Origin of the sequence: Rhizobium sp. BR 315, assembly GCF_050577975.1 — a bacterium.
Classification (GTDB): domain Bacteria; phylum Pseudomonadota; class Alphaproteobacteria; order Rhizobiales; family Rhizobiaceae; genus Rhizobium; species Rhizobium miluonense.
Map to the genome: position 1 here is coordinate 115,343 of NZ_JARWKZ010000009.1, position 55,184 is coordinate 170,526.

Genomic DNA, 55,184 nt, shown 5'->3' on the forward strand with positions numbered 1-55,184 from the left:
CGCCGGCGCAACTGGTGCGCGATGCGCGCGAGCATGGCGTCGAGGTTCGGCCGGTGGATATCAATCGTTCGAGTTGGGATTGCCTGCTGGAGAAGGCGCGTTTCGATCCGGGTGCGATCGAGCGGCGCCACGCGTCGATGCGCGACGATATCAAGACGCAATGTGCAGTCCGTCTCGGCTTCCGGCAGGTTAAAGGCCTGTCGGATAAGGAGATAGAACTGCTTGTCACGCGTCGTGGCGATGGCTATCGATCCGTGCGCGATCTCTGGCTGCGCTCCGGGCTTGCCAAAGCGCAGATCGAGCGTCTGGCGGATGCGGATGCGTTCGGCTCTATCGGGCTTACGCGGCGCGACGCGCTATGGGCGGTGCGGGCACTCGATGCCGGCAGCGCTGGCGAAAAACTTCCCCTCTTCGATCTCAGCGATCATACGGAGCTGCAGGTCGAACCGGCGGTTACGCTGCCTGAAATGCTGCCCGGCGAGCAGGTCATCGAGGATTATCGCTATCTGTCGCTGTCGCTGAAGGCACATCCGGTTTCCTTCCTGCGTGGCGATTTCGCCCGGCAGGGCATCGTGCAGAGCCGGGATCTGTCCAATGTCGTGAGTGGCCGGATGGTGACGATTGCCGGGCTAGTGCTGGTGCGCCAGCGGCCAGGCTCGGCCAATGGGGTGATCTTCATGACCCTGGAGGACGAGACCGGCGTCGCCAACGCGATCGTCTGGCCGAAAAAATTCGAGAAATACCGCGCCATCGTCATGGGGGCGCGATTGGTGAAAATCCGTGGCCGCCTGCAGAGCGAAAGCGGCGTCATCCATGTGGTGGCCGATCATATCGAGGACATGACGCCGGCACTCGGTATTCTCCAGCGCGAGGCAAGGCGTTTCGGTGTCAGCGACCGGGCAGATGAAGCATTACGGCCGACCATGGATCACAGGCAGAAGAAGAAACCGACCTTGCTTTTGCGTGCATCCGGTGCCGAGGCCGAGGCGGAAGGTCGCAGCAATGGCGTGGAAACGGCGAGAGTCATGCCGCGAGGCCGCAATTTTCATTAGGAATCCGTGTTTGATATCTCAGGGGCGGAAAGCCGGCTGCCCCTGGGTGGATCAAAACGAATCGTTTCTTTCTTGACAAAGGGCGTCTTCTTTAGCAGATAACAAGACAGCGGATGTCATGTTTGACGGGCTGAGCGAAGAATGCTGGTTTGCAGTTGTAATTACATCACCGACAAGGAAATCCGGGAGGTCATCACCGAACTCCTCGATCAGGACTGTTGGCAGCTCATCGTTCCGGCAAAAGTCTATCACGCCATGTCGAAGCGCGGTCGCTGCTGCGGCTGCTTCCCGAATGTGGTTGATATTATTATTCAGACAACCGAGGATTATCATGCCCGTCGCCACTCGACGGAAGCAGAAATATTTGATTTCATGTCCCGCCTGAAAAAATTCCATGAAGAAAACAGGAGAGCGGACGTTGAAAGGCGACAAAAAAGTCATCGAGCGGCTTAACGAGGCGCTGTTCCTCGAGCTTGGTGCAGTCAACCAATATTGGGTTCACTACCGGCTCCTCGAGGACTGGGGCTACACCAAGCTTGCCAAGAAGGAGCGTGCGGAATCCATCGAAGAGATGCAGCATGCAGACCGTCTGGTTGCCCGCATCATTTTCCTCGAAGGGCACCCGAACCTGCAGACGCTCGCGCCTCTGCGCATCGGCCAGAATGTCAAGGAAGTATTGGAGGCCGATCTTGCAGGCGAATATGACGCCCGCGCCGCCTACAAGAAATCACGCGATATCTGTCACGATGCCGGCGACTATGTCTCGATGAAGCTGTTCGAAGAGCTGCTGACAGACGAGGAAGGCCATATCGACTTCCTGGAAACCCAGCTTGAACTGCTCGGAAAGATCGGCGAAGCCAAATATGGCCAGCTCAATGCCGATTCTGCGGATTCCGCCGAATAGTGAATTGCCTATCCGGCCGCCCTTTCGACGGCCGGATCCTTCTCGTTCAGTCTTCAGCCTTCAGGCCTGCCAAATGCTGGAATTCGGCGACGACCTGATCATAGACCGATCGCTTGAAGGCGACGATCAGATCCGGAAGCTCAACCATCGGCTTCCATCCCCAGGCATCGAATTCCGGTTCATGACCGCCCGGCGGCGGGTTGATGGCGATTTCGCTTTCGTCGCCGTCGAAGCGGAAGGCGAACCAGCGCTGCGTCTGGCCGCGATATTTTCCTTTGAGGCCAATGCCGATCAGCTGCGGCGGCAGATCGTAGTTGATCCAGTTCCTCGCTTCCGCCAGTAGCGTCACCGTCTTCATCCCGGTTTCCTCATAGAGCTCGCGATAGGCGGCTTTCAGAGGGTCTTCGCCATCGTCTATGCCGCCTTGCGGCATCTGCCAAAGCTGCGGCGAGCCGTCATATTCGGAATTGCCGTCCGGGATACGCCGGCCGGCCCAGACCAGGCCATCCCGGTTCAGGATCATGATGCCGACACAGGGGCGATAGGGCAGGTCTTCGGCTCTTACGGGCGCTTGGGGCGTGCTCATTTGGTTCTCCAAAGAATCAGGGACGTTTCGGGTCATCGGCAAGTGCCGAGACCGCGACGATTTCGATACCGCGCATGGCAGCTTCCTCACTCCATTTGCTGATGGCGTCGACGCTCTCGTCGAAAGCGGAAGCGACGCCGACCGCAGAGCCATTACGACGGGCAATGCGTTCCAGCTCATCGAGCTTCCTCAGGATGGCGTCCTGCTGCAATTCTCCGTCAAGCTGGACGTCGGCAAAGGCGTGCGGCACTTCCAGCGTCTTAGCGAGTGTCCCCGACTTGGATTGCGCCGAAGAGCCGTCGTCGAGGAAAAGCAGGCCGCGCTTGCCGATATCGCGCAACACCGGTTCCATGGCGTTGGCGTTGGCAAGGAACCGACCGCCGAGATAGTTCATAACGCCGGTATAATTGGTGATCTTGCCCATCGCTTTGTGCAGGTTTTCGACATTCCTTGCTGATGACAGCGAGGTCAGCAGCGTGTCCGGTCCCGGATTGTTGCTGGGATAATCGAAAGGCTCGAAGGGGACCTGGATGAGGATTTCGTGGCCGCCGCGCCGCGCATCCTGCATCCAGCGCTGCAAGCTGTTGCCGCTGACGGCAAAGGCGAGCGTGATCTCTTCCGGCAGCTTCTCGATGGCGCGCTGCGTGCCCGTCTGGCTGAGACCGAGACCGCTGACGACGATGGCGACACGGATGCCGCGGGCGCCGGACCACGGCCTGGCATATTGGTCCATCGGCCGCAGGCCGCTCGGCCCGGTGATCGGCAACTTGCCGAAGGGTGAATCCTCCAGCAGGCTGTCGTTCGGCGTTGCCGCCATGCGGGGATCCTGGCCGACCTGATTGGCGTTGATCAAGACCGGGCCATTGCCATCGCGATTGTTGGGGCTGAACATGGTAACGACGGAACCGTCGTCGGTGACGACGCGGGTGGTATTGGCGCCGGACTGCGGATCCACCTGCGTCAGACCCGTATGGCCGGCCGCGGCCGGCTTGGTTTCGGATGGCGGAGCCGGATCTTCCTTCTTGGCCGTTTCGATCGGCTGGGTTTTCTTGAGATCGTCGCGCAGCAGCGCCGAATAAAGAGAAAAGCCGGCAATCGCGATCAGGCAGAGACCGCCGAGAATGCGCCCGAAGGGCGGGAGTCTCCGCTGACGGCCGGGGCCGCGATTCTGTCCCAGCGGTGCATGCAAATCCGTTCCCAAAGTCCGTATCCACCCCAAAAACGGGAATTTGTTCCGGCGCTGAGCATTCCGCTTTCCCGTTGTCACCACAATGGAAAATCGGGCTTCAGGCTCAAAGTATCAAAACATCAACGAAACAGTTTTCGAACGAAAGCACGCCCGTTCGATCGAGGCGAGCGGAACGATACGCAAGTTCCGCTCACTTCTTATGAAAGCGCCGGGTCTGTTTCCAGCCCGGCGCCATATCCTTACTTGGAGGAAACCGCCTTTTCCGGGTTAGGCGGGAAGGCCGGATCCGTCTTGTCGCCACGCAGGAGGTCGAGCGCGTAGTTGAGCTGGATATCGTCCTTCGGGTCCGGCGGCATATAGGCCGAGGAGCCGGAGCCCTTGTCGGTTTCGCTCTGGCCCTTGATATGACCCGGCAGGCTGGATTCGCCTTCGGACGTCAGCTTGCCCTTCAGATCGTCGGGGAGCGGCTGGTCGACCTTGATGTCAGGCGTGATGCCGGTGCCCTGGATCGAGCGGCCCGAGGGCGTATAGTAGAGCGCCGTCGTCAGGCGCAGCGCGCCATTGCCATCTCCCAGTGGGATGATCGTCTGGACGGAGCCCTTGCCGAAGGACTGCGTGCCGAGAACGGTGGCGCGACGCAGATCCTGCAGGGCGCCGGCGACGATTTCCGAAGCGGAAGCGGAGCCGCCGTTGGTGAGCACGATGATCGGCTTGCCATCGGTCAGATCGCCCGGAGTGGCGTTGAAGCGGCGGGTTTCGTCCGGGTTACGGCCGCGGGTCGAAACGATTTCGCCGCGCTCGAGCACGTCGTCGGCAACGTTGATCGCCTGGTCGAGCAGACCACCCGGATTGAGACGCAGGTCGAGGACATAGCCCTTCAGCTTGTCGGCCGGGATATCCTTCTTGATCTTGGCGATCGCGGCTTCGAGGTCCGGGGTCGTCTTCTCCGTGAAGGAGATGATGCGGATGTAGCCGACATTGCCGCCTTCCTCACGCGACTTGACGGCGGCAACAGCAATCACGTCACGAATGATGGTGAGCTCGATCGGCTTGTCCGCGCCCTTGCGCAGCAGCGTCAGCTTGATCGGGGTCTTGACCGGGCCGCGCATCTTTTCAACGGCGTCTTCCAGTTTCAGGCCACGGACGGACTGGCCGTCGATGGCGGTGATGTAGTCGCCAGCCAGCACGCCGGCCTTCGCGGCGGGCGTATCGTCGATCGGCGTGATGACCTTGACGAGGTCGTTGTCCATCGTAACTTCGATGCCGAGGCCGCCGAATTCACCCTTGGTCTGGGTGCGCATGTCTTCGGCATCCTTGGCATTCATATAGCTCGAATGCGGGTCCAGTGAGGACAGCATGCCGTTGATGGCAGCTTCGATCAGCTTGTCTTCCTGGGGCGGCGTCACATACTGGGCACGGACGCGCTCAAAGACGTCACCGAAAATCGACAACTCCTTGTAGGTGGAAGTTCCTGCGGCTTCCGCCGGCGCCACCGCCGAGTAGATAACGCTCATCGCGGTCGCACCCATCAATGCGCCGACGAGAACAAGAGAAGCCCTACGTATCATTGCGTGCCTTTCCAGTGTCTTTGGAGGTCCACCACGGTCGAGAATCGACCGGCTTCCCATCTTTTCGGAATTCAATGTAAAGCGTTGGCCGATCCGTTTCCAGCGCCAATGCGGTCGCGCTCGCGACTCTTTTTTGGCCCATTGTGGCCAGTGGCTCGCCGGCGAAGACGAATCTGCCGGGGCGCGTCTTGATCGCGTCCATTCCTGACAGCACCATGTGATAGCCGTCGCCCGTATCCAAGATGATCATCTGGCCGTAGCTGCGAAACGCGCCGGCATAGACGACCGTGCCGTCGGCGGGAGCTGTGACGAGCGCATCCGGGCCGGTCGCGATGGTCAATCCCATCGCGGTATGGCCGGTGCCGTCGTCGTCGCCGAACTGGCGGAGAGTATCGCCCGCCACGGGCAGCTCCAACTTTTTCTTCAGGTCAGAAAAGGCATATGCGGGCGTAATGCGGTTTTTATCGGGCACGCCGCTGTCGGCGAGGGCTTTCGCCTGCTCGCGCTGCTGATCGGTCATCTGCGCCCGGCGTGCCTCTTCCGCGCGGGCAGCGGCGGCGGCATCGCGCACCGAGCCGATCTGGCTTTCGAGAGAGGCCACGAGCCCTTCCAGGCTGGTCGCCTCGCCCGCCAGCTCTTCGGCACGCTTGCGCTCCGTCCCGAGCTGGGCGGCATTCTCCTTATTGTGCTTGTCGTTTTCGGCAATCAGCAGATCCATGCGCCGCTCCTCCTCCAGACTATTCGTCATGGTGGTGGTGAAGCTGGTTTTCTCGGCCGCTACGTCCGCATGCAGCTTGCTGAGATCCGTGAGGTCGGCGATGAGCCTGTCCGTTTCCTTGCGCATTCCGGGCACGACGGCGCCGAGAAGAATAGCGCTGCGCACCGAGCCGAGCGCATCGTCCGGTGTCACCAGCAGCGCCGGCGGCGGGTTGCGCCCCATGCGCTCCAGAGCGCCGAGAACCTCGGCCAGCAGGGCGCGGCGCTCGTGCAGGGATGCGCGGATCTTGTCTTCTTTGACCGCAAGATCCGTCAGCGTCTTCTCGCTCTGCTGGATCTCGCGGTCCAGCTCCTTGCGGCGGGCGGCGCTGTCTATCAGAGCCTGGCGCAGGCTGGCTGTGTTCTTGTCGAGCGAGGCGATACTGTCTTCCAGCTCCTTCGTCTTGTCGGACGAGAGGTTGATCGTCTTCGACAGCTGCTCCAGCTGGCTGCGCGTTTCATCGCGCTTGCGGGCAAGGTCCGCTGCCGGATCCGGCGCCTGTTGCGCCGAGGGTGCCGGTGCGGTCGCCGAGGGGCGATCGTCGGGCGCTTTTGGCACCTTGGCGTCAGCTTCCTGCGCGACGGCCACGTCCTTCAAGGAGAAAGGACCGGCCATATAAGCGCCCATGCCGAGAGATGCCGCCAAAGCTGGCAGCATGAGACGCGAAAGCATGGGCGGGGCTTTTTTCATCCAGTCGGTTCGGGCCTGGTCACTTCAGATCGCGTGAAAATAAGCTGATTTGCCGCGATCAGCTAGGAAGCATCGTCATTTTCAGGGCGGGAATCAAAACACGCCTGTGTGAGCGTTTCGTTAACGCAAAAAGACCGAAAGCCAAACTGTTTTCGAAGCCGAATAAAGCGGTCACACCCGGTGGTAGGGGTGGCCGGAAAGGATGGTAACGGCACGGTAGAGCTGCTCGGCAATGAGGATGCGCACGAGCTGGTGTGGCCAGGTCAGCTTGCCGAGGCAAACGGTCATGTCGGCCTTCTCGTAAAGGGATGGGTCGAGGCCGTCGGCACCGCCGATCGCAATCGTCAGATCGCGCTTGCCCTGATCGCGGAATGTACCGAGCATGGCGGCGAAGGCTTCGCTGTCCAGCGCCTTGCCGCGTTCGTCGAGAAGGATGAGGATGCCACCTTCCGGATGCGCCTTTTGCAGCAGGCCCGCCTCTTCGCGCTTGCGGGTCTCGCTATTGGAAGCGCGGCTTTCGGCAACCTCGGTCATGCGCGCCATTTCCAGGCCGATGGCCGGCCCGGCCTTGGCAAAACGGTCGAGATAGCGAGCCGCAAGATCCTTTTCAGGGCCGGCTTTGAGCCGTCCCACCGCAAAAAGACCTATCCGCATTCCCGCTCCCAAGCATATCCGCCGTCATGGCGGCACAAAACGAAACTCTTGCCGGAGGTTCATCTCCGGCGATGTGAAGCTGCCAACCGGGGCCGGGAAAGCGCCCTTGGAGCATTTTCGCATTCCGGACGGAAAATCGCTGCGCACTTTTCCTGGAAATGCTGTCGCTCGGCCAGAGGATGATGCCGAAAAGTGTAAGCGGTTTTCGGACTACATCATGCTCTACTTTTTCGATTCTAGAGCGGATTCAGATTTTAGGTCGAGCAGACCTAAAATCATCCGGCTCTAGTGCAGCGTGCCTTCGTCGAGATCGGGTGCTGCCCACATCTTTTCGATGTTGTAGAACTCGCGGATCTCCGGTCGGAAGACATGAATGATGATGTCGCCGGTGTCGATCAACACCCAGTCGCCACCATCCAGACCTTCGACGCGGGCATTGCCGAAGCCCTCGTCCTTAAGATCGGTCATGAGATGGTCGGCAATCGCCAAGACATGGCGGCTCGATCGACCGGAGACGACGACCATGTGGTCTCCAAGCGCAGATTTGCCAGCAATGTCGATGGTGACGATATTTTCGGCCTTGGAGTCCTCGAGGCTTACGAGGACGGCTTGCAGGGCGCGGGCAGCGGCATCGGCGCCACGTTCCGGGCTCTTCGGGATAACGACAGGCGTTCTTCCCTTGGCGTGTACTGTTGTCAGTGCTCTTCCTTCCTTGAGTAACAGAACATGCACATACGCGATCTGAGTCGATCACGCCATAAAGATAGGCATCATTGTATAAAGGTTTCAAGACGCAGACGGCCATCTTGAGGCGTTGAAGACAAGGATTTGTGTCTGAATAGGGCTCTTTTGCACCAAATATGGGTGAATATCTGCGCCGAAGGCTAAAATCAGCTTTCCTGGCTCACTCCGTCGACAAGAATGAGATTGCGGCTGAGTGCCTGATCGCGGACTTCGAGAGCGAGTGCATATTCCGGCGAACGATACCAGGCCCTCGTCCGTTCCAAGTCCGGAAATTCCACGATCACAATCGCTCGCGGCGACCAATCGCCTTCCAACTGCTCGATCGGGCCGCCGCGGACAAGATAGCGCCCGCCATATTGGGCGATGGAGGCGGCCGCGCGGGTCCGGTAAGTCTGGAAGGCTTCGGCATCCCTGACGGTGATATCGGAAATGATATAGGCCGGCATCGTGTCTCCAATCCTTTACGATCAAGGCTCGCGCGTTCCTAGCGCGGCGCGCGAAAGCGCTTTTATATTGAAGATCAAATAGGTCGGCTCTACTGCTTGTCCATTTCCCGTCGGCATGTACAGCCGCACGAAGGCCGCGTATACACTATGCAGACCAAATCGTTACAGATGCCATGACAGACGCTCCGCAGCCATCGTTAAAGCCCATCCTCCGCATCAGCTTTTCGGAGCAGGACCGGCTTGGGCGTGGCAAGATGGAGCTTCTCGAGCATATCCGGGAGACTGGCTCGATTTCGGCCGCGGGCCGCGCCATGGATATGTCCTATCGCAGGGCATGGCTGCTCGTCAGCGAATTGAACCACATGTTCCGGGAAACGGTCGTGGAATCGCAGCGTGGCGGGCAGAAGGGTGGCGGAGCGGCGTTGACTCCCTTTGGCGAGGAGCTGCTACGGCGCTTTCGCAGCATGGAAGCGACACTGCGCGCCGCCATAGCCGACGATCTGAATTGGCTTGAGGTCAATCGCAGCCCGGCCAATCCGTCCTGATCGATCTCTAGTGTTCAAGCGCCACAGTCTTGATGACTGCATGGATCGGCATGCCGGCTCGAAGCCCCAATCGCTCGGCTGAGAATTGCGTGATGCGTGCAAGCACGATGTCGCCACCGCAATCGACCGTCACCTCCGCTGTTCCATCGGCTGCCATGCCGATATCGCGCACCACGCCTTCGAGGATGTTCAACGCGCTCAGGCCCTCGGGCTTTGCTGTGGCCAGCATCACGTCGCGGGCAGAAATATGGACGCGCACTGTCTTGCCGACACCGGCTGCCTGTCCCGGCACAACGAGCTTTGCAGTCTTCAAAGCCACGACCGTCAGCCTATGCTGGCCGTCAAGCTGGTCGACCTGACCCTCCAGCAACACGCCGGCTTCGCGGCGGTCTGCCGCCAACGGGCCGGACAGCTGGCTGAAGATGTCGACGGCAGCACCGATCGTCTCGACCTTGCCGTCGCGCATGACGACGACGCGGTTGGCGAGGCGCGCCACTTCGGCGATGGAGTGGCTGACATAGATAATCGGCACCTTCGTCTCGTCGCGCAGTCGCTCGAGATAGGGAAGGATTTCCGCCTTGCGGGCTTCGTCGAGTGCGGCAAGCGGCTCATCCATCAGCAGGAGGCGTGGCGACGATAGAAGAGCGCGGCCGATTGCGACGCGCTGCTTTTCGCCGCCGGAGAGTTTTGCCGGCCGTCGGTCCAGCAGTGACGCAATGCCAAGGAGATCGACGACACCATCAAAACTTTCGCTGCGCTCGCTTCTCGGGGCGAACCAGCGGCCGTAATTGAGGTTTTGCCGCACGGAGAGGTGCGGAAACAGGCGCGCTTCCTGAAAGACGTAGCCGAAGCGGCGGCGGTGGCGGGGAATGAAAACCTGCCTCTCGGTATCGGCCAGCACCGTGTCGTCGAGGCTGACACGGCCGTGATCAGGCCGGGTGAGGCCGGCAATGATGCGGACGATCGAGGTTTTGCCGGAGCCGGAGCGGCCGAAAAGGGCCGTCACGCCGCCATCGGAGGTGAATGCGGCCTCCAGCGAAAACGCACCGAGGCGGTGGCGGATATCGACCGAGAGCGTCATTCGAAATCCACCCTCCGGCCGGCGAGATAGGCGAGGAATTCCGAAGCGAGCAGGGCCGCCATGGAAATGATGATGGCGACGATGGTCAGCCGCATGGCGCCGGCATCGCCGCCGGGAACCTGGGTGAAGGTGTAGATGGCCGAAGACAAGGTCTGGGTTTCGCCGGGAATATTGGAAACAAAGGTGATCGTCGCGCCGAATTCCCCCATCGCCTTGGCGAAGGACAGGATCATGCCGGCAATGATCCCGGGCAGGATCAGCGGCAGGGTTACGGTGACGAAGGTCCAAACGGGGCTGGCGCCGAGCGTGCCGGCGGCTTCTTCAAGCTTGCGGTCGACGGCTTCGACCGACAGGCGAATGCTTCGAACCATCAGCGGAAAGCCCATGATGCCGCAGGCAAGAGCGGCCCCCGTCCAGCGGAACGAGAAGACGAGGCCGAGATATTGCTCGAAAAGCGAGCCAATCGGCCCTTTGCGGCCGAAGAGGACGAGCAGGATGAAGCCGGTGACAACAGGCGGCAGGATCAGCGGCAGATGAATGACGCCGTTGAGGATCGATTTGCCCCAGAACCGGCCACGCGCGAGCAGATACGCAATTGCGATGCCAAAGGGCAGGCTCACCAGCATGGCGACAATGGAGACGCGCAGGCTGAGCTCTATGGCCGTCCATTCGTCGCTGCTCAAACCCAATGCGTCCAATGCCCGCCCCTTGAAACAAGTCAGGCCCGCCATGGACCGGCGAGCCTGGGTTCCTGTCTTCCCTATACCGGATGCGTTGCGATGATATTTATCGCTTCAGAACAGTGAAGCCCTCATGCTCGAAGAAGGGAGCAGCTTTAGCCGATTTCAGATAGTCGAAATAGGCTTGCACGTCCGGGTTCTTGCTGCTGCTGGTGATGGCGATCGGATAGACGATCGGCGGATGGCTGTCTGCCGGGAAGGTGCCGACGACCGTAACGCCCGGGTCGGCCGAGACGTCGGTCTGATAGACGATGCCATAGGGCGCTTCGCCGCGCGAAACCAGCGCGAGTGCGGCGCGCACGCTTTCGGCGCCGGCGACCTTCTTTTCAACGGAGGCCCAAACGCCGAGCTTTTCCAGCGCCGCCTTGCCATACTTGCCTGCCGGCACCGATTCCGGCTGGCCGATCGCCAGGCGGCCATCGCCGAGCAGGCCGGCAAGATCCACGCCTTGTTTGATCTCGACCGGCTTGGCCTTGTCTTTGGCAGTGACCAAAACGAGTTTGTTGCCGAGCAGGTTTACGCGGCTGTCGTCCTTGATCAGTTTCTTGCCGGCGGCATAGTCCATCCAGTTCGTGTCGGCGGAAATGAAGATGTCGGCGGGTGCGCCGTTTTCAAGCTGCTTGGCGAGTGGTCCGCTTGCGGCATAGGAGACGGTAACCTCCTTGCCGGTTTCCTTGGTGAAGGCGGCATCGGCATTGTCGAGTGCATTCTTCATGCTAGCAGCGGCGAAGACGACGATCTTCTCGGCGGCAAGGGCCGGTGTCGGCGTGACCGAAAGGCCGAGCCAAGCGGCAGAAAGGGCGGCGGTTGCAAGCTTGATCCATCGGCGGCGACTGGTGGCCATCTAATATCTCCCCAAAGATGTCGACATGTTTCGAGAGATATAACGATGCGCGAGGCTTGGCTAGGGATGTGTTTGTAAAAATATAGCGTGATATCGCCACCTAACCCTACGAATTTTATGGATTTTCAGTTCTACATCACATATGAGACCGTACGGCTATTGCGAAAATGCATGGCTGGATTCGCCCATGGAATTGGCGAACGCTCACGAAGTGAGAAGCTACGTTACGAACCGTGCGTTTATGGCACACTGCGCCACTTGTGCTGCTCAGACACTTGAAAATCAGAGTGCGAGATATCTACAAAGAAGCGTTTTTTGGGCAGAAGGATTTCATTGTTATGCAATTGCTGCATTGCTGCATTGCGAAATCGGCCGTTTATCAATCGGTAAAATCTGGTAAAACATAATCATCGAAACGGCGATCTCCTCCTCCCAATGCCGTTCGATATGGATCAGCAACCCTCCTCCTCCCAGTTGCTGATCAGGTTTAAAGCCCGACGCATCCTCCTCCCGCGTCGGGCTTTTATTTTTGATCTTCCCGAAAAATCAGTTGGTTATTGTGCGGCGCGCAAGGCTGTCGAGCTGAGCGCCGAGCGTGGTCCGTGGATGAAAGTCCAGGCGGGCGCACGCTTCTTCCAGAGCACGCGGGCGTCATCCTCGTCGACGCGGGCATAGTGGAAGGTCTTGGCCATCTTGGCCGAGAGGTAGGAGAGAGTCGATCCTGGCCGGTCGATAACGGCGATCGGGAAGGTGCGGGCGATTTCTTCCCATTTCTGCCAGCGATGGAATGTGTTCAGGCTATCGGCGCCCATGATCCAGATGAAGTGGACATGGCGGTTGCGTGCCTTCACATGCGCCAGCGTATTGGCCGTATAGCTCATGCCCAGCGTCTGTTCAAACGCCGTCACCTTGACGCGAGGATCGTGGAGAAGCTGTTCGCTGAGGGCGATACGTTCGGCGAGCGGCGCCAGGTGATTGTGGTTCTTCAACGGATTGCCCGGTGTCACCATCCACCAGAGCTGATCGAGCCCGAGCCTTCGAATGGCGATCTCGGCCACGAGCGCATGGCCGCGGTGCGGCGGATTGAACGAGCCGCCGAAAAGACCGACCACCATGCCGCGCTCGGCATGGGGCATGCGCAGATAGCGTTGATCGACTTCTTCTTTCAGCACGTTAGGGCCGTATCTGTCCGGTGCCGCGCACGCGATATTTGAAGGAGGTGAGCTGCTCGACGCCGACCGGCCCGCGCGCATGCATCTTGCCGGTGGCAATGCCGATTTCCGCGCCCATGCCGAATTCGCCGCCATCGGCAAATTGGGTGGAAGCATTGTGCAGCAGGATTGCCGAATCGATCTCGGTGAAGAAGCGTTCGACGACCGCGGGATCCTCGGCGATGACAGCCTCGGTATGGTTCGACGAATATTTGCCGATATGGGCAATCGCGCCGGAAATGCCATCGACCAGAGCGACCGAGATGATCGGCGCCAGATATTCCGTCGACCAATCCTCTTCCGTTGCGGCCTTTGCGCCGGGTTCGAGCTTGAGGACGTCGGCAGAGCCGCGGATTTCGCAGCCTGCCGCAGCAAGCCCTTCGAGCAGCGGCTTCAGATGGGTGGAGGCGACCTTGGAATCGACCAGCAGCGTTTCGGCCGCGCCGCAGATGCCCGTGCGGCGCATCTTGGCGTTGACGACGATGGATTTTGCCATGTCGAGATCGGCCGAGGCATCGATGTAGAGGTGGCAGAGGCCTTCAAGATGGGCAAAGACCGGTACGCGCGCCTCTGTCTGTACGCGAGCGACAAGGCTCTTGCCGCCACGCGGCACGATGACGTCGATATTGCCTTCCAGGCCGCGCAGCATGGCGCCGACGGCGGCACGGTCGCTGACCGGTACGAGCTGGATGGCATGTTCCGGTAGGCCCGCAGCCTTCAAGCCTTCGACCAGGCAATCATGGATTGCCTGCGAGGAGCGGCGGGAATCGCTGCCGCAGCGAAGGATCACGGCGTTGCCGGCCTTCAGGCACAATGCACCGGCATCGGCCGTCACGTTCGGGCGGCTTTCGAAGATGACGCCGATGACGCCGAGCGGCGTGCGAACGCGCTCGATCTTCAACCCATTCGGGCGATCCCAGGCGGCGATGACTTCGCCCACCGGATCAGCCAAGGCGGCGATGGCGCGAATGCCTTCGGCCATTTCGGCGACGCGCTTGTCGTTCAACGTCAGGCGATCGACGAAGGAGGCGAGCATATCCGTGCCTTCGACATCCTTCAGATCTTTGGCGTTCTCCGCAAGGATATGATCCTTGCGGGTTAGAATGGCGTCCGCCATGGCATTCAATGCCTTGTTCTTGCTTTTGGTTGAAGCAAAGGCCAACGGTCGCGACGCAGCCCGGGCCTTGCGGCCGATATCGTTCATCAGCGCATCGATGTCGGGGCTTTGTGCGACAGCATCAAGCATGAGCTTCATCCTTCTTCAGCTTCTCGGCCTTCGCTTTGACGGACGCGGTCATGACGAGGTCGTCGCGATGCACCATGGCGGCGCGGCCGGCATAGCCGAGGATTGCCTCGATCTCCACCGACTTGCGGCCGGTGATCTGGCGAGCCTCTTCGGCGTCGTAGCCGGCAAGGCCACGAGCGATTTCACGGCCGGATGGCCCGATGACGGCCACCGTATCGCCGCGGCCGAAATGGCCGACGACATTGCGCACGCCGGCCGGCAGCAGGCTCTTGCCGGCACCGAGAGCGGTGACGGCACCTTCGTCGACATGCAATTCGCCGGCTGGCTGCAGCTGTCCGGCAATCCAGGTCTTGCGCGCGGTGACGGGCGTCCCCGACGGCGCGAACCAGGAGGAACGGGCGCCGCTTTCGATGGCGTGCAGCGGGCGGTCGGCCTTGCCGGAGGCGATGATCATGGCGCAGCCGGCACCAGTGGCGATCTTGCCGGCATCGATCTTGGTGCGCATGCCGCCGCGCGACAGTTCGGAAGCGGCGCCGCCGGCCATGGCTTCGATCTCAGGCGTGATCTCGGCGATGCTATCCAGGAATTTCGCCTGCGGATCGAGATGCGGCGGCGCGGTATAGAGTCCGTCGATGTCTGACAGCAGCACCAGAAGGTCGGCACCGGTCATGGTGGCGACGCGGGCGGCGAGGCGATCATTGTCGCCATAGCGGATTTCGCTGGTCGCGACCGTATCGTTCTCGTTGATGATCGGCACGGCGCCGATTTTTAGAAGCTGGTTGATGGTGGCGCGCGCGTTGAGGTAACGGCGGCGCTCCTCGGTGTCGCCGAGCGTCAGCAGGATCTGGCCGGCGACGATATCGTCATGCGAGAGGCTTTCCGACCAGGCGCGGGCCAGCGAAATCTGGCCTACGGCTGCTGCCGCTTGGCTTTCCTCCAGCTTCAATGCCCCGGACGGCAGGTCGAGCACGGAGCGGCCGAGCGCGATGGCGCCCGAGGAGACGACCAGAACATCGATGCCCTTGGCCTTCAATGCCGCAATGTCGGCGCACATGCCGTCGAGCCAGGATTTCTTCAAGCCGGTCTTGCGATCGACCAGGAGAGCAGAGCCGATCTTGATGACGATGCGGCGATAGCGGTCGAGCGGCTTGCGGGCAGTCATCCCTGCTGATCCTCGTCTTCATCCTCACCGGCATCGTCGGAGAGCTGCATGTCGCGGTGCCGCACCTTGGGTGCCTTGGCCGGCTTGTCCGCCTCGCCTGAATTGGCCTCGACGATGACGTCACGCAGCGCGCGCAGCACTTCTGTCATCCCCCGCCCTGTGATGGCGGAAATTTGGAAGGGCGTTCTGCCGCAGGCGCGCGCCAGCTCGCGCGTCTTCTTCTTCAGCGTTTCCTCGTCGACCACGTCGATTTGCGATAGCGCGACGATTTCCGGTTTGTCGGGGATGTCGTTGCCGTAGGCCTCAAGCTCGTGCTTGACGGTCTTGTAGGCCTTGCCGACTTTTTCTTCCTGGGCGGAGACCAGATGCAGCAGCACACGGGTGCGCTCGACATGGCCGAGGAAGCGGTCGCCGATGCCGACGCCTTCATGCGCGCCCTCGATGAGCCCGGGAATGTCCGCCAGCACGAATTCCTGGCCGTCGATGGTGGCGACGCCGAGATTGGGATGCAGCGTTGTGAACGGATAGTTGGCGATCTTCGGCCGCGCGCGGCTGACGGCAGCAAGAAAGGTCGATTTTCCGGCATTCGGCAGGCCGACAAGGCCGGCATCGGCGATCAGCTTCAACCGCAGCCAGAGGGTCTTTTCTTCGCCGGGCAGGCCGGGATTGGCCCAGTCCGGCGCCTGGTTGACCGAGGATTTGAAATAGGCGTTGCCGAAGCCGCCATTTCCGCCTGGCGCCAGGCGAAAGCGTTGGCCTTCCTGCGTGATATCGCAGATCAGGGTTTCGCCGTCTTCCTCGAAGATCTGCGTGCCGACAGGAACCTTCAGCGTCACGTCGGCGCCCTTGGCCCCGGCGCGGTTCTTGCCCATGCCGTGCATGCCGATCGTGGCTTTGAAATGCTGCTGATATCGAAAGTCGATTAGCGTGTTGAGGCCGTTGACGGCCTCGACCCAGACATCGCCGCCGCGGCCGCCATCGCCGCCATCCGGGCCGCCGAATTCGATGAATTTCTCGCGCCGGAAGGAGACGCTACCCGCGCCGCCATCGCCTGAGCGAATATAGACTTTTGCTTCATCGAGAAATTTCATCTTACGTCCGTCACCCGGTGTCGGCGCATATCCCTTCGCATCGAATGGGAGTCGGAAAAGCCTATGCGCTCTTTATCGATTTCCGCCGCCCTTTGCGCATCCGTGGACGCGCATCGGCCGACTGTTTACCCGTCATGTCGCCTTCGATATAGGCGCTTCGGGCTTAGGTCAAAGAATATCGTGCTGTCTGCATGCCAGAACATCAAGAACAACGCGATTGATGCGGTGCTATCGCCAGCGAGACCGGCGATAGCAGGTTTCAAGGTTTCACCCCGCCTGCGAGAGCCGCAGCGCGCCCGGCCTCAACACGGTTTCGATGTGCGGAACCATGGTATTGCGAGCGAAGCTGTAGAGCTCCGAGCATCCGGTGATCTCGAAGCCGAGCTTCTGCTGCAGCTTCAATGACGCCGGATTGTCGGCGAAGGCACCGGAATGGACGGCGACATCGGGCATACGGCGGGCAAAACGCTCGAGGGCGGCCTTGACCGCCTCGGTCATGATGCCTTGCCGCCAGTAATAGCGGTTCAGCCAGTAGCCGAGATGCCAGCGGCCATGCCGGAGCTCGAGGCCGATGCAGCCCATGTGGACATCATCCCGCTCGGTGATGGCCAGTTCCCAATCGATGCCGAGGCCGGAGGTGTGCTGGACCAGCCAGTCCAGTGCATCCTGCCGGTCATAGGGCGCAGGCACCCGGGCGAGCATGCGGGTTATCGCGAAATCGGACAGCGATTCCGCGATCGCGTCGGCGTCGCTGAGCCGGTGCGGGCGCAGGGTCAGCCGTCCGGTCTGGATGACCGCCGTCGGGCCGGGCGTCAGCATCCGATCGTTGCGGCGGTTGAGGGCGAGCGCGTTCATCTCATGCCTCCCCAGCTACGCAAGGATATCCAGGTCTTGCGATCGAGCCTGTACCACTCGACCGATACGGTGCTGCCGAGCGCCAGGGAAGCGGCGAGGCCGGACCCCTGGAACTGGAAGCCGCACTTCTGCACGACCCTTCTCGAGGCGACGTTCGTGACCCTGCAGCGGGCATCGATCTGGGCGACGTTCTCGCGGGTACGGAAGACCATGTCGATCAGCGCATGGGCGGCTTCCGTCGTATAACCCTGGTTCCAGTGGGGTTGGCCCAGCCAGTAACCGATCTCGACGGTGTTCGGATCGGCCGTCGGCTCGACGCCGCAGCATCCCAGAAAGGCGCCGTTGTCGGCTTTCGTAATCGCATAGACGCACTTGCCAATCTCGCCAAGCTTCGTGCGTCGCACGAAATCGGCGGCATCATTGGTCGTATACGGGTGCGGCATACGCGATACCATAGTAGCGACATTGGCGTTGTTGGCGAGATGGGCAAGGGCGTCGATGTCTTCTTCGTGAGGCGCGCGCAGAACGAGCCTTTCCGACAGTAAGACGGGGCAATCGGTCCTTAACCTATCCGGCCTCAGCCGCTCTTCGGGAGACCTCGATTGGTCTTCCCTTAACAATTCGCCTTGCATGGTTCAGTCCTCCTTGGTTGAGGGTAAAGAAAAAGGGGAGATGGCATCCCATCTCCCCTTTTTCTGGACTGAACCTGATGCGGTCAGCCGGGTCGATGAGACGCCGGCTGTTTTAGAGCGCTACCGGCTTATTCCGCTGCTTCCGCTTTCGGCATTACAGATACGTACACGCGGCCATTGGCCTTCGTACGGTAGTTCACGTTGCCCGCCGTAAGCGCAAAAATCGTGTGATCCTTGCCGAGACCAACGTTGGTGCCCGGATGCCACTGCGTACCGCGCTGACGCACGATAATGTTGCCTGCGATGACGGCTTCGCCGCCGAACTTCTTCACGCCAAGGCGCTTGGATTCGGAATCGCGACCGTTGCGCGAGGAACCGCCAGCTTTTTTGTGTGCCATTGGAGTTCTCCTTTAAACCCTGATCCCGTTACTTACTTGGCAGCCACGATGTCCGTGATACGGACAACAGTGTGGTGCTGGCGATGGCCGCGCGAACGCTTCGAGTTCTGACGACGGCGCTTCTTGAAGGCGATGACCTTCTTGCCGCGGTTGTGCTCGACCACTTCGGCCTTGACGGAAGCGCCCTTGACGAAGGGAGCACCAATCGCAGCGTCGGCGCCTTCGCCGATAACGAGGACTTCGGTGAATTCTACGGTGCCGCCGGCGGTGACTTCGAGCTTCTCGATGGTCAGCACGTCATTGGCTGCCACACGGTACTGCTTACCGCCGGTCTTGATGACTGCGAACATTTTTTGTCCTTTCATGTTCGTTCCGGCTCTCTCGCCAGAAGGACGAGCGGCCGTCTTTTTATCAGTCTAGGTTTAGCAGGGATCTAAAGGCCTTAGCCTTCAAAAAGGTCTGCCGGTGAAGCCCTGCTGGAAGCTGGGCTGGCAAGGCGCGGACTTATCCACACCTATTGCGCCGCACGGGATATATAAGCGTCCCTGATCTGTCAAGGCAAAAGGATGAAAAGCTTTCATATTCGCCCTTGCCATCCCCCTCTTCTGTCGCTATGAGACAGCCCGCGCTCAAAACGCGCCGACCAGCATAACCGGAGAGGTGGCAGAGTGGTCGAATGCACCGCACTCGAAATGCGGCATGCCTGCAAGGGCATCGTGGGTTCAAATCCCACCCTCTCCGCCATAAACATGCGTGTTATCATAAATTTACGCTGTTTATGCCTGTGAAAAGCGTCGCGGGTTTTGACTGTCTGCGATCACAATTGATCACAGGACCCCGCTGAAGGCGCTGGCCGGCGAATCTGCTTCTTAGAATTCAATTCAGATCTTGGATTGTCTTGCACTGACAACCATGGATGCGGATTTAACATGTTGCGACGGACATGTTAAAGAAATCCAGCTTTTTTAACATATCGGGTCGCACATGTTAAATCCGTCCTACCAGCTTCCCGATCTGACATCGCCTCGTGGCTTAGAAACCATCGAAGTTTTCAAGGCACTCGCCGCCGCGAACAGATCGCTCGCTGAGTTGAAGGGGCGAGCAGCGGCAATACCCAATCAGCCGTGACTATCCGCGGCACTGCGCCTGAATTCGTCGACACCGCTTTAGAATGCAGTGCGTGATCTTTTCCACCACTCTCGATGGATCCCCAGCCATATGATCGAATTCCGGCGCGATGCTTTCACACGTAGAGCTGACACGCTCGGCAAGTTCCTCGACGCGTCTCATGGTCGATGCACCGCTCAATCCAATCTCATCGGCCAGCGTCTGCCAGTCCGCCCGCCGGAGATCTGGAGCGTTAAACCGACCTGCAATCCCCTGCGGCAGGCTCTGGTCAACCTGGCGGTAAACCGCTGCACACATCAGGTCATAGAGCGGCGGCGTCCTTGCCGAGCCGCCAGCACCAAGCAGGACCGAATGATTCTTGGCGTGCGAATCCGAATTGCAGATCAGCACGTTGAAGATTACCGCATCGAGCAGCTTCAAGCGCTCGGCAGGCGAAACTAAGTCGCTGACGGCGTCGAACATCATTTTCAGCGTCACGCCACGTCCTGTGGAGGAGCGCTCGTATTTCTGCGATGGGAAGTGGCCCGTGAGCTGACAAAGATCTTCCTGATGCAGTCGACGGATCTCGCCCTGCAGATCAGTAAAGCGATCATAGCGCTTCACCAGCAGATACCGCCGGTTGCCCGCGACACCGATCGTCGCTTCGGCCGCCTCCAGTCCACAGGCGCGCGCAAGGGCAAGGCAGAAGGCTTCATTCTCGACACTGCCCGCAAGTCGTTTCGTGTCCGGCTTAAGAATGTGTGTTGAGGGTGTTCCATCGACCGGAATTGAGATCGCACCGCCCTCATCCACGAAGACCGGCAGCTTCTCTTGAACACCCGCAAGAGACATCGAGACGCCGCGTTCACCGACGAGGAAGGGTTTTGCAGGAAGCTCGTCCAGGATATGCTCCAACGCCGCCGCATCCGGCACGGGCTGCAGGTGGATACCGGGCTTACGGGGGGTGCCAATCGACAATGCGCCGGCTGTGTCACGCCCGATATGGCTGAGCAGACCGACGATATCCTGGGGCGAGACTTTCAGCCGCTGACCAATTTCGGCGAGATGCGTTTCCGGAAGCAGATTGGCGAGCCAAGGCAGCAGCCTGTCGGCCGTAACAGGGCCTGAGCGCAACGGCATGGTCAGTGACACCGGAAACGCCGAGTGACGCGCGTCCCAGGTCTGATCATAATCAAGCCGCCATTCGCCTTCGAAGGTCAGATGAGCGACAGGCAGGCTCTCGTAAAAGATCGTCGTCATCGCCCGTCACCGAAGTTCGGCAGGAAGCCAAGGTCGTCATCCGGTGATGCCGGAACAGATCGGACCGCCTTGAGGTCACCGATCTCGATCCCCACGGTGCGCGCCACGATGAGGGATTTTTCGAGCTGGCAGCTTGGCTTGCCGGATTCGAGCTCGACGATAAAGCGCTCACCAGTGCCGGAACGGGCGGCAAGCTCGGTCTGGGTCCAGCCGAGGGCCTTGCGTTTCTCCCGAATGGCGGCGCCGAAATCACGTGCGGACCTGAACATGAAACATCTCCCGAGACGGCTTACCGTACAGGAAGATTTCTCGGCAATCAACGCTAACCTTACCGAACGGGAAGCAAATCTCGATAGGCTTAAAAATCACCCCGGTCGGGAAGTTTCGCGCGTCCGCACCCTGTCGAAAACCGAGGTCCTTGAGATCCGGGTATCGCGCGTGGTACACCTGCTGGTATCGTAATTTTCAGAATGAGAGCAGCGGGTTAGAGAAAACCCAGCTTTCACAGGTATCGCGAGCCAAATTGGCAGAGAGTGCCACCCTCTCCGCCATTTTGGCCTTTATTGCGGGCCGGTCGAGCAAGCAGATTCGCTGGCAATCAGCTCAAAACGCCTCAATTTTCCGGAAATCGATAGACCACGTCCGCAAATGATTCCGTTGGGAAGACGTAGAAGAATTTCAGGTTGGCGGATGATTCGTTGCGGATGCCGTGTTCGGCATTGCCGGGGATGAAGACCGTTGTGCCGGCTTTGACCGTGGTTTCCAGGCCGTCGATCCGGACGATGCCGGTTCCTTCGAAGATGAAATAGATTTCCGATGGATCGTGCCGATGCGGTTTGAGCTCGCCGCCGGGTGCAAGGTCCGCGATGCCGGCGCTCATGCTATCGGTGGGGGTGATGTCGCTGCTCAAGAGCGTGTGCCAGAAGATGGAGCCATGGAGAGGGTCATTCCATCCGTCACGCGGGCGCTCTTCGGCCGTGGTGATAACTGCTTGCGATCGTTTTGTCATTTTGCCTCAAAACACTGAGTCAGCAACGATGCCGAACGGTGTCACAACGACAGAGAATGTCAATCGGACTGATATCGGCTGGCGGCGTGTCTGAACGCACCGCACTTCGAAATGAAGCATGCCTGCAAGGATATCGCGGATTGAAATCCCACGCTCCGCCACTTCCGTAGAGAACTGGTGTGGAGAACCGGGCACGCCTGAAATCGTCGATATCCTGCGGCAACTGAAGAGATCAGCGCGCAAGGCCGAACTGAATTTCGACCTGATGGTAAGATGCTCCGGGGCCGTTCCATCCATGGTAGACTTCCCGGCTCTCGCCCGAAAAGATGTGGCGGGACATCTCGATTTCGGCCACCAAAGGGACATAGCCCTGTGTGAACAGGGTCCGCAACGATCCATGATGCACCTTGCTCGCAACGATGATCGGCTCGAAATGGTGGAGCTCCATCGCGCCGTCATAGCGTTCGGGCTTTTCCACCGGACGGCATATTTCCCAATCGAAGAACGTCTTGCTATCCCTGGGAAGGTTGTGTGAGACAAACAGCCATGGGCCGGCGACCCTTAGCCCGGATTCGGCGATCTGCTTCTCGAATTGCGGAGCATATTCAATCGCGGCCTGTTTGATATCGGGAATGCGCAAGCGTCTTTTGGCGCGCAGCACCCACAGATCAGGCGTTTCCTTGATTTCCATCACACCTTCCTTCGAGATGTCAGGTAAAGAAGAGCTCAGGTGAGGTAGGCCGATAAAGGGAAGCCTGCAAATCGAAAACCGGAATGAAATGCTAAAGATGGAGGGAAATGGTGTCTTTTGGAGAAATGCTTACCTTGTTTCCTGATCGATAGTAACGACAGGGCCACGGCGTAAGGAAATTGCCCGCCGTCATCGTTCGCGGTATCTGCCATTTCGTTTAAGGGAAGCTGTCGTTTGCTTTGCACTTCCCGTTCCGACGCACCGGGCGTTCGAACCGATGGTCCATCAGCCCCTGTCGATCACAGCGCGGCCGCTCGTGAGGTTCGTTACCATCCGCAGGATGTCGTCGGCGTTTGCCGCTGGGATGCTCAGGGTCAGCAGGGCGCCGGTGGCGACGAATTGTTCTGCCGTGATGACGGTGTCCGGCAGCGAGGAAAGGCGTGATTTCAGCAAAGCGAGACCGGAGAACTGCACTTCTATGGCAAAGGAGACCATGGGTACGATCTTCGTCTTTTCCGCAGCCTGAAGGCAGAGGGCGGCGGTGCCACCATAGGCCCTGATCAGCCCGCCGCTGCCGAGCAGAATGCCGCCGAACCAGCGCGTCACCATGACGACAACGCAGTCCAGCTCCTGTCCGTCGATCGCCTGAAGGATCGGCTTGCCGGCGGTGCCACTCGGCTCCCCGTCGTCGTTGAACCGATAGTTCTGGCCGATCCGCCATGCCCAGCAATTGTGGTTGGCGTCGGTGGCCGCGTGCGCCGCGATAAAGTCTTTCGCCGCCTGTTCGTCCGACGCAGGCCCGGCTATCGCGAGAAAGCGGCTGCGTTTGATGTCCTGGGAATGGCTGATGGCGGTCGCAAGCGTAAACATGAACCGGTCCTTAGCGCAAAAATGTCAATTTTCCGACAGGGCGGGTTCTGGCGATTTACAGTGAGATGCGGTGGGCGCCCGAATAGCGTCATGCCGCCGGCCGGCGGAGAAAGAGCCTGCAATCCGGTAGCCGGCAAATCACAAATCGAGCGAGCCTCGCCATTCGGCGACGAAACCGCTGCGGAGCAGAAGTGCGAGGAACGTCAGCGGAATGAGCGTGGTGATGATGATCGCCACGAGGGCCATGCCGAGGCCGATCGATCCCTACTCGAATTGCCGCCAGATGAAGGTCGCAATGGTCTGCATGCCGACGGGCGCCAGTACGATTGAGGCGACGAGTTCGCGCGAGGTCAGCGCGAAGACGAATTTGCTGCAAGGCACCGGTGCCTGTTTGAGCAAAAGCAGGCCCTCGTTCAGGGCTGCCTACTCGCGGTTAATGCCATCAGGTTATAGGCTATAGCGAGCCAAGCATGTGTCCCTAAAGAATTGTCGTCCTGCCTTTCTGGCGATCTGATCTCGATGCCTCATAGTTCGGCCATGGCCGAACTATTGCATGCACCTGCTCGGTTACACTGCAGCTCCAAAAGGAGATTTTGCAATGATGACCCATACAGCCGAATTCACGTTAGCCGCAGGTGATCGGGAGCATATCGTCATCAAGCCCAGCGTGCTTTATGTCGGCACGCCCGTCGCGCTGATCACGAGCATCAATCCGGACGGCACCACGAATATCTCGCCCATGTCCTCGGCCTGGGCGCTTTTCGACCGCATGGTTCTCGGCCTGACATCCACCAGCAAGGGGCGGGAAAATGCCATGCGCGAGCGGCAGCTGGTGTTGAACTTCCCTTCTCCGGATCTCTGGCCGAAGATCGAGGCTCTGGCTCCGACTACTGGCCGCAACCCCGTTCCCCCCCATAAGGAAAAAATCGGCTATCGCTTCGAGGCTGATAAATTCGATGTATCCGGCTTTACGCCGCAGGCGTCGGACCTTGTCCGGCCGCCGCGCATAGCCGAATGTCCGATCCAACTTGAAGCGGAGGTCGTCGCCACGCACGCACCCGGCGAATGGCCCGCGGAGCGGCAGGAGGCGTTCTGGATCATCGAAACGAGGGTGATCCGGGTCCATGCGCATAGGGATATAGTCATACCGGGAACGAACCACATCGATACCGGTCGGTGGAGCCCGCTGCTCTATGTGTTCCGGCATTATTTCGGTATCGGGCCGGATCTCGGCCGCACCTTCAAGGCAGAGGCGTGATGAGATTACCGGTTCGGTATTCGTCGCATTCATCCGGGCGCTTTGAGCTGCCGGCGTGCGACTTCGGCGCCGCCGATCAACAGCTCCAGACCCGCTTCGAAAAATGCCTCATGCCCGCTTACCCGATAATGCACGATTGCCTTAGCCAGATTCGGATGGCTTTCCGCCGCGGTGTCGAGATCCGATCGGTCCGATGCCTTTGCCGCGTCGGCCTGTTCTTCCAGCACGCAGCCCACGACATAGCGGCCGATGGCGATTAGAGTTTCCAGGGCCTGGCCCGGCGCGAAGCCGGCTTTGCACAGACAGTCGAGCTGGGCCTCGATCGTCTCCAGATCGGAGGGATCTGCTTGCGTCCCGGCGTGAACGCGCGCGCCATCGCGCCAGGCCAGCAAGGCCGAGCGGAAACTGCGGGCGTTGGCGCGCAGGAATTTCTGCCAGGTTTCGCCGGCAAGCGGTGCGCGGCGCGTATGGCTTCGCTTCAGCATCTCGGTGTTCATAGCCGCAAGCAAAGCCCGCTTGCCCTTGAAGTGCCAATAGAGCGCCGGCTGCTGAACGCCGAGGCGCTGGGCGATCAGCCGCGTCGACAGGCCGTCGATACCCACCTCGTTCCAGATGGTCAGCGCCGTATCGACGATCTGGTCCCGGTCGATTTTCATGGACTCTCCGATTGACAGTTCCGTTCGCATAATTTATCGGCGATAAAGTCCCTTATCAACGATAAATTTGCGCAGTGAACAAGATGCTTTTGACCATTCTGGCTGTCGTGGTTCTCGATGCCGCCGGCACGGGCCTCGTCATGCCGATCCTGCCGCAGCTTCTCAGGAGCGTGGCGCATACGCCCGATCTCGGCTGGCGCTACGGTGCGTTCCTGTCGCTCTATGCAGCCCTGCAGTTTCTCGCTTCTCCCATCCTCGGAACATTGAGCGATCGCTATGGCCGGAGGCCGGTGCTGCTTGTTTCGCTGGCTGGCGGGATGATCGATTATGCCTTCATGGCATGGGCGCCGGATTTCTGGTGGCTGTTCCTAGGACGCGCCGTTGCGGGCCTGACGGCCGCCAACGCCTCCGTTGCGGCGGCATGCCTGACGGATATCACCCCAGCGGATAAACGCACCCGCGCCTTCGGGCTCCTCAGCGCCGGTTTCGGCATCGGCTTCATTCTCGGGCCGGTCATCGGCGGCGTGCTCGGCGCGATCTCCCTTCGCGCGCCGTTCGTGGCGGCCGGCGTGCTTGTCCTATTGAATTTCATTCTCGCGTTCATCGCACTGCCGGAGACGCGCAGCGTCAAGCCGGAGCGCATCGATCCGGCCGCTTTTCATCCGCTGGCGCCTTTGCGCTGGATCGGTGCGTTTCCGGCGCTGCTGCCGCTGCTGTTCATGTCCGTCATTCTCAGCATGATCGGCGAGATCGGCGGCACCGTCTGGGTGCTCTACGGCCAGGACAAGTTCGGATGGGATATGGCGACCGTTGGCCTGTCATTGGCCGGTTTCGGCCTCTTCCATGCGCTCGCCCAGGCCTTCGTTGCCGGCCCCTTGAGCGAGCGCTGGGGCGAGCGGCGTGCGCTTATCGTCGCAATCGTCTGCGACAGCGCCGCCTATATCGCAATTGCCTTCGCCACGCGCGGTTTCATTGCCTTCCTGCTCTTTCCGCTCTTTTGCCTCGGCGGGATCGGCCAGCCCGCATTGCTGTCTCTAGTGACGCAGCGCGTGAGCGCGGACGATCAGGGGCGCCTGCAGGGCGTGTTGGGCAGTCTGACGAGCCTTGCATCCGTCATCGCGCCCCTGGCGATCAGCGAGATCTACTTTGCGTCCAGATCCGTATTTCCCGGCTTGATCTGGATTCTCGGCGCGCTGCTTTATCTCGTCTGCGTGCCGATGTTGCTCGCGGCCCGAAGGAAGCCGGCAGAGGCCTGAGTTGCAGGCGGCAAGAAAAGGGCTTCGTGCCGCGGCTGCCCGTCGGATCAATTCACCGAATCGTCCGGCTCGGGATCATCCTTGACCTTGCCGAAGAGGCTCTTCAGCGCACTGGTCTTGGCTTTCGTTGCCTTGTTGGCCTTGATCGCCCGCGTCGCGGCCTTGGCCTGTTCCAGCATCATCTCGATCTGGATCTGCTGGATTTCGGTCAGTCGCTCCCATTGGCGATTGAGGAGGTGATCGACCTTTTCATGCAGATGGCGGATTTCCAGTTCGGCCTTCAGGTTGACCTTGTAATCGTTGAGCGCACGCAGGCGATCCTTCTCTTCCGTGCGCCGCTGGCTCATCATGATCACAGGCGCCTGCAGCGCGGCGATCGTCGACAGGACGAGATTGAGGAGAATGAACGGATAGGCATCGAATGCCTGCTTTTCGCCCATGACGACATTGATTGCCATCCACACGGCCAGAAACAGACAGAAGGAGATGATGAAGGTCCAGCTGCCGCCGAAGGAGGCAACGCCATCGGCCATGCGGTCGCCGATGGAGCGATGGTCCTCGTAGTCCTCTTCGATGTTTTCGGCCAGGGTATCATGCGTCTTCAGGCTTTCGACGACCTCGTCCTCGAGGTTGGAAAGCTCGCCGCGCTCCACCGTCAGCAGCTCTGCGATATACTGGGCGCGATAGTCGTCCATGACCTTGCGACTGACATAGTCGTCGGCTCGAAGCTCGGGATGCTTCAGGCGCATGAAATCCGCCAGCGAGGGGCGGAGGTCGTCGACGTGCACCGCATCCTTCTTCTTCAGCGCCTGGCCGGTAATGGCATCGACGAGCTTGACAGACTTGGCCTTCGCCAGGGCAAGGCTTTTGGTATAGTCGTCCATCTCCACGATGGTCGCGGCTTCGCCCTCGCCAGCATCGAAATCGACTATGCCTTCCGTGGGATCAAGGGTCTTGGTGTCTGTCATATAGGGGGCCTCTTCCGTGTATTCCTGCTCATTTAGCCAACATTGCCAACAGGAATGTGACTGTTACAAGACTGTCAAATCGAAGTCGCCATCAAGCGTTGTCGCGTGGTTTCGTTGCCGCCGTTCCGTTTGAAGCCGTTAAATGTCTTATAATGCCATTGTCCTAACTAACGGCAAATGGGGATGGGTCGTTCCGGCCTCCGTTTGCGCTGCCCCGGCTATCCTCTCAGAAAACAACCATCCCACGATGTTGGAGCATCTCCTAAAGCCCAGCGTGTCGATACGGCAGTTTCTATCGACTTACCGCGATTTATGAGCTTCCGCCCCTCTTGACCGAAGGCGGCGGGCTTCTATTTGCTGCGCTGCACAGCACATTTGCTGGTACGAATAAATACTGCAGTCTCAATGATTTAATACAACAGGGTGTTGGGCCTGTTGCCGCAACTTGCACATGTGCAGAGAGGATAACTATGCACAATTTCCCAGCAGGAGACTTGGAGTCCGTCGCCCGGCAAGGCGGCCGCTTCAAGCGCATGGCAGTCAGAATACCCACCTACCTAACCGATCTTAGAGAAAACCCGGCCTGGCTGCCGATGTTCCTCCTGGCGCGAACGTTGCCGTTTCGGCGCATGCACTGGTTTGCCACCAAGCGACGCGTCCCGCTTCCCGCTTCCGGCACCTCGATGTTTGCCGGCGTCGAGCGCAAAGATGTCGTCGACGCATTGCGGTCGGAGGGGATCTATCCGAGCCTGATGCTACCCGACCATATCCATCACGAGATCGCCGAGTTTGCGCGCATCACCGGCTGCTTCGGCAATTTCAGCCGCAAGCTCGAATTCGTCGCGGGAGACCACAAAGAAGCGGAATCCCGCTTCGAGCGACCGATCCTGAGCGGGCACTTCTTTGAGCGTTCGCTGGATTGCGATGCCGTCATGGCGGTGCAGCGCGATCCACTGCTGATCGATGTCGCCCGACACTATCTCGGCGGGCAAGCCAAAGTGATCACCACCCGCATCTGGTGGAGTTTTCCAACGCAGGCTTCTGAGGCAGACAGAAGCCTCGCGTCGCTCGACAAATACCATTTCGACCTCGACGATTGGCGAATGCTGAAATTCTTCTTCAACTTGGTCGACGTAGATGAGGGCACTGGCCCGCACGTTTTCATCAAGGGAAGCCACAAGCGCCGCCGGGTCCGGCATCAGCTGACATTGCTTGTAGGCCACCCGGCAAGCGAGGTGCTCGATTACTATGGGCAGGCGAATGCGCTGACGCTGACCGGCAAGGCCGGGTCCGGCTTTGTCGAGGATCCCTTCGGCTTCCATATGGGCACCGTGCCCACGCAGAAGCCCCGGTTGATGATGGAGGTTGGCTTCGGGGTTTCGGCACCTTCGCGCCGTCGCTTCCACGGGGAGCCGGTGCTGCGCTGAGCCCCCGCCTAGCCGTATGCTAAGGAGCGCCGTGCTGCGGCGCTCCTACCTTTCTCAACTCAGGACGCGGCCAAACCGTTTGGCGATCAGATGATCGAGCGCGATGCGTCCGGGTCCCCCGGCGATGATCACCAAAAAGCAGGTTGCCCATGTGCCGTGCGTCGGCCAGGCATCGGGATAGACGAATATCTCGATCACCAGCGTCATGCCGAGCAATGCGAGAGCCGAGAGCCGGCTTGCAAGGCCGATGACCAGCATGACGGGGAAGAAATGCTCGCTGAAGGCGGCTATATGGGCGGCGATCCACGGATCGACGAAGGGCAGCTTATATTCCGTCTGGAAGAGATAGACGGCGTTGTCGGTCACATGCCAGCCATCCACCTTGGTCTGGCCCGACTGCCAGAAGACGGCAGCGATCGAGAGGCGCGCGACGAGCGCAATCAGGTCATGTGGAATATGGTCGAGAAGCCTGAGGGCGCGATAGAGCCTTTCAGTCATGGTTTCGCGTTCGGCCGTGGCAGCCGTCGTCATCCGGTTTTGCATGTCGGTTCTCCTTAGAGCGCGATGCCGAAGAGTGTCAGCGGTTTTCGGACGACATCATGCTTTACTTCTTTGATTTTAAAGCGAATTCAGATTTTATGTCGGTTCGACCTGAAATCATCCGGCTCTAGTGCTCAGCGAATGTCCGAGAAGGCGCCGGCGGCGAGCGCCCCGGCAAGATTGGCGGAAAGATCGAAATCGGCAGCGTCGGCAAGCGCCGCCTCGAAGGCTTGGCCAAGATCGGCGCCGGCAAAGAGCTGTTCCAGAAAGGTCGCGCCGCCCGGCGGCAGACGATGCACCTCGACGATCATCTGCGGGCGGACGACGAGGGCATCCTCGGCAGTCCAATCGGCAATATCCGCAAGCTCGATTTCGCCGGTGTTCATTGCCCAAATAGTGACGGCCGGATGGGCGGAGCGAGTTATAGAGGCGGAAGGATGCGGCACGAAGGCCAGCTCAGCCAAGTCCGCCGGCTCGATGGACGCCAGCAAGGCTGCATCGAGCGGTGTTGCATCGGCTGCGTGATAGGCTCGGCCCCGGGCTACCTCCAATCTCATGACGTCGGGCAGATAGGGGATTTCCACCGCCGGCTCGAAACTCTCGACGAAGTCTGGGAAGTCATCGCCATAGGCCAGCAACAGAGGCGATCGCGGCGGATGCAGCCGGACGAATTCATGTGCCATGGCCGCGAAGAATTCCTCGCCGACGATCTTTTCCGCTGCCGGAAAGCGCGAAGCGAGCGCACCGATCAGGCCGATGGCGACATTGTTGCGATAGATGCCGAAGCGCCGTGCAGGCTTAGGGCCATTCCAGGCCGTCAGCCCCTCGGGAACGGCGAGGTCCGGATCGATGAGGGCTGCAGCGAATCGGCTTTGCGTGGCGAGCGACATGGTCTTCTCCTCAGGCTGCCCGGCGTTCGGCCGCGCGTTTCAAGATGGCCTCGGCAGCCTCCGCCTCCGCTCTCAAAACCGGCCATTCCGGCACGTCGTTATCCCACTCGACGAGGCTGGCGATCGGCCCGGTTTGGCCAATCAGCTCCTCGTAAAGCACCCAGACAGGATCCTTCACCGGCGTATCGTGGCTGTCGATCAGCAGAGGCGCGCCTGCATCGTCTATGGTCTCCGAATGGCCGCTCAGATGTATCTCGCGCACCCATTGCACCGGGAAGCGCTTGAGATAGGCCCGCGGATCCATGTGATGGTTGGTGGCGGCGACGAAAACATTGTTGACGTCGAGCAGCAGGCCACAGCCTGTACGGCGGGCGACTTCGGCCAGAAACTCCGTCTCCTCAATCGTGCTCTCCTCGAAGAGCAGATAGGTAGCCGGATTCTCTAGCAGCATCTGGCGGCCGAGCATGGTCTGAACCTGGTCGATATGGGCGCAAACCTGCGCAAGGGTCGTCTCGGTGTAGGGCAGCGGCAGCAGATCGTTGAGAAAGGTCGTGTCGTGGGTCGACCAGGCGAGATGCTCCGAAAAACTCTCAGGCTCATAGCGATCGCAGACGATCTTCAGGCGGGCGAGATGTTCCGTATCCAACGGCTGCATCGAGCCAATGGAAAGGCCGACGCCATGGATAGACAAAGCATAATCCTGGCGCAGCTTGCCGAGCTGGGCATGCGGCGGGCCGCCGGCGCCCATGTAGTTTTCCGCATGGACTTCGAAGAAGCCGATCGGCTGGCTAGCGACGTTGATCGCCGCAAAATGTTCCGGCTTGAAGCCGACCCCGGCACGGCGGGGAAGTTCTGACGGTTTCATGGCAGGCCTCCGTTTGGATAAGCTCGATCCTGGAAGGAGGGCGGCGCGAGGACCATGCGCCGCCCTGCGTCACCGCATTCGATCAGACAGGCGCCGGACCTTGCATCAGCGTGCCATGGCCGTTTGGCGTCTTGATCGCTTCGCAGGTTCCGGCGGGAACGAGCTTCCACGAGTTGCGCTGATAATCGATCTTCGATGTGCCGGCGCAGGTCGTGCCGGGGCCGGCGGCGCAATCATTCTGGCCCTTGAGGGCGATGCCGTAGCATTTTTCCTTGGCATCGGCGGCCGAAGCGGTGGTGACGCTGGCGGCCAGTGTCACCGCCGTTGCGACCGATGCGGCCAGGGCGACTGCGGAAATCCTGCTCATGACAAACTCCTTACATCAGCTAATTGATCGGTGATCGGACTTCAGATCAGGCCGGGGTCAGCGAGCCATGGCCCTGCGGGGTCTTCATGGAGGTGCAGGTGCCGGCCGGCACGAGCTTGAAGGACATCTTATCATAGCTCATGGCCGACTTGCCGGCGCAATCATGCTTGCCGGCGGCACAATCGTTCTGACCTTTGAGGGCAACGCCGTAGCACTTTTCCTTGGAGTCGGCTGCCGATGCCGGGACGGCGATGGATGCAAGTGCCGATGCGATCGAGCCTGCGATAGCCAGGGTAATGATGCTATTCTTCATGGATCTGTCTCCTAAATGGATGCGAGCCGTCATTGGCTTGCATCAGGGTCTACGGAGCCTGTCGCCGCGATGTTACAGCGGGCGCGAAATTTTTTATCGGCGCTGAAATAATCTGCGCCGGCTATATGTCTCGCTCGATCAGCCTGCGGCACGACGACTTTTGCCTGAAAACGAAAAGACTTGAAAAAGAATGGCCATTGCCGGTAACGAAATGCTGCGGTCCTGCGTAGAGGAGATATCGGGTGGGCCATTCGGCGCGCGAAGAGGAATGGGCAGTCTGGATGCGCGCCGCCATTGGCGGCGATGGGCAGGCATACCATCGCTTCCTGTCTGCGGTGACGCCGCATCTGCGCGCCATGGCGCGCCGGCGTTGCGACCAGTTCGGTGCGCCGCCGAGCGAGGCCGAGGACGTGGTTCAGGAAGTGCTGCTTGCCATCCACCTGAAGCGCGGAACCTGGGACCCGGCGCGGGCGATCGGACCTTGGCTGTCGACGATCGTCCGCAATAAGCTGATCGACAGCCTGAGACGGCGCGGACGGCATGCGAATGTGCCGATCGACGATGTGATCGATGTTCTCGAAGCAGAAGAGCATGTCGATTCCTTGGATCGGTTGGACGTCGACCGCATGTTGGAGCAGTTGAAGGACCCGCAAAAGACGATCGTGCGTTCGATTTCCGTCGAGGGAACGAGCGTACGGGAGACCGCGGATCGGCTGAAGATGACGGAAGGGGCGGTGCGTGTGGCGCTGCACCGCGCGTTGAAGGCGCTTGCAGCCCTTTATCGGAGTGAGACCAGTGAAAACCGATGACCTCATCAATCTTCTGGCGCAGGATGCGCCGGTCCGCGTGCGGATCGGCAAGGCCCTGACCATGGCGGTCATTGCGGGCATCCTGATCGCCGGCGGCCTCTTCTTCGTTATGATCGGTTTTCGCGCCGATATCGACACCGCGATGGAAACGGTTCGCTTCCTGTTCAAATTCGTCGTGACGATCGCGCTTGCCGTGACGGCCTGCGCCCTCGTCTTCCGCATCGGGCGGCCCGGGGCATCGCTGCGTTTGTGGGGTTGGCTGCTTCTGGCGGCACCGATCCTCTTGCTTGCCGCTGTTGTCGCAGAACTGGCCGTCATGCCGGCGGACAGCTGGAGCGCGCGGATGATCGGGCACAATGCCCGCTTTTGCCTGACGCTGATACCGCTGCTGTCGATCGGCCCGCTCGCCTGCTTCTTGTTCGCGTTGCGCCAGGGAGCGCCGGAGCGGCCGGGTGTCGCCGGAGCCGTCGCCGGCCTTGCCGCCAGCGGCATCGCTGCGACGTTCTATGCCTCCAATTGCACCGACGACAGCCCGCTCTTCGTGCTGCTCTGGTATCCGATCGCGATCGCCATCGTAACGGGTATAGGATATGTCCTCGGCAGGCGCCTTCTGCGCTGGTAAGCTGCCTTTTGGCTCACGACGGCCAAGAATAAGCGCCACTTGCCGGCCCGGCCCATGGTCCGTGATATTCGAAAACCCCGCTGCGGGCGCGGGCGAAGAAGGGGCATTCGCCACCGGCTTTCAAAAAATCGCATTGGCATGCGTTAAAGTGTTTGCATCCGCGGCAAATTCGATTATAGAGGCGCAACCTTCGCCGCGAACGCAAAATTGCTTCGTAGCCGTTGGGGAATAGTTCAATGGTAGAACGACGGACTCTGACTCCGTTAATCTTGGTTCGAGTCCAGGTTCCCCAGCCAATGTGTTCCTTGTTGTTGTAAATCAACGGCTTGGCGGTTCTATTCATACCGCTACCGCAGAAGGAACTTGGTCCGATCAACTGATCGGAATGAAGGTCGGCGTTCAGTTCATCGACGGCGCGATCGATTTCCTTTCCAAATTCGGCAAGCAAGGTGGGCTCATCGAGCGTGTGATCCTTTACAAAGGCCCAAAGACGCTGGCTTGTCGAGCTTCCGTTTTCCTCGCGGAATGGCGATGAGCGAAAATAACGCATCTACCTACTGTCCGGGATAGCGATTTCTTGGTATAACAACCTTAGCGATATCTTATTCGTTCTGTGCGTCGACAAGCCGCTCGGCCGCATCGCCCAACGCGTTGAATAATCCGAGACCAAGATCCTCAAGCAACATCATTGGCTGATATGCTTCATCTTCATTCACGCTTGGCGAATTTGTGAGTAGTTCTTGAAATGCCGCCACGTGCTTGAAATGCCTTGGTGTTTCGAAATCGTCGAGTATCGTCCGGTGCCTTCGACGTCGAGGTCGCTGTAGTCAAGGCGCCTAATCTCCTAAAGATCATGTTCATCGCGGCCGTCCCGATCTCCTATCGAATAGAAGCTACGAAGCGGAGCGCTCGTATCAGCCGGCACCCTTCATAATCGCTACTCACGCCGTCGTTCTTTTGCGAAACAAGAAACTTGAGGCACCAGTTAAACTCGAGTATGCCGAGGTGACTATCAGGAGCACGCGGAGGTGTTTCCAGGGCTGCGCTGTGATTGTTCTCAGTGCTTGCCGGTGTGCCTCTGTGATCGACTGGATTGATGTGTGAGCGCAACGAACAGCCCACCTTCCAATGAGGCGAGATATCAGGGCAGAATCAGCCGGTTTTGATCGAGAGCGGCGGATTGGAGGCTTTGGGATGGCGCTACTGTCAGCATCATACAATGCATCATGCCATGCATGATGATAGCGAGTATCGGCGCGTTGAGCTCATCACCGGGCGTCGCAAGCGCCGGAATTGGTCGGACGAAGAGAAGATCGAGATCCTTGCTGCGAGCAATGAGGCCGGTGCCAATATCTCGGAGGTCGCCAGGCGGTTCGGCGTCAGTCGGGGCCTGCTGGGCATCTGGCGTAAGACTGCTGGATTGACCGCAGCCGCATCGCGATCGACAAGGAACAGCTTCGTGCCTGTTGTCGTCGCGCATGCCAGTGCGCCTGCAGGCGAAGAGCGCCCACCCGCCGATGGGCGCATTGAGATCATTCTCGATGATGCGCGTGCCGTTATAGAGGGATCGGTTGCGCCATCGTTGGCAAGTGCGATCATCTGTGCGCTGCGAGGCAGGTCGTGATTGCTTTCTCAGCGGTGCCGCGGATCATGGTCGCGACACAGCCCGTAGATTTCCGCAAGGGTATGAACGGCCTTGTTGCCTTGGTGGCATCCGCTCTCAAGGCCGACCCGTATTGTGGCGATATCTTTGTTTTTCGCGCAAAGCGTGGCGATCGGCTTCGCTGCCTTTATTGGGACGGGTCAGGAATGATCCTGGCGACGAAGTAGCTGGAGAATGGAAGCTTTACCTTTCCTCCAATCAGAGACGGCGCAATGAGCATGCCGGCCGAACAGTTTGGCCTGCTGATTGCTGGCCTCGACTGGACGAGGATCGACCGCAAGCTCGTAAAGCAGCCAACAAAAATAGCGTGATGTAATTGTAATTGCTTGAAGATTCTCTTGCTTGTGGTAGTCTTCAGCATGTCATTGAGCCAAGGTCAACTTCCGCAGGATATCGAGCAGTTGAGCCGAATGGTTCGTGCTCTCGATGCCGAGAACGCTGATCTCAAAGCCGAGGTGGACTATCTCAAGCGCCTGATCCACGGGGCACGTTCAGAGAAACTTGCGACGATCGATCCAGTACAAACCAGTCTGGATCTCGGTGACCTCTCGGATATCCCGGTCGCCGCCAACGATGACCGCCCGCAAAATCATCTTCGTCATATCTCACGGCGATCTTCAGGCCGCAATATTGGCGCTCTTCCCAAGCATCTGCCACGCTATGACGTCGTCATCGAACCGGAATGCCAGACCTGCTCCTGCTGCGCGGGTGAGCTGCACCGCGTCGGAGAAACGACCAGCGAAGCGCTCGATATTGTTCCGGCCATCCTGCGGGTGAAGCGGACTATTCGTCCCCGTTATGCCTGCCGAGCCTGCACGACCGGCATCACTCAAGCACCCGCGCCGGTACGCTTCATGGATGGCGGGATGGCGACGACTGCGCTTGCAGCCCATATCGTGACCTCCAAGTTCGCATGGCACCTTCCACTCTATCGACAGGCCCAGATCTTTGCAGGACATGGGATTGCGCTGGATCGTGGAACGCTCGGGTCCTGGGTCACGCGCGTGGCATGGTGGCTGGAGCCGCTCTATGACAGGCTCCTTGCCTTTATTCGATCTCAGCCCAGGGTCTTTTCCGACGAGACACGCCTGCCACGGCTCGATCCTGGGCGCAAACGAACAAAGGTCTGTCAGCTATGGGCACAGGCCGTGGATGACCGTCCTTGGAATGGTCCGGCACCGCCTGCCGTCGGCTATATCTTTTCTGAGAGCCGCAGCGCACGCGAGGCCGAGCGCCAGTTGGCATCGTTCAACGGTATCCTCCAGGTCGATGGCTATGCGGCTTACAAAACACTTGCTAAGCGGCGCGGCAAAAGCAATGCGCGTCCATTGCGGTTGGCATTCTGCTTAGCCCATGCCAGACGCAAATTCGTTGAGGTCGTCAAGCTGACCGGCTCATCGGACGCCTTGGAGATCGTATCGATCCTCGCGGAAGTTTACCTGATCGAGCAGCAGATCCGAGGAGAGAGCGCTGAAGAACGCTACCACGCGCGGCAATCAAGATCCGCCGCCATCATGCGGTCATTGAAGGCTCACCTGCTTGATCTGAAGGCCGATATCTCAACCCAGTCGGCTCTTGCAAAAGCCATCAACTATACGCTCAAGCATTGGACCGGCCTCACGGCCTTCCTCGACGACGGAACGATCGAAGTCGATAGCAACGTCGTTGAGCGTTCGATGAAGTCTGTTGCCCTGACAAGGAAAAACTCAATGTTCGTCGGCAACGCCCGAGGTGGCGAGACCTTTGCCATTCTGGCGTCTCTGGTTAATTCTGCCAAGTTGAACGGGCTTGATCCGCAGACCTGGCTCGCTGATGTCCTCGAGCGCATCGTGTCAGGTCGCACGACAATCAACCAGCTCGACACATTGCTCCCCTGGAACTGGTCGGCCGAGCAGGTCAGGCAGGCGGCATGAACCGACCTGCTGTTTCCTATGATGAGCTCGATGAACGCCTGCGCGGCGACGGACGTAACGACTATGTCGGAATGAGCGCTATCGACGGCCTGGTCACGGCGGTCGTCGCGGGACCCGCAACGGTCGCGCCCGCAGTCTGGCTGCCGAATGTGTTCGGGGGAACCATGCCTCAAACCAAGCCCGGCTCGCTCGAGGAACGCCTCGTCAACACCGTGCTCAATCGCCATGACGAAGTGGACCATCTTCTCGCCAACGCGCCTGGCAACTACTATCCGATCTTCATGCAGGATAAGGGCAAAACCATCGTCGACGCCTGGGCGATCGGGTTTGCCCTGGGGCTGGGGCTGGGTGGCGAGGCATGGGCACCAATCTTATTGGCGACACCGAAGCCCATCATCACCCCGATCATGGCCGTCAATCCGCAGCTCTCAAAAATGCTGTTTCGCCTCTCACCACAAGAGAGGCGAAAAGTCCGAGCAACGGCTCATCTCCATATTCGAGCAGCTGTAAACCAGCTTTACGCTGTCACCCGCGCCGCTCGCCGATAGCAATCGACACAAACTTGTGCCGTCCACAAGGTGGCGCGTTCGGCGCGCTCACAATTGATGTCGAATTTGAACCTGGTCGCTCCTCCCGACACTGGCAGCTGAACAATCGCATCGAGGCACTGACCGCGCGCAAGGAATATAGTTCTTATGAGCTGCTTGAATTATGATTTCGTGACAGCACGGTCTTGACGTGCAAGCGGGTTCTTCACCACGCTGAAGAACCAGACCGCATTGAACCTAGTCGTTTTGCGCGGAATTTAAACATGCATTTAAAAGGTAAAATCAATAATATGCACTCTCGGTGGAGGGGCATGCCTTATGAAGGCGACTAAGAGCGAACCAGTTTTAGGGGCTGGCGATACGGTAGCCTTGGCGAAATGTATCTTGACCTTAGCTGTCTGGTTGCGACACATCATTGGCATAATATAGCACGTCGTCGACTTTATTAGTCATAAGATCGTCTGGAGCCGTCGGCTTGTAAAGACGGTTGGCGAGAGAGGGCATAAGGCCGATCCTTTCCTTTATGTTCTGGTGAGGTGAGCTGCCTTGGAGCACGCGCTGCCGCCGTTGGTTATAGGTACGATTGAAGCCGGCCAGCAGGATTTCGAGGTCGGCGTGGCCGGCGACATTGATGCCGAGCACCTCGCTGGCGATGCGGCCATTGAAGCGTTCAACCATGCCGTTGGTCTGGGGTGTATAAGGCCGTGTCATGCGGTGACTGACTTTGATCTTCGCGCAAGCGCGTTCAAAATCATCAGCGGTAAAGCAGGATCTCCGGTCGGTCAGCACATGGGTGATGCGGAAGGGAAACTCCTTTCTGACGGCCTTGAGGAAGGTGACAGCGTTGGCGGCATTCTCGGCGTCGTAGACGTCCAGGTGGACAAACCGTGAGCAGCGATCGATGGCAACATAGAGGAAGCGCTTGCGGATCTCGCCGTCCTCGGTGCGCAGGTTGGGCAGATGTTTAACGTCGATGTGGACAAAGCCCAGATCATAGTCCCGGAAGCGCCCCTGTCCTTTGTGAGACTGTACCGAAGGTTTGGGAGGTCGTCGATTAAGTTAAGCACCCGATAGATGCTGTCGCGATTGAGGTGCGGCAGGAAGTGCCGAAGCACGAAGGTGAGGTCATCCAGGGCGAAGCCAGTCGCCTTGCGGACGGCGCAGATGATCGCGCGCTCCTCCTCATTCATCCGCCAGGTTAGTCGATTGGGCCGCCTTGAGCGATCATGGGTCGCAAGCTCACCGCGTTTACGCCATTTGCGGACAGTCTCATCGCTGATGCCATAGCGCTTGACCACCACACTGGCGGGCTCGGTCGAACGGGCAATTTTCGCCTATATGCTACCGTGCGGTCCCTCTCGCAAGAAACCTTCCCGAATCGCCTGCCGAATGATGGAGGTTGGGATCCTGCGGGCCCTGCAGAGATAGCGCCACGCAACTGAACCAGGGGAGGGGACGCGCCTTCTCCGCCAACGCTCGCTGATGCCCTCAATTGGTTCTGAAGACCGAGACGACTTCCATTCCAGCTGCGATAGCTGGAACCCGACAAGCGATCCAACTGCTTCCGTCGCCAACGGGAAGGGAACCTTATCGAGAAACATGGCAAGGCCGAAGACGTCGCCCTTCTCGTCGCTTAACGGATCGAACCATCCGCGTCCGGCATGCGTGACGATGACGATGTTGCAGCCTCGCCGGTATTTGACCGCGCGGCGTGTGCTTTCCTTTAGGTCGATTTCGTAGCCAGCCCGTTCCGGTAGGGCCTCGCAACTGACCGTGGCGCGCAGCACCTCTGAGTCTTCTCTCTTCATTTTTCTTCGATCGCTTGTCGATCGCCCTTCTTTTCCAGTCCGCAAACCTGCGGCTATCGCCTCTCAGGCCGCGAAGAGTGGAGGGGGCAAGGGCGCGGCATCAAGGTGCAGATTTGCATCGGCCGCGGCGCAGCTTCCCTTGCGGCCGACAGGTCGCGAGCTGCAGGGACTAGCGGGTCTTAATGAGACCCGCGCCGGAAATACTCATGGTTATGCGGAGGTGAGCTTCGGCGCTGGGACCGCGCCATGCCGCGCGCTGGGGCGCGAAAGCTCATCCGAGCGTCCAGATGGCCAGCCCCTCTTTCCTATCCCGGCAGCCTATGCCATAAGCTGCCGGAAACTTAACTGCGCCGCGACGGCGCAGTGAGAAGCAGGGATTGCTCGCATGCAACGTGCCGCCAGTTTGGTCGCCTCCGCGCTCCGTCGCCTTCACTACTTTTCCGATTGGGCCTTCGAGACGGCCATAATCTGGCTCCTTCTGGTGGGCAACCGTGGATCGTTCGACGCAGCCGCGTACCGGGCTTATCGACGGCCGGGTAGCCTGGGGCGGCTGCTGCCGCGGTTGCACTACGCCGCCGTAGGCTGCCGAGCAGGATTGAATCCCGGCACCAGCTTTGACGCCGCCGGCACCGAGGTTCCAAAGGGCTACCGATACCCACCGCATGTCTTCGCGATGTTCCACGGCGTGGTGAATCCAGCGCCGATCCCGGACCACGAGGCGGATCGCGAGGGCGGAGGCACGCCGGAACACTGGTTCACCCCGGAACGTCAACGATTCAATCGCATTTGGCCCGTCATCGAGCTGGACCTTAAGGCGTTGCCAGAGCGTCCTGCCCAACTGATCCCAGACGAGCATCTACACTACCAGCTCGCGCAAAACATCTTTGAGGTGACGCCTTATCTCTCACCCAACGTATCCGCGCGCGTCGCCGCGGCAGTCCCGCGCAGTGCTCGGCATATCCTTGCCGTGCCATGGCTGGGTCTTTCCGGCGGCTCGGAAAAGATTGTGCTGCTTTTGCTGGAAGCGCTGCGACGCCACTATGCCACCGACGAGTTGTGCATCGTCGCCCCCGAGGACGCGATCCGCTACGATACCTTGGACCGCGCAAATTACCACGTACCGATCGTCGCGATCAACGACTTCGATCCTGAATGCGACTCCGACGGCCGTATCGCCATATTCGACCGGCTCATGACGGAATGCGCCCCGCAGACAGTACATACAGTGCAGTCAAACACAGCTTGGCTGGCCTTCGTTCAGCGGGGCGCGCATTATTCGGGGTCGCGGCTATTCGGGCACATCTACAGCGACCTCCTAACGAACAACATGCGGCTCGGCGCGTTTTGGGAATACCTGCCAGACTGTATTGAGCACCTGGCCGGTGTTTTCGCAGATAACGCGGCGGTCGTCAGGCGAGCTGGCGAGGTCTTCGGCTTTCCCCCGACGCTTCTTGACCGGTTCCACGTACTACGCACGCCTGTCCTTGACGTGCCAGGAGGTGACCCGCGCAACCGCTTATATCCCTTCCAGCCTACGGCCGGGCCAGGAAGCCTATGGATGAGCCGAGTGGCGCGCGAGAAGCGGTTGGATGTTCTGGCCGAGATCGCGCGTCGCGTTCCCAATCATCCCATTGCGATGTACGGGACGATTTTGAAGTTTGCACCCCCGCCCGACTTGTCTTGGCTCGACGAGGCCCCTAATGTGGACTTTCGGGGGCGGTACGAAAATATTTTTGGCCTGCCACTTCACGAGTTCTCAAGCTACATCTTCACCTCAGGGTCGGAAGGCATGCCAATTGCGCTACTGGAAGCCGCAATGCTGGGCCTGCCGTTGGTCGCACCGGCGATCGGGGGTATACCCGAACTCGTGGACGACACTACGGGTTGGTTAATCACGGATCCCAGCGACGCCGAGGGTTACGTCGCGGCCATCCGCGAGGCGGGGGCCGACAGGGGCATGGCGGCGCGACGCGTTGCAAAGGTCCAGCAACGGCTGCAGGACGAGTATTCCTGGGACGCCTTTCTACGCACCCTGAATGCCACACCCTCATACCTATCTCGCTAAGCGGCACGGAGGTCGGACATGTCCAGCATCGAAATCCTGATCGTTGTCGCCGGTTATTCATTCCGGCTCAAAGAGCCGGCGCGGCGCTTAGAGCGCGCCGCGGAGCACGCGGAGGCGGCGGGGCATCAAGTCGCAGTGACGATGGTGCCTGCATCGCCAGTTTTTGCTACTACTTTATCTCGGCTTGGGGAGGTTTTACCTTCCCGCTGGCGGCTGTCACCCGCAGGCAGCGATGATCTGTCGGCAAGCCTCGACGCTGCCATCCAGGCATCCAGAGCAGAGTTTCTGACTATCATGGATCCGGCGGACGGGGTTTGCGAAGACTGGCTGACGCGCTGCGTGGAAGAGGCAGCAGGTCCTGCTACGGCGTTTATGCCGGAGGCGTTGGTTACCTATGGTCCCAACTACGCAACGCACGGGGAGACGGCCTTCATTCGATTACCAACAGAGCTGGACGCCGGCTCTCTCTCCGAGGACATTGTGGCGCTACCGGCGCGTTTCGTTGCCCCGCGCCCGGCCCTTGCTGTACACTCCTTTCCGCGGCCGGATGCTGCGCGCGGCTGGGGTGCCCCCGGCTGGAACGAGGCGATGCACTGGTGGTGGGTGTGCCGACTTCTCTCTGGCGGGGTTAGCTTTCGGCAAGTGCCAGGATCCGTGCAGTATCGTGCCTTACCGAGCGGAGCCGATCCGCGTTGCCTCCTCCGTCTGCAGAAGGATGTACGAACTGGCCCCTGGGTATCAAGATAGCAGTAAGGAGAGCCCCGCCGTTCTTGTGTTGGTGGTTCAGGTACTTTTGTGTCTGTTCGCCGCACTACTGTTCACGTTCCAGAGCCGACCAACACCGCAGCAAACTACCTGAAAGCGAGTTCTTCACGAGCGACTAGAGCCTTTCATGTTTTGACGGAAGCGTAGCCGGCATTTGAGAAGTAGTTGGCACATTCCTCCGGCTTTATGGTGTCGGCGAGTAAGCCCAGATGGCGCCACATTTCCTCGATGGTTCGCTTTTGGGCCTGGCGCATCCAGTGCTTGATCTTGGCGAAGGCTTGCTCGATCGGATTAAGGTCGGGGGGATATTTCGGCAGGAACCATAGCCTGGCGCCTGCGGCCCCAATGGCATCGCGGGTGGCCTTGGCTTTGTGAGAGCCGAGATTATCGAGGATGACGATGTCGCCAGGTTGTTTAATCGCTGACTTTCCGTCAAGTGAATTCCTGTCATTCAGCATCGTTCCGGCCTGCGCATAGGAAACCGGTCCAAATTGATTGGTTTGTGAGCATGCCCAACTGGCTGGCCCGGTGGTTGAGAAGCCGCTCTCAGCAGTTATATCTTCGGGAGCGATCCAGTGCCGGGAGCAGGGTCGTTTCCGCAGTCGGCAAATGCCGCCGCATATTGGGTCTTCGCAGGTAGGATCTTCCTATGTTTGAGACGCAGTCTCAAATGAGCTGCCGCCTGAGTAACGGAATGATCGAACCCACGTCCGCAGCAGGGGACGCTCAATTCGTCAAGTCGAGATTTGACGCAGAGGGAGGAAAGTTGGCGCTTCGCTTATGCGAGATCGGCGCCAGCCGATGCGTTGAATTCTTCTCCTGTCTTGAGCATGCTGTGCATGATAGGCGTGGAAGCATTCGCCATTGATGGGACCGTCGAAGACGCAGGGCGCAGTGAGCTTGTCGCAGCATAGGGCGCCCCGAGGAAGGTCAGGGTGCGCCAGCGGCCATGCGGGGTAAAGCCGCGCAATCTTTTGCCCCTCGGCCCCCACCTGCGTAACGACGCCATGTTGGTGCGGATCCAGGGGTGATTAGGCCGGAGGGATTTCACCAGCCGGCCTCTCGCAGAACGGTGCGAGCCTCTCGATTCACACCGCTCCCATCAGGTAAACGTGTTCGTTCCGAACGCCTTCCAATGCACGAACAGCCTCGGATTTTCCCGCGCCAGCTTTCGCAAGAAGAGACTGGCGCGTGTCTTATGGGACTGAAAGCGTTTGAACTTTCGTCTGATCCAGGCTCTGAGCTTCATGTTAACGTAATCAGCCAGAGTGGACAGGGCCGAACGGCTGAACCGGCCAAAATAGGCAATCCTATAGCGCGGCAATCAGGATGAGACGCGGGCGACAATCTGATTGACGCTGAATCTCACCTAAATTGCCGCTACGCACAATCCATCCCCGAAGGAGTGGATTGAGTTGTTTGGCTATTTCGGTCAGCGTCCCCGGCGTGTCAGGCGAAATGAGAAATTGCCTCAAATCTTCACTTCGCTTGACACGGCGTCTGCCGCTGGATGTTCAAACTTTTGATCGTTGCCCGCATTGATTTAAGCGCCGTCAGACTGACCGCAGGCGTGTAGCCACAGAAGAACCCGTGCCGCTGTGTGTTTGCCACCCGTCGCGGCCGGAACTGATATCCGAGGAAGTCGAACGTGACATTCGGATACGCCTCCCGGCGCCTTTGATCTTTGCAGTAAACGATCTTGGTCTTTGTCGGATGCATCTGCAGTCCGCACGCTGCCAGCCGAGAACTCAGCTCCGCCTTGAGGGCTTCTGCTTGTTGCTCGCTCTGGCAGTGAACAAGACCATCGTCGGCATATCGACACCATGGAAGGTCGGGATGCATCCGCGTCATCCACAAATTAAACGCATAAGGTCGTGTCATGGATGGTGGCCTCCATTCTAGCATCCATGATGAATCACAAATCTGCCGATTTGAGAATCTGGAGGGTTATTTGAGGGCGCATCGGACGGCGCGGCGACTTCGGGCGACCTCATGTAAGCCGGATTGAACTAAGACGCGGGTTGTTTGACGCCGTTATGGGGGAGTTGACAGCCAGCCCGCCGGAGATGAAGGGCGCCTCATCTCGTCCCGAGTGCATTGCGGGGGGGCCTGAGCCTGGAGTGATGCTTTCCGGTGCGATTTGCCTGAGATTTTGCTGACTTCGCTGCGATATTGGAAGGGATCTGCAGCCTTTTAGGCTGGCTGAGGGCAAGTAATATCGCTCGTTGGCAATGCGCTGAACGACAGGGAATATTCTGAGAGACCGATTGTTGTCGGGCATCATGATGTATCGCACCGGAAGGATGATGGTCGCGGAGGTGCAACAGGCGTTACGGTGACGCTAGTTCGACGCATGGGCCGCCGGCAGTCGGGGCATTCGTGGGCCTGTGCCTGCTGCGGTTTGGCCGAATTGGATTGCCCGCATATTGGCGATGGTTGGCCGAGGAGGCTTCTGCAGAGACCGATACGATGCCGCCGATGACAATTGGCGAGAAAGCCGAAGTGGCGCACCCGGTGGAAGCCGTTTGGAAGCACGTGGAGGCGAAAGCGCCGGATAAACTCGTGGGGATGACGCAACGCGCGCCTTCAGATTGGAGACCGCCTCAAGAAATTGCGCCACCTCTTCCGCCGACAGAACAATAGGGAGCTTGCGTGGTTCGCGCGCATAGGGGATCCGATCCGGGATGTCGTCCTGGCCAAGCGTGATCCCATAGAAAAATCGAAGAGCACACGCGATCTGGTTTAACGAAGCCCACGATATCCCGGTTGAAACAAGGTGGACCTGAAAGGTGTGGATATCCGCAGGACCGAGCCGATCGGGAGATCGGCCGAAATAGCGGCTGAACTTCTGGACTGCGTTGATATAGGATCGCTGGGTTGCCGGGGACAAACTGCGGACCGTCATGTCCTCAATCATCCGGCGGCAAAGAGGGCTTATCTCAGCCATCGGGGCCTCCTGACTGAGAGGGTGGGTTGCAACACCACTATCCTCTCAGTCAGGGCGCTCTCCTCATAGGCCGCCGCATGTCGCCGCGATCAGCGGCTTAGAGCAACGTGCATTCAAACGTATCCGGCAGCTTTAAAGTAGTTTTGGCACTCTTTGGGTGAGTAAAGTGTGCAGATATCGCCGATTGCCTTCCAGAGGGCGTCGATGGTTCGGATTGCTCGTGCTCTGAGGAGCGACTTCAGCTTCGAGAAGGCCATCTCGATCGGGTTGAGATCGGCGCTGTAGGGCGGCAGGAACAGCATCCATGCACCGCGCGCCCTGATGGCGGCCTCGGCCTTTGGGCTCTTGTGAGCGGCCAGATTGTCGAGGATGACAACGTCGCCTTCAGACAGCGTCGGGGCGAGCTGGGTCTCGACATAGGCCTCGAAGATGCGCCGGTTCATCGGTCTGTCCACCACGAAGGGCGCGGTCAGGCCGAAGTACCTGAGGCCGGCGATGAAGGTCTGGGTCTTCCAATGTCCGAACGGTGCCTTCGAGCGCAGCCGCTGGCCTTTCGGGCATCGGCCGCGCAGACGGGTCATCTTCGTTGTCGTGCCAGTCTCATCGAGGAAGACGAACCGATGCGGCTCAAGGCGCATCCTCGGCTGGCGGCTGGCTATCCACGCCTCGCGTGCGGCTGCGACGTCCGGGCGATCCTGTTCGCTGGCCAGCAGCGTTTTTTTTGAAGCGGTAGCCAGCGCGGATCAACCAGCGCGAGATAGAGGACGCAGCAACGACGATGCCCCGATCGGCCAGTTCAGCTGCCAGTTCCGGCATGGTGATGTCGTCCTTCTCGGCCAGGCGTCGTATCAGGAAGTCCCTGTGCGGATCGAGCTTGGAGTAGCGCCAGCCACCTCCAGGCTTCGCCGCAAGGCTACCGGTTGCCCGAAACGCCGCCATCAGCTTCACGACGAAGGAGACCGATACCCTGAAACGCGCCGCAGCCGCATGACGCGACCCGCCACCGTCGACAAACCGTGCAATACGCTCTCGAAGATCAAGCGAATAGGACCTCGTCATCGCAAATCACCTCCGACCGAAGTGAATCACGAAATTCCACTCGAAGGAATCCCCTTGCGATTCAGTCTGAATGCACGTTGCTCTAGTTCAATCGCGCACCGATTCCGATAAGCAATGATCCGCTCTAGTTTACTTCCTGGTCACATCACGAAGATGCGCATTACTGGATAACTGAAGATGGTTATTGTAAAGGCGCACAACACATTGGCCATCACGCTACCCCATCCTTGCGTGTGGATCAGGTAATCGGCTAGAAATCCAGCACAAATCGAATTGAAACCGACTAGGAGTAAATATCGGAATGCAGTCGCTTTCAGCGGCCGCTCGCTCCGAAAGGTGAAGATGTATTGGGCGGAAAAATTGAAAAGACCGGACAGAAAAATAGCCAGTGCACTAGCCAGCCCATAGGGAATGGTAAAAAAGACCTTTGGAGCGCTGGATATCGCCAGGAATAACAGAAAGGTGATACCACCGATCATGATATAGCGTACCAACTCCAAGAATCGCGCTTTCGACAAAGCCAACCCGCTCCGACCGTCAAGCATCGCGGTGGCGCTGCCATTGTGCAATGAACATGGGATAGGGGGCGGAACCCGGCAGCCTGTTATAAAGCCGCTCAAGCGACATCAGTGGTTTCGCGAGCAGCGGCTTTAACCAGCGCGGAAAGCGCGTGATCAGACTGTTCAAGATCAGGAAATACGCAGGTCCGCCAAGATAGTGGACATTGACGAGCCTAAAGTCCTTGCTCGCCAGAGCAAAGATCTTCTCATGATGAAGCGGATGTTCCTCTTGGGCACGGAACCAGCGGTCTCTTTTGTACCAGAATTCCCGAACCGCATTCAGCAAGAAGCCGGCATTGGGCTCGACCATCAACAGATAGCCACCCGGTTTGACAAGGCGCGCCATGTTGTCAAGGGTCGCCGGCAGGTCGTTGACGCAATGATGCAAGCCACCGACCACGAAAGCGGTGTCACAGGCCATTCCGATGTCCGCATTGCGGGACGAGAGATCCACGATCCTTGCGGGATAGCTGGTATGTCGCTGATACGATGCGCAGCACTCGGCAGAAATATCAACGCCGCCAAGACGAACGGCGGGAAATATGCGGGCGCATTCGGTAGAATTCAGGCCGCTTGCGCAGGCGAGGTCGACGACGTCCTTTCCATTCAAGTCAAGTTTGTCGAAAAGAACGGGATAGATGAATTGCCGTCGATACTCCATCGACGGTTCGTCAAAATAGTGCTGCTCGTAATCGCCGAGAATGGTGTCGTAGTGCTCTGCCTGACCCACAGCGATACTCCCTAAACTAGGCTTGACGGCTTGTTTGCTACAAAAAGGTGGTTCAATCCGTAAACGAAACTCGACCGGTGGACGTAGGGGAAGCCGGCGGCGCGAATAAGATTGGATACGGCGGTCGGGTCCATGCCCATCACTTCGCCTTCGGCCACGTCCCGGTGCTTATCTTCGCTGTACCACCAGATCGCGTGTCCTACCTCGCCGATCAGACGACCGATCATCGTGACGATCAGGCGGCCACCCGGCTTCAGGATGCGCCAGCTTTCCGTGAGCGCCTGCTTTCGTTCCGGAATATGGTTGAGGCAAGCGACAAAGCAGACCGTGTCGACGCTGTGGTCCTCGAAGGGCAGATGGCTGCAATTTTCGACGATGACGCAGTCGCCGCCCCAATCAACGACATCGAGACCCTTGCTATCCCGCGCGCCCGCGTCGTTTGCCGTACCAATGCTCGCTTCTCGGTAGAGATTGACTAACATGTTGTCGCCAGCGCCGATATCTAGGACGCGACCCTTCATCAGTGGCAGGACAGCAGACAGGCGCTCCGCGCGAAGCGATGTCAGGTGAAGCCGCTCGCTCACGTGGTCCGGAAACGCGACCATGCGTAAGGGCGCGCCGACCAGATCATATAAATGCTGCAAAGCGGACTTCGGGCGGCGGAGAGACCACTCCGGCGGACGCCCACTAAACATTTTCAGATCCGTCAAACTACCGACCTCGACTATCTTGAGCGATGAAACATGCGCAAATACTCACCAGCAGCCTGGCCCTGGCAGCGGCTGCATAGCAGACGCCTTATGCGACCGCAATCTCCAAGTGTCCGGGCCTCAGGTTGCCGCTACCGTCGACCGGCTTGTTCCCTGTCGGTGGACGTCGATGGCCCCGCACCCGCCGTGGCCTCGCGGGCGATGGGCGTGGTGTCGGGCAGCATATTCAAACGCAATTGGCTGAGCTGGTCCGTCACGAGACCCATGGCCATGCAAAATAGTCCGGCGGCGAAGACCAGAGATCCGCCTAAAGGTACGCCGCGCCCTTCAATCAGGGCCAACAACATGCTGTAGATGAAGCCTATTGCGGTGAGGCCGAGCCCGATCGGCATGAAGAAGCGCATCGGCGCAAAGAGGAGCACGGCGCGCAAGAGCGCCAGCATGGCTTCGAAGCCGTCTTTCAGCCGGACGGTCGACTGACCGATCCGCGGAGCAGTCCTGATCTGTTCGAATGCGATGGGATAACGGCGCTCGATCATGACAAGCGTTGTTACCAGACTGGAACTGAAGCGGTTCGGGATCAGCGGGCAATAGGGCAGGATCATCTCGCGCCGGAATATCCGCAGGCCGCAGTTCAAGTCGTGGCCGGCATGGATCTTCAGTCCGCGTCCGACCAGGCGGATCAGGCCTTTTCCAACACCGCGGATCAGATTGCTGGCGCCGTTGTCGCGCTGGCCGATCACGGCTACCAGTTCGTTTCGCCGGATGGCCGAGTAACAGCGCGCGAGATCTTCGGGCCGGTGCTCGTTATCTGCATCGAACCAAGCGACATAATCGCGCGTCGCTGTGCGCATCCCTGTTTTGAGGGATGCACCCTGGCCGCGGTTGAAGGCATGCCGCAGCACGCGCACACCGGGCCGTGCGGCCGCGGTGGCGAAAGTTGCGTCATGCGAGTGGTCATCTATGACGATGATCTCCGCATTATGGAAGGTCTCCAGCAATTGGTCGAGGGTGACGCCGATACCCTTTTCCTCATTGAATGCCGGAATGACGATGCTGAGATCCGAGGTGTCGATATGTGCGGAGGTCATAGAGAAAGGGTGTCCTCTTTGAAGGTCGCCAGCACCAGTAGTGTCCAGACGGTAAAACGGTGGTCGCGCTTTTGTTCGCGGTGCTCCAGCCAGATACGACGGATGCCATCAGCGGAGAGATGGGGTTCCAATATATCGGCGTGTCTGTCAAGAAGCCGATCGCCATGGGGGCGCAACTCATTGCGCAGCAGGGCATTCATCGGCAGGTTGAAGCCCATCTTGCGCGCACGGAAGACTTCTGCGGGAAGTCCCAGCCGCTCAGCGGCACGCCGAAGCACAATCTTCGTGCCGCCCTTGATATCGACGAGTTGCCGTCGGTCTATACTTCCGGCGAGCTCGCACATGCGGCGATCAAGGAAAGGGACGCGAACCTCCAACCCGTGATACATGCTCGTGCGGTCTGTCTTGATCAGCATGTCGCCCGGAAGATAGTAGCGCTGGTCAGCGAGCAACCCCTTTTCCCAGGCGTCCCGGCCATCTGTCCCTGCATTCGCGTAGCCAGCAAGCGGGTCGCTGCCTATCTGCGGCTGGAGTGGCGCGCCGTAAAGGGCTGGGCGGTGCGCGTCTCGCAGGTAGCGCCGCCAGCTCGCATGCGGCGAAGCGCTCGCCATGCCGTCCAGCAGACGGACGAGAATCTCGCCCTTGCCGACGCGTTTATCGGACGGCCGGGCCATGGATGCAACAAGCCGGCTCGCGCCGCGTAGCGCTGCATGAACGAGCAGCGGCTTCAAGCGATCGGTGATCGCTGACGTGCGATAGGTAGGGTAGCCGCCGAAATATTCATCCGCGCCATCGCCGGAAAGGGCAACCGTCGCATGCCGGCGTACAGCGCGGGCGAGCTGGAATGTCGCCAGCGCGCTTGAATCAGTGAGCGCGCCATCGACGGCATCCACCATACAGCGGAAGTCCTGGACGATGTCTGCGCGGGCAAGGTCGATAAAGGAGATGGGCCGTCCCAACCGGTCCGCGATGGTTCCGGCGAGTTCCGACTCGTCATGCGAGCGATCGGCAAAACGCACAGAGAAAAGCTGGACATCGCATTTCTCCGGGAGACAGGCCGAAATGAGGGTCGAATCGATCCCACCGCTCTGCAGCACCGCGATAGGTACGTCAGACACGACCTGATCCGATACTACGCCTCGCAGCGTTTCGATGATCCGGTCAGCCGAGCTGTCTAGCGGACCAATTGACTTGACTTGGCGCAGCGGCCGCCAGAACCGTCTTTCACGCATGCCTTGGCGATCGGCAACCAAGCACGTGCCGGGCGAGAGCTGGCGCACATCCGAGAGCAAGCTTTCGTCCGGGGCTACATAGCCGACCGCCAGCATATGGCTAAGCTGTACGGGGTCGAAAGCGGGCTTGAAGGCAGGATCGACACAAAAAGCCTTTGTCTCGCTAGCAAAATGTAGTCCGTCCCCCGTCGTGCGGATATAGAGCGGTTTTGTGCCATTGCCATCCCGCGCCAGAAGCAGCGTGCCATCCCGTCGATCATAGAGAGCAATAGCAAAAATGCCCTCGAGGCGCTCGACGAAATGTTCGCCCCATTCGAGATAGCTCTCTGGAATAACCTCTGTGTCGCAGCCCGTGCGTGCCACGAAACCGCGCGTCCGGCCGAGCGTGGCGGCGATGTCCCGGTCATTGTAGAGTTCGCCGTTGTAGGCGACCACAATCTGACCGCAGGCCGAGTGGAAAGGCTGCGCACCAGCCGGCGACAGATCGCGGATCGCCAGGCGCCGGTGGCCTAGCGCCACGCGGCCTTCCGCCCACACGCCGCCGCCATCAGGGCCACGGCGGAACAACCGCCGGGTCATGCCTTCGATCAGCGAATGCTCCGCGGGCCTTTGGCTGAAATTGTAGATACCGGCAATGCCGCACATGGCACGCTCCTATTCTTTCAGGTCCTCTAGCCTGTAAAGGCGCCATCTGCCAGACACTACAATCTCGGCTGCGAGCGCCTTGCTGGCGGCAGCGAGTGCTTCCGTTTCCATCCGACTGTCGACAAGCAGGTAACGCAGGCCATGCTTCGACCTGAGATCGCGGATAACGCTTTCGATGCTCGCTTGATCCTGCTGTTCGAGGCCCGTCAGCTGCTGCTTCAGGCTTGCCCAGAGCTCAAGGTTCCGGCTTGCGCTGTAGAGCAAGAAGTTCAGATCCCTCCGGAGATAGAGGAGCGGCTGAAACGCGCCGTAGCGGACAGCCAATGCATCGGTCTCGAAGGCTTCAGTCGGTAGTGGCAGAACCACAGAGCCAGCCGGCGCCTCGCGCAGTCGCAAGATCAACGCGCGAAAATCCTGCTGGTCGCGCAGGGCACCGCTGGACTCTCTTGCCCGCCAGATTTCAGGGGCAGTGAGCACCGGATTGGGAAAAGTGAGCCACCACGATGCGACAAGCACAACACCCGGCGCCGTGAGCGCTAGGCGAAAGGCCCTGTTCTTGCCAAAACGCTCCTGCAGCTCCGCCAACAGCCAGACAACGCCAATCAGCAGCGCCGGCAAGACAAAGCGCAGGTTGCGAATTAGATCGAGCTGCACAGGCTCACTGCCCCTAAGCCGGGCGATGAGCTGGTCGAGCCAGGCAATGCCAGCGCTCGATAGCAGGATACCGGCGAACAGGACAAGGAAAAACGTCCGGCTCTGCCGCCACGGCAAGGGTTTGACGACGCCAAGTATGAAGAGAAGCGCAGCAGCCCACGGCAAATAGAACCAACCCCAAACGGGTGACGGATTTTGGCCGCCCCCTTTGAGGGCGGCATCCAGGGCAACCCAGACATCATAATATTGCGCGCCGAGAATCGCCTTGCTGGTTTCCTGCAGTTGGCTCACCTGAGGCGAGGCGATCTGAATCATGGACGGAACGAAAATCAGGGCAAAGGGAACGGCGAGCGCGACGAATAACAGCCCGGCCAGAACCATGACGAGCAGTCTCCGTGCCGGCCCACCGACCGCTTGCGGAACGGCCAGCATGGCAAGCCAGAGCGCCATGGCGACACTTGGCGCACTAACCGGATGGACGTAAACGGCTAAGCCGCATAGACCCATGACCAAAAACGGCCGCCACCAGGAGATGGGTGGCAATGCGGCCAAAATGAGGTAGGGAAAGACGGCACCATAGACTGTCCGCGTAAGCGGCGCGGGCAAATTGCCCCAGAGATCGCCATTGAAGATGAAGACCGGCGGTACGCTGACCAGTGCCAGCACGAACGGCCAAAATGTGCCTCCGAACAACCTGCGGCCGAGCCAGAAGAAACCGGTCATCTGGAGCAGGAGGATGGGAAACTGCATCAGCATGTAGGCTTGTCCGATGTCTCCCGAGAGAACGGCGCTCAGGAAGACCCAAGGGCGGGTTATCGTGACGTAGAAATCGGTATTGGAGCTTTCCGAAAACACGGGATCGTTGATGAAACGGTCCGGATGCAGGCTAGCGGCCACCATTGAACCGACATTGCCACCGTCTCCCGAAGGAACGACAAAGGGCGCTGGACCCAGGACCTGATATTGCCAGAGCGCGGCGATGAACGCAAAGAAAGCCAGAATAGCGAGATCCGAGCGGCGCGAATGCCCGGTTTCGGCCCTGGAAGAACCTGTTCCCGCAGCCGGACTGACCGCGGAGCCGAGACCAAAGAATAACGACGCCATCAAATTCCCCAAAAACAGCTGATACCTGCCCTATGCTGATGAAGGTCATTCAATATTTCGCCCATGCCGTCAACTGGATAATACAGGCGGCAGTAGCACCTGTTGCCTATCCAAGGACCGAATGCTACCTCATCCTTGAACAACGCTGAGAAGAGAAAAATGAAAGAGGATCTGAACCGCGCAACGAGCCAGACCATCGCGGATTTTGGTGATCAGTGGACAACTTACACACAAAATGACGGGTTTTATGCGAGCCAGGAGATGCTTCGCGATATACTCGGCCCGCTGGTTTCTGTAGAAGAACTGTCTGGCAAGGTCTGTGCCGAGGTCGGCGCCGGAACCGGACGCATCAGCCAGATGCTCCTCAGGGCCGGCGCTGCGCATGTAACGGCAATCGAGCCGTCGAAGGCGCGCGAGGTGCTTGCACGGAACCTGTCGGCCTATGGCGACCGTGTGGCCGTTCTTGGCGAAGCGGGGGAGACGTTCGAACTCTCCGGTCTCGATTTCATACTATCGATCGGTGTGCTGCATCATATCCCCGAACCTTCCGGGACCGTCCGCAACATGCACCGTTCGCTCGCGGCCGGCGGCCGGGCGGTTATCTGGCTTTATGGACGTGAAGGCAATCGCGCCTATCTGGCGCTGGCCGAACCGCTTCGGTGGATTACGCGGCGGCTGCCTCTATGGGTCAACACGGCGCTGGCCGCAGTACTCTATCCGCCGCTCGCCACCTATATCTCGCTCTGCCGCATTCTGCCGCTCCCGATGCGCAAATACATGCTCGAAGTACTGCGTCCGATCGGCGGCAAGGCGATCCGCCTCGTGATTGTCGATCAACTCAACCCGCGCTGGGCGAAGTACTATACGGAATCCGAAGCCCGCAATCTTCTTGCCGAGTCCGGATTCCACGATATCCAGCTGCATCACCGGCACGGTTACAGCTGGACCGTGTCCGGTTGTCGCTAGTGCAAGTGACCCGGCGGCCTTTCGAGATGCCATCGATTGCGCGGAAATTCCTCAATGGCTTGCACTCGACGGCCATACTGGCCAATACAAGAAGAAATTTCCCGGCGCGTCAAACCCGTCACGACAATCTCTAGATTAGACATCGCAAAACGATGCGGCATTGATGCGGTCAGTGCGCTTGGCACGGAACACGTAGATCGCGCCGGAGAACGGGTCGGCTCCCATCACACCAGTGTAGCCAAACCCTCTGCACCTTTGCGACAGTCGCGGGCTTGGTGGCGACCATGACTTTACCGCGCCGGATGGGCCGATCACCGCTTAGCCCTGAATGCCTGGATCACGGCGGCGATTGTGGCGGCATCACTGCCAAATGCGATCGGGATCGTCGCCTCGGCAATCTCGAGCACAATCGCCGCATCGCCAATGGCCTTCCCGGGGGAGCGCGCGAGCGCTGCATCTTGTTTGGGGTCGCCAGCAACGTACGCATCCGAGCCGAACCGCAGGGACAGAGAAGCACTCGCGTGATAAGCTGGCCGGATGGAGATTGACGAAGACAGGATCGATGACGCGGTTCTGGCGCTGCTCTGGTTGACGCTGCACAACGAGCGCTGCGCGTGGAAGGGGTTTGAYTGGACGACGACCGATCGGCTGCACCAGAAGGGGCTGATCTGTGACCCCGTAAACAAGTCGAAGTCGTTGGTCCTGACGGATGAGGGTCTGCGCCGATCGGAAGAGCTGTTCCAAACGCTGTTTACGCGGCAGCCGCAATAGCCTTGGCACGGATGGCTTTCCAGTTCCACGGCAACAGTTCATGCAGGMGGGAGACGGACAGATCGGCGATCCGGGTCAGAACGTCGGCCAGCCATGCCTTTGGATCGACGTCGTTGAGGCGAGCGGTGGTGATCAGCGTCAGCATGATGGCAGCTCGGTCTGCGCCGCGCTGGGAACCGGCGAAGCTCCAGTTTTTTCTGCCGCATGCAACTCCGCGTAGCGCTCTCTCGGCCGCGTTATTCGTCATGCAAATTCGGCCATCGTCAGCGTATCTGGCAAAATCAGCCCAGCGAGACAGCATGTAGTTGATCGGCTCGATCACCGGTGATGATCGCGACAGGCCCTCAAGTTCGAGCCTGAGCCGCGCTTCCAGTTCGATCAGTAGCGGCTTGCTCTTTTCCTGACGAACGGCACGACGCTCTTCGGCGCTCTTGCCATTGATCTCGCGCTCGATGACGAACAACGCATCGATACGCCTGACGGCCTCCAGTGCCGTCGCTGAGACAGGTCTCAGGCCCTTTCCTCGACGGGCACTACGAGAGACATCGGCTAGCTCGAAGAACTTCCTTCGCGCATGGGCAAAACAGAAGGCCGGCGTCACCGGGATCTGCTTCTTCGTCCGATCGAAGAGCGGATAAAAGCCATTATAG

General features: G+C 59.5%; 57 protein-coding genes, 2 tRNA genes and 7 pseudogenes (2 of these 66 running past the window's edge). 20 read left to right on the plus strand and 46 right to left on the minus strand.

All coding sequences use genetic code 11. The annotated features are described in order from the left end of the window. The 3 genes from QD409_RS12460 to bfr form a co-directional block, all read left to right on the plus strand. Window positions 1-1,052, plus strand: the final stretch of a protein-coding gene (locus tag QD409_RS12460; protein ID WP_430762851.1) for an error-prone DNA polymerase. It extends 2,416 nt beyond the left edge of the window; the window shows 1,052 of its 3,468 coding nt (coding positions 2,417-3,468); its start codon lies off the left edge, out of view; the stop codon is at window positions 1,050-1,052. A 141-nt stretch (window positions 1,053-1,193) separates the two neighbouring features. Further along, window positions 1,194-1,505: a (2Fe-2S)-binding protein gene (locus QD409_RS12465; RefSeq protein WP_430762852.1), complete on the plus strand. Its 312-nt coding sequence runs from the start codon at window positions 1,194-1,196 to the stop codon at window positions 1,503-1,505. Then, entirely contained in the window at window positions 1,471-1,956 is a 486-nt protein-coding gene (gene bfr / locus QD409_RS12470) for a bacterioferritin (protein WP_034511054.1), read from the plus strand. Before QD409_RS12465 ends, bfr begins: the two co-directional genes overlap by 35 nt. Before the next feature lie 46 nt (window positions 1,957-2,002). Here the strand turns inward: bfr and QD409_RS12475 are convergent, their stop codons facing one another. From QD409_RS12475 to QD409_RS12505, 7 genes and pseudogenes are all read right to left on the minus strand, one after another. Next, entirely contained in the window at window positions 2,003-2,542 is a 540-nt protein-coding gene (locus QD409_RS12475) for an RNA pyrophosphohydrolase (RefSeq protein WP_430762853.1), read from the minus strand. Between the two features lie 16 nt (window positions 2,543-2,558). After that, the gene (locus tag QD409_RS12480; RefSeq protein WP_430762854.1) at window positions 2,559-3,743 is read right to left on the minus strand and encodes a divergent polysaccharide deacetylase family protein; all 1,185 of its coding nucleotides are present in this window, start codon (window positions 3,741-3,743) and stop codon (window positions 2,559-2,561) included. A 227-nt stretch (window positions 3,744-3,970) separates the two neighbouring features. Then, window positions 3,971-5,299, minus strand: a complete 1,329-nt coding sequence (locus QD409_RS12485) for a S41 family peptidase (RefSeq protein ID WP_092846410.1) — start codon at window positions 5,297-5,299, stop codon at window positions 3,971-3,973. Then, a complete protein-coding gene (locus QD409_RS12490; RefSeq protein ID WP_430762855.1) occupies window positions 5,289-6,728 on the minus strand; it encodes a murein hydrolase activator EnvC family protein in 1,440 nt (479 codons plus the stop codon). The genes QD409_RS12485 and QD409_RS12490 overlap by 11 nt, the downstream gene beginning before the upstream one ends. A 189-nt stretch (window positions 6,729-6,917) precedes the next feature. Beyond that, window positions 6,918-7,400 carry a 23S rRNA (pseudouridine(1915)-N(3))-methyltransferase RlmH gene (gene rlmH, locus QD409_RS12495; protein ID WP_430762856.1) on the minus strand — a complete coding sequence of 161 codons (483 nt, stop codon included), beginning with the start codon at window positions 7,398-7,400 and terminating at the stop codon, window positions 6,918-6,920. A 285-nt stretch (window positions 7,401-7,685) separates the two neighbouring features. After that, window positions 7,686-8,128, minus strand: a pseudogene (gene rsfS / locus QD409_RS12500) (ribosome silencing factor). Window positions 8,129-8,290: 162 nt separating this feature from the next. Beyond that, window positions 8,291-8,590 (minus strand): DUF1330 domain-containing protein, encoded by a 300-nt coding sequence (locus QD409_RS12505; protein WP_430762857.1) that lies wholly within the window; start codon window positions 8,588-8,590, stop codon window positions 8,291-8,293. A 173-nt stretch (window positions 8,591-8,763) separates the two neighbouring features. Between QD409_RS12505 and QD409_RS12510 the strand changes: the two genes are divergently transcribed. Continuing rightward, a complete protein-coding gene (locus QD409_RS12510; protein WP_430762858.1) occupies window positions 8,764-9,135 on the plus strand; it encodes a winged helix-turn-helix domain-containing protein in 372 nt (123 codons plus the stop codon). A gap of 7 nt (window positions 9,136-9,142) precedes the next feature. Here the strand turns inward: QD409_RS12510 and modC are convergent, their stop codons facing one another. From modC to rplU, 11 genes are all read right to left on the minus strand, one after another. Further along, window positions 9,143-10,216 (minus strand): molybdenum ABC transporter ATP-binding protein, encoded by a 1,074-nt coding sequence (gene modC / locus QD409_RS12515; protein ID WP_430762859.1) that lies wholly within the window; start codon window positions 10,214-10,216, stop codon window positions 9,143-9,145. After that, window positions 10,213-10,914 (minus strand): molybdate ABC transporter permease subunit, encoded by a 702-nt coding sequence (gene modB / locus QD409_RS12520; RefSeq protein ID WP_430762860.1) that lies wholly within the window; start codon window positions 10,912-10,914, stop codon window positions 10,213-10,215. The genes modC and modB overlap by 4 nt, the downstream gene beginning before the upstream one ends. An 88-nt stretch (window positions 10,915-11,002) precedes the next feature. After that, entirely contained in the window at window positions 11,003-11,800 is a 798-nt protein-coding gene (gene modA, locus QD409_RS12525; RefSeq protein WP_430762861.1) for a molybdate ABC transporter substrate-binding protein, read from the minus strand. A gap of 554 nt (window positions 11,801-12,354) precedes the next feature. Then, on the minus strand, window positions 12,355-12,936 hold the full coding sequence (locus QD409_RS12530) for a nicotinate-nucleotide adenylyltransferase (RefSeq protein WP_430762899.1): 582 nt from the start codon (window positions 12,934-12,936) through the stop codon (window positions 12,355-12,357). 37 nt (window positions 12,937-12,973) lie between these two features. Continuing rightward, complete coding sequence (locus tag QD409_RS12535; protein ID WP_430762862.1) at window positions 12,974-14,257, minus strand: glutamate-5-semialdehyde dehydrogenase; 1,284 nt, start codon at window positions 14,255-14,257, stop codon at window positions 12,974-12,976. Further along, entirely contained in the window at window positions 14,250-15,419 is a 1,170-nt protein-coding gene (gene proB, locus QD409_RS12540) for a glutamate 5-kinase (RefSeq protein WP_430762863.1), read from the minus strand. Before proB ends, QD409_RS12535 begins: the two co-directional genes overlap by 8 nt. Beyond that, window positions 15,416-16,510: a GTPase ObgE gene (obgE, locus tag QD409_RS12545; protein ID WP_430762864.1), complete on the minus strand. Its 1,095-nt coding sequence runs from the start codon at window positions 16,508-16,510 to the stop codon at window positions 15,416-15,418. The genes proB and obgE overlap by 4 nt, the downstream gene beginning before the upstream one ends. A gap of 267 nt (window positions 16,511-16,777) precedes the next feature. Beyond that, window positions 16,778-17,365 (minus strand): GNAT family N-acetyltransferase, encoded by a 588-nt coding sequence (locus QD409_RS12550; protein ID WP_430762865.1) that lies wholly within the window; start codon window positions 17,363-17,365, stop codon window positions 16,778-16,780. Beyond that, a complete protein-coding gene (locus QD409_RS12555; protein WP_430762866.1) occupies window positions 17,362-17,997 on the minus strand; it encodes a GNAT family N-acetyltransferase in 636 nt (211 codons plus the stop codon). Before QD409_RS12555 ends, QD409_RS12550 begins: the two co-directional genes overlap by 4 nt. A gap of 128 nt (window positions 17,998-18,125) precedes the next feature. Further along, window positions 18,126-18,395, minus strand: coding sequence for a 50S ribosomal protein L27 (rpmA, locus tag QD409_RS12560; RefSeq protein WP_092846384.1), 270 nt, complete (start codon window positions 18,393-18,395; stop codon window positions 18,126-18,128). Window positions 18,396-18,427: 32 nt separating this feature from the next. Continuing rightward, window positions 18,428-18,745 (minus strand): 50S ribosomal protein L21, encoded by a 318-nt coding sequence (gene rplU / locus QD409_RS12565; protein ID WP_004127263.1) that lies wholly within the window; start codon window positions 18,743-18,745, stop codon window positions 18,428-18,430. Between the two features lie 304 nt (window positions 18,746-19,049). On the opposite strand from rplU, the gene QD409_RS12570 reads away from it, so the two are divergent. After that, window positions 19,050-19,139 (plus strand) — tRNA-Ser (locus tag QD409_RS12570). Window positions 19,140-19,523: 384 nt separating this feature from the next. Here QD409_RS12570 and QD409_RS12575 read toward each other — a convergent pair. From QD409_RS12575 to QD409_RS12600, 6 genes are all read right to left on the minus strand, one after another. After that, the gene (locus tag QD409_RS12575; protein WP_430762867.1) at window positions 19,524-20,762 is read right to left on the minus strand and encodes a type II toxin-antitoxin system HipA family toxin; all 1,239 of its coding nucleotides are present in this window, start codon (window positions 20,760-20,762) and stop codon (window positions 19,524-19,526) included. Beyond that, window positions 20,759-21,031: a helix-turn-helix transcriptional regulator gene (locus QD409_RS12580; protein WP_092846382.1), complete on the minus strand. Its 273-nt coding sequence runs from the start codon at window positions 21,029-21,031 to the stop codon at window positions 20,759-20,761. The genes QD409_RS12575 and QD409_RS12580 overlap by 4 nt, the downstream gene beginning before the upstream one ends. Window positions 21,032-21,375: 344 nt before the next feature. After that, window positions 21,376-21,771 (minus strand): cupin domain-containing protein, encoded by a 396-nt coding sequence (locus tag QD409_RS12585; RefSeq protein WP_430762868.1) that lies wholly within the window; start codon window positions 21,769-21,771, stop codon window positions 21,376-21,378. Window positions 21,772-22,003: 232 nt separating this feature from the next. Further along, window positions 22,004-22,462 carry a hypothetical protein gene (locus tag QD409_RS12590; RefSeq protein ID WP_092846378.1) on the minus strand — a complete coding sequence of 153 codons (459 nt, stop codon included), beginning with the start codon at window positions 22,460-22,462 and terminating at the stop codon, window positions 22,004-22,006. Window positions 22,463-22,747: 285 nt separating this feature from the next. Then, window positions 22,748-23,332 (minus strand): IMPACT family protein, encoded by a 585-nt coding sequence (locus tag QD409_RS12595; protein WP_430762869.1) that lies wholly within the window; start codon window positions 23,330-23,332, stop codon window positions 22,748-22,750. Window positions 23,333-23,596: 264 nt separating this feature from the next. Beyond that, window positions 23,597-23,731 (minus strand): hypothetical protein, encoded by a 135-nt coding sequence (locus QD409_RS12600; RefSeq protein ID WP_430762870.1) that lies wholly within the window; start codon window positions 23,729-23,731, stop codon window positions 23,597-23,599. Between the two features lie 199 nt (window positions 23,732-23,930). Here QD409_RS12600 and QD409_RS12605 point away from each other — a divergent pair, with 199 nt between their 5' ends. Then, window positions 23,931-24,590 (plus strand): flavin reductase family protein, encoded by a 660-nt coding sequence (locus tag QD409_RS12605; RefSeq protein ID WP_430762871.1) that lies wholly within the window; start codon window positions 23,931-23,933, stop codon window positions 24,588-24,590. 29 nt (window positions 24,591-24,619) lie between these two features. Here QD409_RS12605 and tetR read toward each other — a convergent pair whose 3' ends face one another. Continuing rightward, on the minus strand, window positions 24,620-25,246 hold the full coding sequence (tetR, locus tag QD409_RS12610; RefSeq protein ID WP_430762872.1) for a tetracycline resistance transcriptional repressor TetR: 627 nt from the start codon (window positions 25,244-25,246) through the stop codon (window positions 24,620-24,622). Window positions 25,247-25,329: 83 nt separating this feature from the next. Between tetR and QD409_RS12615 the strand changes: the two genes are divergently transcribed. Then, window positions 25,330-26,502 carry a TCR/Tet family MFS transporter gene (locus QD409_RS12615; protein WP_430762900.1) on the plus strand — a complete coding sequence of 391 codons (1,173 nt, stop codon included), beginning with the start codon at window positions 25,330-25,332 and terminating at the stop codon, window positions 26,500-26,502. Window positions 26,503-26,549: 47 nt separating this feature from the next. On the opposite strand, the gene QD409_RS12620 is transcribed toward QD409_RS12615, so the two are convergent. Beyond that, window positions 26,550-27,470 carry a DUF1003 domain-containing protein gene (locus QD409_RS12620; protein ID WP_430762873.1) on the minus strand — a complete coding sequence of 307 codons (921 nt, stop codon included), beginning with the start codon at window positions 27,468-27,470 and terminating at the stop codon, window positions 26,550-26,552. 470 nt (window positions 27,471-27,940) lie between these two features. On the opposite strand from QD409_RS12620, the gene QD409_RS12625 reads away from it, so the two are divergent. Beyond that, complete coding sequence (locus tag QD409_RS12625) at window positions 27,941-28,897, plus strand: phytanoyl-CoA dioxygenase family protein (RefSeq protein WP_430762874.1); 957 nt, start codon at window positions 27,941-27,943, stop codon at window positions 28,895-28,897. A gap of 54 nt (window positions 28,898-28,951) precedes the next feature. Here the strand turns inward: QD409_RS12625 and QD409_RS12630 are convergent, their stop codons facing one another. The 5 genes from QD409_RS12630 to QD409_RS12650 all read right to left on the minus strand — a co-directional run bounded on the left by QD409_RS12630 (window position 28,952) and on the right by QD409_RS12650 (window position 31,872). Continuing rightward, window positions 28,952-29,440 (minus strand): DoxX family protein, encoded by a 489-nt coding sequence (locus tag QD409_RS12630; RefSeq protein ID WP_430762875.1) that lies wholly within the window; start codon window positions 29,438-29,440, stop codon window positions 28,952-28,954. 131 nt (window positions 29,441-29,571) lie between these two features. Further along, window positions 29,572-30,327, minus strand: coding sequence for a DNA-binding domain-containing protein (locus QD409_RS12635; RefSeq protein WP_430762876.1), 756 nt, complete (start codon window positions 30,325-30,327; stop codon window positions 29,572-29,574). A 10-nt stretch (window positions 30,328-30,337) separates the two neighbouring features. Continuing rightward, window positions 30,338-31,192 (minus strand): MNIO family bufferin maturase, encoded by an 855-nt coding sequence (gene bufB, locus QD409_RS12640; RefSeq protein ID WP_430762877.1) that lies wholly within the window; start codon window positions 31,190-31,192, stop codon window positions 30,338-30,340. 82 nt (window positions 31,193-31,274) lie between these two features. Then, entirely contained in the window at window positions 31,275-31,559 is a 285-nt protein-coding gene (locus tag QD409_RS12645; RefSeq protein WP_430762878.1) for a BufA1 family periplasmic bufferin-type metallophore, read from the minus strand. Window positions 31,560-31,605: 46 nt separating this feature from the next. Beyond that, window positions 31,606-31,872, minus strand: a complete 267-nt coding sequence (locus QD409_RS12650; RefSeq protein ID WP_092846358.1) for a BufA1 family periplasmic bufferin-type metallophore — start codon at window positions 31,870-31,872, stop codon at window positions 31,606-31,608. Window positions 31,873-32,114: 242 nt separating this feature from the next. On the opposite strand from QD409_RS12650, the gene QD409_RS12655 reads away from it, so the two are divergent. The 8 genes and pseudogenes from QD409_RS12655 to QD409_RS12690 all read left to right on the plus strand — a co-directional run bounded on the left by QD409_RS12655 (window position 32,115) and on the right by QD409_RS12690 (window position 37,427). Then, window positions 32,115-32,681, plus strand: a complete 567-nt coding sequence (locus QD409_RS12655) for a sigma-70 family RNA polymerase sigma factor (RefSeq protein ID WP_430762879.1) — start codon at window positions 32,115-32,117, stop codon at window positions 32,679-32,681. Then, window positions 32,668-33,303 (plus strand): NrsF family protein, encoded by a 636-nt coding sequence (locus QD409_RS12660; RefSeq protein ID WP_430762880.1) that lies wholly within the window; start codon window positions 32,668-32,670, stop codon window positions 33,301-33,303. Before QD409_RS12655 ends, QD409_RS12660 begins: the two co-directional genes overlap by 14 nt. Window positions 33,304-33,525: 222 nt before the next feature. Continuing rightward, window positions 33,526-33,599: transfer RNA gene (locus tag QD409_RS12665), tRNA-Gln, on the plus strand. Window positions 33,600-33,601: 2 nt separating this feature from the next. Continuing rightward, the gene (locus QD409_RS12670) at window positions 33,602-33,838 is read left to right on the plus strand and encodes a hypothetical protein (RefSeq protein ID WP_430762881.1); all 237 of its coding nucleotides are present in this window, start codon (window positions 33,602-33,604) and stop codon (window positions 33,836-33,838) included. A gap of 696 nt (window positions 33,839-34,534) precedes the next feature. Continuing rightward, entirely contained in the window at window positions 34,535-34,927 is a 393-nt protein-coding gene (gene tnpA, locus QD409_RS12675) for an IS66-like element accessory protein TnpA (protein WP_245298134.1), read from the plus strand. Window positions 34,928-34,953: 26 nt separating this feature from the next. Beyond that, window positions 34,954-35,277, plus strand: a pseudogene (gene tnpB / locus QD409_RS12680) (IS66 family insertion sequence element accessory protein TnpB). 48 nt (window positions 35,278-35,325) lie between these two features. After that, entirely contained in the window at window positions 35,326-36,879 is a 1,554-nt protein-coding gene (gene tnpC / locus QD409_RS12685) for an IS66 family transposase (protein WP_430762882.1), read from the plus strand. Further along, complete coding sequence (locus QD409_RS12690) at window positions 36,876-37,427, plus strand: YecA family protein (protein ID WP_092854300.1); 552 nt, start codon at window positions 36,876-36,878, stop codon at window positions 37,425-37,427. Before tnpC (QD409_RS12685) ends, QD409_RS12690 begins: the two co-directional genes overlap by 4 nt. Before the next feature lie 390 nt (window positions 37,428-37,817). Here the strand turns inward: QD409_RS12690 and QD409_RS12695 are convergent. Beyond that, a pseudogene (locus QD409_RS12695) lies at window positions 37,818-38,755 on the minus strand (DDE-type integrase/transposase/recombinase). Between the two features lie 865 nt (window positions 38,756-39,620). Here QD409_RS12695 and QD409_RS12700 point away from each other — a divergent pair. After that, entirely contained in the window at window positions 39,621-41,300 is a 1,680-nt protein-coding gene (locus QD409_RS12700) for a glycosyltransferase family 4 protein (RefSeq protein WP_430762883.1), read from the plus strand. Between the two features lie 18 nt (window positions 41,301-41,318). Continuing rightward, window positions 41,319-42,047, plus strand: coding sequence for a hypothetical protein (locus QD409_RS12705; RefSeq protein WP_430762884.1), 729 nt, complete (start codon window positions 41,319-41,321; stop codon window positions 42,045-42,047). A gap of 143 nt (window positions 42,048-42,190) precedes the next feature. Here the strand turns inward: QD409_RS12705 and QD409_RS12710 are convergent. The 13 genes and pseudogenes from QD409_RS12710 to QD409_RS12770 all read right to left on the minus strand — a co-directional run. Next, window positions 42,191-42,478, minus strand: a pseudogene (locus QD409_RS12710) (transposase); the annotation flags it as partial. A gap of 420 nt (window positions 42,479-42,898) precedes the next feature. Beyond that, a pseudogene (locus QD409_RS12715) lies at window positions 42,899-43,089 on the minus strand (IS630 family transposase); the annotation flags it as partial. 78 nt (window positions 43,090-43,167) lie between these two features. Next, a complete protein-coding gene (locus tag QD409_RS12720) occupies window positions 43,168-43,389 on the minus strand; it encodes a group II intron maturase-specific domain-containing protein (protein ID WP_430762885.1) in 222 nt (73 codons plus the stop codon). Between the two features lie 155 nt (window positions 43,390-43,544). Next, the gene (locus QD409_RS12725; protein WP_430762886.1) at window positions 43,545-43,946 is read right to left on the minus strand and encodes a reverse transcriptase domain-containing protein; all 402 of its coding nucleotides are present in this window, start codon (window positions 43,944-43,946) and stop codon (window positions 43,545-43,547) included. Between the two features lie 399 nt (window positions 43,947-44,345). Continuing rightward, a pseudogene (locus QD409_RS12730) lies at window positions 44,346-44,627 on the minus strand (transposase); the annotation flags it as partial. Between the two features lie 10 nt (window positions 44,628-44,637). Beyond that, window positions 44,638-45,012 (minus strand): annotated as a pseudogene (locus tag QD409_RS12735) (tyrosine-type recombinase/integrase); the annotation flags it as partial. Window positions 45,013-45,125: 113 nt separating this feature from the next. Then, window positions 45,126-46,071, minus strand: a protein-coding gene (locus tag QD409_RS12740; protein WP_430762887.1) for an IS630 family transposase whose coding sequence is annotated in 2 segments (ribosomal slippage) — window positions 45,126-45,756 and window positions 45,755-46,071 — 948 coding nt in all. Because the reading frame shifts where the segments join, the coding sequence is not laid out codon by codon here. Window positions 46,072-46,211: 140 nt separating this feature from the next. After that, the gene (locus QD409_RS12745) at window positions 46,212-46,550 is read right to left on the minus strand and encodes a GtrA family protein (protein WP_430762888.1); all 339 of its coding nucleotides are present in this window, start codon (window positions 46,548-46,550) and stop codon (window positions 46,212-46,214) included. 58 nt (window positions 46,551-46,608) lie between these two features. Next, window positions 46,609-47,361, minus strand: coding sequence for a class I SAM-dependent methyltransferase (locus QD409_RS12750; RefSeq protein ID WP_430762889.1), 753 nt, complete (start codon window positions 47,359-47,361; stop codon window positions 46,609-46,611). 11 nt (window positions 47,362-47,372) lie between these two features. Further along, complete coding sequence (locus QD409_RS12755; protein ID WP_430762890.1) at window positions 47,373-48,071, minus strand: class I SAM-dependent methyltransferase; 699 nt, start codon at window positions 48,069-48,071, stop codon at window positions 47,373-47,375. Between the two features lie 131 nt (window positions 48,072-48,202). Next, window positions 48,203-49,162 (minus strand): glycosyltransferase family 2 protein, encoded by a 960-nt coding sequence (locus tag QD409_RS12760; protein WP_430762891.1) that lies wholly within the window; start codon window positions 49,160-49,162, stop codon window positions 48,203-48,205. Beyond that, window positions 49,159-51,039, minus strand: a complete 1,881-nt coding sequence (gene asnB / locus QD409_RS12765; RefSeq protein WP_430762892.1) for an asparagine synthase (glutamine-hydrolyzing) — start codon at window positions 51,037-51,039, stop codon at window positions 49,159-49,161. Before asnB ends, QD409_RS12760 begins: the two co-directional genes overlap by 4 nt. Window positions 51,040-51,048: 9 nt before the next feature. Continuing rightward, on the minus strand, window positions 51,049-52,797 hold the full coding sequence (locus tag QD409_RS12770; RefSeq protein ID WP_430762893.1) for a hypothetical protein: 1,749 nt from the start codon (window positions 52,795-52,797) through the stop codon (window positions 51,049-51,051). A 159-nt stretch (window positions 52,798-52,956) separates the two neighbouring features. Between QD409_RS12770 and QD409_RS12775 the strand changes: the two genes are divergently transcribed. Further along, a complete protein-coding gene (locus QD409_RS12775) occupies window positions 52,957-53,763 on the plus strand; it encodes a class I SAM-dependent methyltransferase (protein ID WP_430762894.1) in 807 nt (268 codons plus the stop codon). Between the two features lie 537 nt (window positions 53,764-54,300). After that, the gene (locus tag QD409_RS12780) at window positions 54,301-54,534 is read left to right on the plus strand and encodes a DUF6429 family protein (RefSeq protein WP_092846828.1); all 234 of its coding nucleotides are present in this window, start codon (window positions 54,301-54,303) and stop codon (window positions 54,532-54,534) included. On the opposite strand, the gene tnpC (QD409_RS12785) is transcribed toward QD409_RS12780, so the two are convergent. Continuing rightward, window positions 54,515-55,184, minus strand: the final stretch of a protein-coding gene (gene tnpC / locus QD409_RS12785) for an IS66 family transposase (RefSeq protein ID WP_430762895.1). 974 nt of this gene lie beyond the right edge of the window; only the last 670 of its 1,644 coding nucleotides appear in the window; its start codon lies beyond the right edge, outside the window — the gene reads right to left on this strand; the stop codon is at window positions 54,515-54,517. The genes QD409_RS12780 and tnpC (QD409_RS12785) overlap by 20 nt on opposite strands.

What these genes read in the sequence shown, in the direction of transcription:
- QD409_RS12465 (WP_430762852.1), top strand. Translation starts at nt 1,194, where the DNA reads ATGCTGGTTTGCAGTTGTAATTACATCACCGACAAGGAAATCCGGGAG.
- QD409_RS12475 (WP_430762853.1), bottom strand. Translation starts at nt 2,542, where the DNA reads ATGAGCACGCCCCAAGCGCCCGTAAGAGCCGAAGACCTGCCCTATCGC.
- QD409_RS12485 (WP_092846410.1), bottom strand. Translation starts at nt 5,299, where the DNA reads ATGATACGTAGGGCTTCTCTTGTTCTCGTCGGCGCATTGATGGGTGCG.
- QD409_RS12490 (WP_430762855.1), bottom strand. Translation starts at nt 6,728, where the DNA reads ATGCTTTCGCGTCTCATGCTGCCAGCTTTGGCGGCATCTCTCGGCATG.
- rlmH (WP_430762856.1), bottom strand. Translation starts at nt 7,400, where the DNA reads ATGCGGATAGGTCTTTTTGCGGTGGGACGGCTCAAAGCCGGCCCTGAA.
- QD409_RS12505 (WP_430762857.1), bottom strand. Translation starts at nt 8,590, where the DNA reads ATGCCGGCCTATATCATTTCCGATATCACCGTCAGGGATGCCGAAGCC.
- QD409_RS12510 (WP_430762858.1), top strand. Translation starts at nt 8,764, where the DNA reads ATGACAGACGCTCCGCAGCCATCGTTAAAGCCCATCCTCCGCATCAGC.
- modC (WP_430762859.1), bottom strand. Translation starts at nt 10,216, where the DNA reads ATGACGCTCTCGGTCGATATCCGCCACCGCCTCGGTGCGTTTTCGCTG.
- modA (WP_430762861.1), bottom strand. Translation starts at nt 11,800, where the DNA reads ATGGCCACCAGTCGCCGCCGATGGATCAAGCTTGCAACCGCCGCCCTT.
- QD409_RS12530 (WP_430762899.1), bottom strand. Translation starts at nt 12,936, where the DNA reads ATGCCCCATGCCGAGCGCGGCATGGTGGTCGGTCTTTTCGGCGGCTCG.
- QD409_RS12535 (WP_430762862.1), bottom strand. Translation starts at nt 14,257, where the DNA reads ATGCTTGATGCTGTCGCACAAAGCCCCGACATCGATGCGCTGATGAAC.
- proB (WP_430762863.1), bottom strand. Translation starts at nt 15,419, where the DNA reads ATGACTGCCCGCAAGCCGCTCGACCGCTATCGCCGCATCGTCATCAAG.
- obgE (WP_430762864.1), bottom strand. Translation starts at nt 16,510, where the DNA reads ATGAAATTTCTCGATGAAGCAAAAGTCTATATTCGCTCAGGCGATGGC.
- QD409_RS12550 (WP_430762865.1), bottom strand. Translation starts at nt 17,365, where the DNA reads ATGAACGCGCTCGCCCTCAACCGCCGCAACGATCGGATGCTGACGCCC.
- QD409_RS12555 (WP_430762866.1), bottom strand. Translation starts at nt 17,997, where the DNA reads ATGCAAGGCGAATTGTTAAGGGAAGACCAATCGAGGTCTCCCGAAGAG.
- rpmA (WP_092846384.1), bottom strand. Translation starts at nt 18,395, where the DNA reads ATGGCACACAAAAAAGCTGGCGGTTCCTCGCGCAACGGTCGCGATTCC.
- rplU (WP_004127263.1), bottom strand. Translation starts at nt 18,745, where the DNA reads ATGTTCGCAGTCATCAAGACCGGCGGTAAGCAGTACCGTGTGGCAGCC.
- QD409_RS12575 (WP_430762867.1), bottom strand. Translation starts at nt 20,762, where the DNA reads ATGACGACGATCTTTTACGAGAGCCTGCCTGTCGCTCATCTGACCTTC.
- QD409_RS12580 (WP_092846382.1), bottom strand. Translation starts at nt 21,031, where the DNA reads ATGTTCAGGTCCGCACGTGATTTCGGCGCCGCCATTCGGGAGAAACGC.
- QD409_RS12585 (WP_430762868.1), bottom strand. Translation starts at nt 21,771, where the DNA reads ATGACAAAACGATCGCAAGCAGTTATCACCACGGCCGAAGAGCGCCCG.
- QD409_RS12590 (WP_092846378.1), bottom strand. Translation starts at nt 22,462, where the DNA reads ATGGAAATCAAGGAAACGCCTGATCTGTGGGTGCTGCGCGCCAAAAGA.
- QD409_RS12595 (WP_430762869.1), bottom strand. Translation starts at nt 23,332, where the DNA reads ATGTTTACGCTTGCGACCGCCATCAGCCATTCCCAGGACATCAAACGC.
- QD409_RS12605 (WP_430762871.1), top strand. Translation starts at nt 23,931, where the DNA reads ATGATGACCCATACAGCCGAATTCACGTTAGCCGCAGGTGATCGGGAG.
- tetR (WP_430762872.1), bottom strand. Translation starts at nt 25,246, where the DNA reads ATGAAAATCGACCGGGACCAGATCGTCGATACGGCGCTGACCATCTGG.
- QD409_RS12615 (WP_430762900.1), top strand. Translation starts at nt 25,330, where the DNA reads ATGCTTTTGACCATTCTGGCTGTCGTGGTTCTCGATGCCGCCGGCACG.
- QD409_RS12620 (WP_430762873.1), bottom strand. Translation starts at nt 27,470, where the DNA reads ATGACAGACACCAAGACCCTTGATCCCACGGAAGGCATAGTCGATTTC.
- QD409_RS12625 (WP_430762874.1), top strand. Translation starts at nt 27,941, where the DNA reads ATGCACAATTTCCCAGCAGGAGACTTGGAGTCCGTCGCCCGGCAAGGC.
- QD409_RS12630 (WP_430762875.1), bottom strand. Translation starts at nt 29,440, where the DNA reads ATGCAAAACCGGATGACGACGGCTGCCACGGCCGAACGCGAAACCATG.
- QD409_RS12635 (WP_430762876.1), bottom strand. Translation starts at nt 30,327, where the DNA reads ATGTCGCTCGCCACGCAAAGCCGATTCGCTGCAGCCCTCATCGATCCG.
- bufB (WP_430762877.1), bottom strand. Translation starts at nt 31,192, where the DNA reads ATGAAACCGTCAGAACTTCCCCGCCGTGCCGGGGTCGGCTTCAAGCCG.
- QD409_RS12645 (WP_430762878.1), bottom strand. Translation starts at nt 31,559, where the DNA reads ATGAGCAGGATTTCCGCAGTCGCCCTGGCCGCATCGGTCGCAACGGCG.
- QD409_RS12650 (WP_092846358.1), bottom strand. Translation starts at nt 31,872, where the DNA reads ATGAAGAATAGCATCATTACCCTGGCTATCGCAGGCTCGATCGCATCG.
- tnpA (WP_245298134.1), top strand. Translation starts at nt 34,535, where the DNA reads ATGCATGATGATAGCGAGTATCGGCGCGTTGAGCTCATCACCGGGCGT.
- tnpC (WP_430762882.1), top strand. Translation starts at nt 35,326, where the DNA reads ATGTCATTGAGCCAAGGTCAACTTCCGCAGGATATCGAGCAGTTGAGC.
- QD409_RS12690 (WP_092854300.1), top strand. Translation starts at nt 36,876, where the DNA reads ATGAACCGACCTGCTGTTTCCTATGATGAGCTCGATGAACGCCTGCGC.
- QD409_RS12700 (WP_430762883.1), top strand. Translation starts at nt 39,621, where the DNA reads ATGCAACGTGCCGCCAGTTTGGTCGCCTCCGCGCTCCGTCGCCTTCAC.
- QD409_RS12705 (WP_430762884.1), top strand. Translation starts at nt 41,319, where the DNA reads ATGTCCAGCATCGAAATCCTGATCGTTGTCGCCGGTTATTCATTCCGG.
- QD409_RS12725 (WP_430762886.1), bottom strand. Translation starts at nt 43,946, where the DNA reads ATGACACGACCTTATGCGTTTAATTTGTGGATGACGCGGATGCATCCC.
- QD409_RS12745 (WP_430762888.1), bottom strand. Translation starts at nt 46,550, where the DNA reads ATGATCGGTGGTATCACCTTTCTGTTATTCCTGGCGATATCCAGCGCT.
- QD409_RS12760 (WP_430762891.1), bottom strand. Translation starts at nt 49,162, where the DNA reads ATGACCTCCGCACATATCGACACCTCGGATCTCAGCATCGTCATTCCG.
- asnB (WP_430762892.1), bottom strand. Translation starts at nt 51,039, where the DNA reads ATGTGCGGCATTGCCGGTATCTACAATTTCAGCCAAAGGCCCGCGGAG.
- QD409_RS12770 (WP_430762893.1), bottom strand. Translation starts at nt 52,797, where the DNA reads ATGGCGTCGTTATTCTTTGGTCTCGGCTCCGCGGTCAGTCCGGCTGCG.
- QD409_RS12775 (WP_430762894.1), top strand. Translation starts at nt 52,957, where the DNA reads ATGAAAGAGGATCTGAACCGCGCAACGAGCCAGACCATCGCGGATTTT.